General features: G+C 71.4%; 55 protein-coding genes (2 of these 55 running past the window's edge). 22 read left to right on the plus strand and 33 right to left on the minus strand.

The window, feature by feature from the left end:
- Positions 1-88 carry the beginning of an SDR family oxidoreductase gene (locus OOZ19_RS12735; protein ID WP_266090305.1) on the minus strand. The gene continues 815 nt to the left of window position 1, outside the view, so only the first 88 of its 903 coding nucleotides appear in the window; it begins with the start codon at positions 86-88; its stop codon lies off the left edge, out of view.
- A 281-nt stretch (positions 89-369) separates the two neighbouring features.
- Positions 370-1125: a DUF305 domain-containing protein gene (locus OOZ19_RS12740; protein ID WP_266090306.1), complete on the minus strand. Its 756-nt coding sequence runs from the start codon at positions 1123-1125 to the stop codon at positions 370-372.
- A gap of 367 nt (positions 1126-1492) precedes the next feature.
- On the opposite strand from OOZ19_RS12740, the gene ctaD reads away from it, so the two are divergent.
- The 3 genes from ctaD to OOZ19_RS12755 all read left to right on the plus strand — a co-directional run bounded on the left by ctaD (position 1493) and on the right by OOZ19_RS12755 (position 5186).
- Positions 1493-3268, plus strand: coding sequence for an aa3-type cytochrome oxidase subunit I (gene ctaD, locus OOZ19_RS12745; RefSeq protein ID WP_184477215.1), 1776 nt, complete (start codon positions 1493-1495; stop codon positions 3266-3268).
- Positions 3269-3424: 156 nt separating this feature from the next.
- Positions 3425-4660, plus strand: coding sequence for a phosphoserine phosphatase SerB (gene serB, locus OOZ19_RS12750; protein WP_266090307.1), 1236 nt, complete (start codon positions 3425-3427; stop codon positions 4658-4660).
- 73 nt (positions 4661-4733) lie between these two features.
- Positions 4734-5186 carry an SRPBCC family protein gene (locus tag OOZ19_RS12755; RefSeq protein WP_266090308.1) on the plus strand — a complete coding sequence of 151 codons (453 nt, stop codon included), beginning with the start codon at positions 4734-4736 and terminating at the stop codon, positions 5184-5186.
- 299 nt (positions 5187-5485) lie between these two features.
- Here the strand turns inward: OOZ19_RS12755 and OOZ19_RS12760 are convergent, their stop codons facing one another.
- Positions 5486-6712 carry a cytochrome P450 family protein gene (locus tag OOZ19_RS12760; RefSeq protein WP_266090309.1) on the minus strand — a complete coding sequence of 409 codons (1227 nt, stop codon included), beginning with the start codon at positions 6710-6712 and terminating at the stop codon, positions 5486-5488.
- Positions 6713-7314: 602 nt separating this feature from the next.
- Between OOZ19_RS12760 and OOZ19_RS12765 the strand changes: the two genes are divergently transcribed.
- Positions 7315-8055 (plus strand): aminoacyl-tRNA hydrolase, encoded by a 741-nt coding sequence (locus OOZ19_RS12765; RefSeq protein ID WP_266090378.1) that lies wholly within the window; start codon positions 7315-7317, stop codon positions 8053-8055.
- Positions 8056-8089: 34 nt separating this feature from the next.
- On the opposite strand, the gene OOZ19_RS12770 is transcribed toward OOZ19_RS12765, so the two are convergent.
- Positions 8090-8743: a TetR/AcrR family transcriptional regulator gene (locus tag OOZ19_RS12770; protein ID WP_266090310.1), complete on the minus strand. Its 654-nt coding sequence runs from the start codon at positions 8741-8743 to the stop codon at positions 8090-8092.
- Positions 8744-8984: 241 nt separating this feature from the next.
- On the minus strand, positions 8985-9458 hold the full coding sequence (locus OOZ19_RS12775; protein WP_266090311.1) for a nitroreductase family deazaflavin-dependent oxidoreductase: 474 nt from the start codon (positions 9456-9458) through the stop codon (positions 8985-8987).
- Positions 9459-9683: 225 nt separating this feature from the next.
- Between OOZ19_RS12775 and OOZ19_RS12780 the strand changes: the two genes are divergently transcribed.
- Positions 9684-10544: an LLM class F420-dependent oxidoreductase gene (locus OOZ19_RS12780; protein WP_266090312.1), complete on the plus strand. Its 861-nt coding sequence runs from the start codon at positions 9684-9686 to the stop codon at positions 10542-10544.
- 6 nt (positions 10545-10550) lie between these two features.
- Here OOZ19_RS12780 and OOZ19_RS12785 read toward each other — a convergent pair whose 3' ends face one another.
- From OOZ19_RS12785 to OOZ19_RS12820, 8 genes are all read right to left on the minus strand, one after another.
- Positions 10551-11156 carry an energy-coupling factor transporter transmembrane component T family protein gene (locus OOZ19_RS12785; protein WP_266090313.1) on the minus strand — a complete coding sequence of 202 codons (606 nt, stop codon included), beginning with the start codon at positions 11154-11156 and terminating at the stop codon, positions 10551-10553.
- The gene (locus OOZ19_RS12790; RefSeq protein WP_266090314.1) at positions 11153-11827 is read right to left on the minus strand and encodes an energy-coupling factor ABC transporter ATP-binding protein; all 675 of its coding nucleotides are present in this window, start codon (positions 11825-11827) and stop codon (positions 11153-11155) included. The genes OOZ19_RS12785 and OOZ19_RS12790 overlap by 4 nt, the downstream gene beginning before the upstream one ends.
- Positions 11824-12948, minus strand: coding sequence for a thiolase family protein (locus OOZ19_RS12795; protein ID WP_266090315.1), 1125 nt, complete (start codon positions 12946-12948; stop codon positions 11824-11826). The genes OOZ19_RS12790 and OOZ19_RS12795 overlap by 4 nt, the downstream gene beginning before the upstream one ends.
- On the minus strand, positions 12945-14294 hold the full coding sequence (locus OOZ19_RS12800) for a class I adenylate-forming enzyme family protein (RefSeq protein ID WP_266090316.1): 1350 nt from the start codon (positions 14292-14294) through the stop codon (positions 12945-12947). The genes OOZ19_RS12795 and OOZ19_RS12800 overlap by 4 nt, the downstream gene beginning before the upstream one ends.
- Positions 14295-14867 carry a biotin transporter BioY gene (locus OOZ19_RS12805; protein WP_266090317.1) on the minus strand — a complete coding sequence of 191 codons (573 nt, stop codon included), beginning with the start codon at positions 14865-14867 and terminating at the stop codon, positions 14295-14297. It lies immediately after the preceding gene.
- A 429-nt stretch (positions 14868-15296) separates the two neighbouring features.
- Positions 15297-17468: an ATP-dependent DNA helicase gene (locus tag OOZ19_RS12810; protein WP_416309426.1), complete on the minus strand. Its 2172-nt coding sequence runs from the start codon at positions 17466-17468 to the stop codon at positions 15297-15299.
- 99 nt (positions 17469-17567) lie between these two features.
- The gene (locus OOZ19_RS12815) at positions 17568-18137 is read right to left on the minus strand and encodes an isochorismatase family protein (protein ID WP_323055130.1); all 570 of its coding nucleotides are present in this window, start codon (positions 18135-18137) and stop codon (positions 17568-17570) included.
- A gap of 8 nt (positions 18138-18145) precedes the next feature.
- Positions 18146-19456: a nicotinate phosphoribosyltransferase gene (locus OOZ19_RS12820; protein WP_266090319.1), complete on the minus strand. Its 1311-nt coding sequence runs from the start codon at positions 19454-19456 to the stop codon at positions 18146-18148.
- Positions 19457-19561: 105 nt separating this feature from the next.
- Between OOZ19_RS12820 and clpS the strand changes: the two genes are divergently transcribed.
- From clpS to OOZ19_RS12850, 6 genes are all read left to right on the plus strand, one after another.
- Positions 19562-19855, plus strand: a complete 294-nt coding sequence (clpS, locus tag OOZ19_RS12825) for an ATP-dependent Clp protease adapter ClpS (protein WP_184477241.1) — start codon at positions 19562-19564, stop codon at positions 19853-19855.
- A 4-nt stretch (positions 19856-19859) separates the two neighbouring features.
- The gene (locus tag OOZ19_RS12830; protein ID WP_184477243.1) at positions 19860-20423 is read left to right on the plus strand and encodes a DUF2017 domain-containing protein; all 564 of its coding nucleotides are present in this window, start codon (positions 19860-19862) and stop codon (positions 20421-20423) included.
- 326 nt (positions 20424-20749) lie between these two features.
- On the plus strand, positions 20750-21787 hold the full coding sequence (locus OOZ19_RS12835) for a P1 family peptidase (RefSeq protein ID WP_266090320.1): 1038 nt from the start codon (positions 20750-20752) through the stop codon (positions 21785-21787).
- Between the two features lie 93 nt (positions 21788-21880).
- On the plus strand, positions 21881-22336 hold the full coding sequence (locus tag OOZ19_RS12840) for a M67 family metallopeptidase (RefSeq protein ID WP_323055126.1): 456 nt from the start codon (positions 21881-21883) through the stop codon (positions 22334-22336).
- A gap of 85 nt (positions 22337-22421) precedes the next feature.
- Entirely contained in the window at positions 22422-22700 is a 279-nt protein-coding gene (locus OOZ19_RS12845; RefSeq protein WP_266090322.1) for a MoaD/ThiS family protein, read from the plus strand.
- Between the two features lie 29 nt (positions 22701-22729).
- A complete protein-coding gene (locus OOZ19_RS12850) occupies positions 22730-23680 on the plus strand; it encodes a PLP-dependent cysteine synthase family protein (RefSeq protein ID WP_266090323.1) in 951 nt (316 codons plus the stop codon).
- 219 nt (positions 23681-23899) lie between these two features.
- On the opposite strand, the gene OOZ19_RS12855 is transcribed toward OOZ19_RS12850, so the two are convergent.
- Both OOZ19_RS12855 and OOZ19_RS12860 read right to left on the minus strand, forming a co-directional pair.
- Complete coding sequence (locus tag OOZ19_RS12855) at positions 23900-24559, minus strand: response regulator (RefSeq protein ID WP_266090324.1); 660 nt, start codon at positions 24557-24559, stop codon at positions 23900-23902.
- Positions 24560-24584: 25 nt separating this feature from the next.
- Positions 24585-25826 carry a sensor histidine kinase gene (locus OOZ19_RS12860; RefSeq protein ID WP_266090325.1) on the minus strand — a complete coding sequence of 414 codons (1242 nt, stop codon included), beginning with the start codon at positions 25824-25826 and terminating at the stop codon, positions 24585-24587.
- 185 nt (positions 25827-26011) lie between these two features.
- Between OOZ19_RS12860 and OOZ19_RS12865 the strand changes: the two genes are divergently transcribed.
- From OOZ19_RS12865 to OOZ19_RS12875, 3 genes are all read left to right on the plus strand, one after another.
- The gene (locus OOZ19_RS12865) at positions 26012-27496 is read left to right on the plus strand and encodes an ArnT family glycosyltransferase (RefSeq protein ID WP_266090326.1); all 1485 of its coding nucleotides are present in this window, start codon (positions 26012-26014) and stop codon (positions 27494-27496) included.
- A gap of 132 nt (positions 27497-27628) precedes the next feature.
- Positions 27629-28144, plus strand: coding sequence for a PH domain-containing protein (locus tag OOZ19_RS12870; RefSeq protein WP_266090327.1), 516 nt, complete (start codon positions 27629-27631; stop codon positions 28142-28144).
- Entirely contained in the window at positions 28141-29619 is a 1479-nt protein-coding gene (locus tag OOZ19_RS12875) for a PH domain-containing protein (protein WP_266090328.1), read from the plus strand. Before OOZ19_RS12870 ends, OOZ19_RS12875 begins: the two co-directional genes overlap by 4 nt.
- A 220-nt stretch (positions 29620-29839) precedes the next feature.
- Here OOZ19_RS12875 and OOZ19_RS12880 read toward each other — a convergent pair whose 3' ends face one another.
- From OOZ19_RS12880 to OOZ19_RS12890, 3 genes are all read right to left on the minus strand, one after another.
- Complete coding sequence (locus tag OOZ19_RS12880) at positions 29840-30031, minus strand: DUF397 domain-containing protein (protein ID WP_266090329.1); 192 nt, start codon at positions 30029-30031, stop codon at positions 29840-29842.
- Positions 30032-30880, minus strand: a complete 849-nt coding sequence (locus OOZ19_RS12885; protein ID WP_266090330.1) for a helix-turn-helix domain-containing protein — start codon at positions 30878-30880, stop codon at positions 30032-30034.
- 333 nt (positions 30881-31213) lie between these two features.
- The gene (locus OOZ19_RS12890) at positions 31214-32947 is read right to left on the minus strand and encodes a pyruvate dehydrogenase (RefSeq protein ID WP_266090331.1); all 1734 of its coding nucleotides are present in this window, start codon (positions 32945-32947) and stop codon (positions 31214-31216) included.
- 134 nt (positions 32948-33081) lie between these two features.
- On the opposite strand from OOZ19_RS12890, the gene OOZ19_RS12895 reads away from it, so the two are divergent.
- Positions 33082-33384: a hypothetical protein gene (locus tag OOZ19_RS12895; RefSeq protein ID WP_266090332.1), complete on the plus strand. Its 303-nt coding sequence runs from the start codon at positions 33082-33084 to the stop codon at positions 33382-33384.
- A 70-nt stretch (positions 33385-33454) separates the two neighbouring features.
- Positions 33455-33928: a thioredoxin-dependent thiol peroxidase gene (bcp, locus tag OOZ19_RS12900; protein WP_266090333.1), complete on the plus strand. Its 474-nt coding sequence runs from the start codon at positions 33455-33457 to the stop codon at positions 33926-33928.
- A 217-nt stretch (positions 33929-34145) separates the two neighbouring features.
- Here the strand turns inward: bcp and OOZ19_RS12905 are convergent, their stop codons facing one another.
- From OOZ19_RS12905 to OOZ19_RS12940, 8 genes are all read right to left on the minus strand, one after another.
- Entirely contained in the window at positions 34146-34904 is a 759-nt protein-coding gene (locus OOZ19_RS12905; protein WP_266090334.1) for a sulfite exporter TauE/SafE family protein, read from the minus strand.
- Positions 34905-34982: 78 nt separating this feature from the next.
- Positions 34983-35189 (minus strand): hypothetical protein, encoded by a 207-nt coding sequence (locus OOZ19_RS12910; RefSeq protein WP_266090335.1) that lies wholly within the window; start codon positions 35187-35189, stop codon positions 34983-34985.
- Positions 35190-35845: 656 nt separating this feature from the next.
- Entirely contained in the window at positions 35846-36454 is a 609-nt protein-coding gene (rdgB, locus tag OOZ19_RS12915; protein ID WP_266090336.1) for an RdgB/HAM1 family non-canonical purine NTP pyrophosphatase, read from the minus strand.
- Positions 36451-37206 (minus strand): ribonuclease PH, encoded by a 756-nt coding sequence (rph, locus tag OOZ19_RS12920; RefSeq protein ID WP_266090337.1) that lies wholly within the window; start codon positions 37204-37206, stop codon positions 36451-36453. The genes rdgB and rph overlap by 4 nt, the downstream gene beginning before the upstream one ends.
- 124 nt (positions 37207-37330) lie before the next feature.
- Positions 37331-37750: an Imm1 family immunity protein gene (locus OOZ19_RS12925; RefSeq protein WP_266090338.1), complete on the minus strand. Its 420-nt coding sequence runs from the start codon at positions 37748-37750 to the stop codon at positions 37331-37333.
- Between the two features lie 34 nt (positions 37751-37784).
- Positions 37785-38552, minus strand: a complete 768-nt coding sequence (locus tag OOZ19_RS12930; protein WP_266090339.1) for an MBL fold metallo-hydrolase — start codon at positions 38550-38552, stop codon at positions 37785-37787.
- A complete protein-coding gene (gene murI, locus OOZ19_RS12935; RefSeq protein WP_266090340.1) occupies positions 38549-39364 on the minus strand; it encodes a glutamate racemase in 816 nt (271 codons plus the stop codon). Before murI ends, OOZ19_RS12930 begins: the two co-directional genes overlap by 4 nt.
- Positions 39361-39987, minus strand: coding sequence for a rhomboid family intramembrane serine protease (locus tag OOZ19_RS12940; RefSeq protein ID WP_416309427.1), 627 nt, complete (start codon positions 39985-39987; stop codon positions 39361-39363). Before OOZ19_RS12940 ends, murI begins: the two co-directional genes overlap by 4 nt.
- Positions 39988-40102: 115 nt before the next feature.
- On the opposite strand from OOZ19_RS12940, the gene OOZ19_RS12945 reads away from it, so the two are divergent.
- Positions 40103-40951, plus strand: a complete 849-nt coding sequence (locus tag OOZ19_RS12945) for an SMP-30/gluconolactonase/LRE family protein (protein ID WP_266090341.1) — start codon at positions 40103-40105, stop codon at positions 40949-40951.
- Positions 40952-41262: 311 nt separating this feature from the next.
- Here OOZ19_RS12945 and OOZ19_RS12950 read toward each other — a convergent pair whose 3' ends face one another.
- Positions 41263-42123, minus strand: a complete 861-nt coding sequence (locus tag OOZ19_RS12950) for a TauD/TfdA dioxygenase family protein (RefSeq protein ID WP_266090342.1) — start codon at positions 42121-42123, stop codon at positions 41263-41265.
- 239 nt (positions 42124-42362) lie between these two features.
- On the opposite strand from OOZ19_RS12950, the gene OOZ19_RS12955 reads away from it, so the two are divergent.
- Positions 42363-43373 (plus strand): methyltransferase, encoded by a 1011-nt coding sequence (locus OOZ19_RS12955; protein WP_266090343.1) that lies wholly within the window; start codon positions 42363-42365, stop codon positions 43371-43373.
- A gap of 26 nt (positions 43374-43399) precedes the next feature.
- Here the strand turns inward: OOZ19_RS12955 and OOZ19_RS12960 are convergent, their stop codons facing one another.
- The 5 genes from OOZ19_RS12960 to OOZ19_RS12980 are packed head-to-tail and all read right to left on the minus strand — an operon-like array spanning position 43400 to position 49356.
- Positions 43400-44659, minus strand: a complete 1260-nt coding sequence (locus tag OOZ19_RS12960) for an FAD-dependent oxidoreductase (protein ID WP_266090344.1) — start codon at positions 44657-44659, stop codon at positions 43400-43402.
- The gene (locus OOZ19_RS12965) at positions 44659-46329 is read right to left on the minus strand and encodes a prenyltransferase/squalene oxidase repeat-containing protein (RefSeq protein WP_266090345.1); all 1671 of its coding nucleotides are present in this window, start codon (positions 46327-46329) and stop codon (positions 44659-44661) included. The genes OOZ19_RS12960 and OOZ19_RS12965 overlap by 1 nt, the downstream gene beginning before the upstream one ends.
- Complete coding sequence (locus OOZ19_RS12970) at positions 46326-47318, minus strand: UbiA family prenyltransferase (RefSeq protein WP_266090346.1); 993 nt, start codon at positions 47316-47318, stop codon at positions 46326-46328. Before OOZ19_RS12970 ends, OOZ19_RS12965 begins: the two co-directional genes overlap by 4 nt.
- A 2-nt stretch (positions 47319-47320) precedes the next feature.
- On the minus strand, positions 47321-48346 hold the full coding sequence (locus OOZ19_RS12975) for a polyprenyl synthetase family protein (protein ID WP_266090347.1): 1026 nt from the start codon (positions 48344-48346) through the stop codon (positions 47321-47323).
- The gene (locus tag OOZ19_RS12980) at positions 48343-49356 is read right to left on the minus strand and encodes a histidinol-phosphate transaminase (RefSeq protein ID WP_266090348.1); all 1014 of its coding nucleotides are present in this window, start codon (positions 49354-49356) and stop codon (positions 48343-48345) included. Before OOZ19_RS12980 ends, OOZ19_RS12975 begins: the two co-directional genes overlap by 4 nt.
- Positions 49357-50274: 918 nt before the next feature.
- Between OOZ19_RS12980 and OOZ19_RS12985 the strand changes: the two genes are divergently transcribed.
- The gene (locus OOZ19_RS12985; protein WP_266090349.1) at positions 50275-51069 is read left to right on the plus strand and encodes a S1 family peptidase; all 795 of its coding nucleotides are present in this window, start codon (positions 50275-50277) and stop codon (positions 51067-51069) included.
- Between the two features lie 289 nt (positions 51070-51358).
- On the opposite strand, the gene OOZ19_RS12990 is transcribed toward OOZ19_RS12985, so the two are convergent.
- Positions 51359-52519, minus strand: a complete 1161-nt coding sequence (locus OOZ19_RS12990) for a helix-turn-helix domain-containing protein (RefSeq protein ID WP_323055127.1) — start codon at positions 52517-52519, stop codon at positions 51359-51361.
- A 124-nt stretch (positions 52520-52643) separates the two neighbouring features.
- Between OOZ19_RS12990 and OOZ19_RS12995 the strand changes: the two genes are divergently transcribed.
- The 3 genes from OOZ19_RS12995 to OOZ19_RS13005 form a co-directional block, all read left to right on the plus strand.
- A complete protein-coding gene (locus OOZ19_RS12995; protein WP_266090351.1) occupies positions 52644-53714 on the plus strand; it encodes a LysR family transcriptional regulator in 1071 nt (356 codons plus the stop codon).
- 106 nt (positions 53715-53820) lie between these two features.
- Positions 53821-54699: an SGNH/GDSL hydrolase family protein gene (locus OOZ19_RS13000; RefSeq protein WP_266090352.1), complete on the plus strand. Its 879-nt coding sequence runs from the start codon at positions 53821-53823 to the stop codon at positions 54697-54699.
- Between the two features lie 165 nt (positions 54700-54864).
- On the plus strand, positions 54865-57266 hold the 5' portion of the coding sequence (locus OOZ19_RS13005) for a penicillin acylase family protein (protein WP_266090353.1). It continues 508 nt past the right edge of the window; 2402 of the gene's 2910 nt are visible here — the first part of the coding sequence; it begins with the start codon at positions 54865-54867; the stop codon falls past the right edge of the window.

The raw sequence follows: 57266 nt of genomic DNA on the forward strand, positions 1-57266 counted from the left end.
GGCGTGCGAGCTCCCTGGCGGTCTGCGCACCGATGCCGCGCGCGGCACCGGTGATCAGGACGACTTTGCCGGACATCGTTGACGGCATGCGCACTCCCGGAACTTGGTTCAACGTCACCTACTCCCAAGTAGGCTACCGGCAGTAGCTTACTTTCGGTAGGTCCTGGCCCGTGGGTCCGACCAGCCTGTGGATGAAACGCCGCACCTGTGGACAACTACCGCGATGTCGCGAGAAGTCGAATGCGGCCCGAGCGGGCCACCGGTTCGCCGAAGCGCCTGCCGATTGCGCTCGCGTCCTAGCTGAGCGCTCAGCGCAGGGGTGCGGGCGGATGTCGCATTCTCGCGGGGACGGACCAGGTTCGGGCCGGTTCAGAGGGCGGTGAGATCGGCTCGTTCGGCGTCGCGGCCGTCGAGGATCCGCTCCGCCAACGAGCGCATCTGCGGGGCCGAGCCTTCCTCCAGCTCCGCTTGGGCCAACTGCGCGCCGCCGTCGTAGAGACCGGTCATGGCCTCCTTGAACAGCCCCGTGAACTCCGGACCGCGAGCCTGCCGCAGCTGAGCCACCAGCTCCTCGCTCGGCATCCCCGGCACCCGGGGCTCCTCGGCGACGAGGTCCTCGGGGGCGCTCCCGGACGGAACGCCTTCGGTGTCGGTGAGCCAGCGGGCCAGCTCGTCGGCCTGGGCCTGCCGGTCCTGCCGGATTCCCTCCGCGTAGGCGGCGACCTCGGGATCGCCGGAGTCGCCCGCCAGCTCGGTCAGCTCCAGCAGCTGCCGGTGGTGCGCCAGCAGCTGCCGGGCGAACTCCTGATCGGTGCTCGTGTGCGCCGCGTCCTCCTGCTCGCCGGGTTCCGGCGCGTCCGCGCCGGGCGCCTCCGAGGTGTCCGCGGCCGGGGGCGGGGCGGGCTGCTCCACGGGGCCGCAGCCCGTGAGCGCGAGCCCGCAGGCCAGTGCCGCGCCGGCCAGCAGCCGCGGCGCGTGCGCACGGCTCCCGCCGGGACGGCGGAAGTGGGAAACGCCTGGTCCGGCGGTCGTCGGACCGTCGGGCGCGTTCCGGCTCGGTGACCACGCGCGGCCGGGCGGTGCGGTCCGCGTGGGGCGGTGCCAGTGGAACAAGGCTCGCTGCACGTGCCCGCCCTCTCCCAGGGTGGTGATCGTTCCGGCCGGGCCCGCAGGCATCACCGGCCGGGGCTGTCGCGCTCCAGGCTAACGATCGAGAAGCGCTCACCCGTCAGGGTGCGCCGCGGCGGTGGCCGACGCGAGGTGTCGCCTCGCTCTCACCACGGATGACCTTGCGCGAGTCGATGACTAGGGTGGCTACGGCCCGGCCGCAGGCACGTGCGGCGGTCGGACTACTATCCGCAGACGGCAGCGATCGTGCCGGGCGCAGGCCACCTGGTACCTGGGCGCGTCGCAGCCGACGCGCCGACCCAACCGGGTCGGGCGGTCCCGTTCGCGGGCCCGCGCAATCACGAGGAACAGTGCAGGAGGCACCGTGACGGCCGTCGCGCCACAGCCGATAGCCACGCGCCCCTATCCGGCGCGCCAAACGGTCAAGGGGTCGTTCCTGGCGCGGATGTTCCGCACCACCGACCACAAGCAGATCGGCATCCTCTACCTCGTCACCTCGATCGCCTTCTTCATCGTGGGCGGGCTGATGGCGATGCTGATCCGCGGGGAGCTGGCCGTTCCCGGGATGCAGTTCTTGTCCCAGGAGCAGTACAACCAGCTGTTCACGATGCACGGCACGATCATGCTGCTGCTGTACGCGACGCCGATCCTGTTCGGCTTCGCGAACTACATCCTGCCGCTGCAGATCGGTTCGCCGGACGTCGCGTTCCCGCGCCTGAACGCGTTCGGCTACTGGCTCTACCTCTTCGGTGGGCTCGTGGTCGTCAGCGGGTTCCTGCTGCCGGGCGGTGCCGCGGACTTCGGTTGGTTCGCTTACACCCCGCTCTCGGACGCCCTGCACTCGCCGGGCCACGGCGCGGACTTCTGGGTCGCCGGCCTGGCCGTCTCCGGTCTGGGCACGATCCTCGGTGCGGTCAACATGATCACCACGGTGGTCTGCCTGCGCGCACCGGGCATGACCATGTGGCGGATGCCGATCTTCACCTGGAACATCCTGGTGACGAGCGTGCTGATCCTGATGGCGTTCCCGATCCTCACCGCGGCCCTGATGGGCCTGCTGGCGGACCGGCAGCTCGGTGCCCACGTGTTCGACCCCGCCAACGGCGGCGTGATCCTGTGGCAGCACCTGTTCTGGTTCTTCGGACACCCCGAGGTCTACATCGTCGCGCTGCCGTTCTTCGGCATCGTCTCGGAGATCTTCCCGGTGTTCAGCCGCAAGCCGCTGTTCGGCTACACCGGCCTGGTGTACGCGACGCTGGGCATCGCGGCCCTGTCGGTCGTCGTGTGGGCGCACCACATGTACGCGACCGGCGCGGTGCTGCTGCCGTTCTTCTCGTTCACCACGTTCCTCATCGCCATCCCGACGGGCATGAAGTTCTTCAACTGGATCGGCACCATGTGGCGCGGCCAGTTGACGTTCGAGACGCCGATGCTGTTCAGCGTCGGCTTCCTGGCGACGTTCCTGTTCGGCGGTCTGACCGGCGTCCTGCTGGCCGCCCCGCCGATCGACTTCCACGTCTCGGACACGTACTTCGTGGTGGCGCACTTCCACTACGTGCTCTACGGCACGATCGTGTTCGCGACCTTCGCCGGCATCTACTTCTGGTTCCCGAAGATGACGGGCCGGATGATGGACGAGCGGCTCGGGAAGATCCACTTCTGGTTGACGTTCATCGGCTTCCACACCACGTTCCTGGTGCAGCACTGGCTGGGCAACGAGGGCATGGTCCGCCGGTACGCCGACTACCTGGAGTCGGACGGCTTCACCGCGCTGAACACGCTGTCCACCGTGGGCGCGTTCATCCTCGGCGCGTCGATGCTGCCGTTCCTGTGGAACGTGTTCAAGAGCTACCGCTACGGCGAGATCGTGAACGTCGACGACCCGTGGGGCTACGGCAACTCCCTGGAGTGGGCCACGTCCTGCCCGCCGCCGCGGCACAACTTCACCGAGCTGCCCCGGATCCGCTCCGAGCGCCCGGCCTTCGAGCTGCACTACCCGCACGTCGCGGACCGGATGCGCCTCGAAGCCCACGTCGGCCTCACCGGCAAGCCGCTGGCGCACGCCGCTCCCTCGGAGAAGGCCGCGCAGGCGGTGGTCCCGCCGGAACAGGGCGGGGACCGCGACGCCACCGAGAAGTAGTGGTCACCGACCGCACCGCGGAACGCAACGTGATGTGCGCGCTAGTGCCGCACCGCACGGTTGTGCCAAGGTGAGTCGGCTCTGACGACGAGCCCCGGCAGACTCCGGTCTGCCGGGGTTTCTCGTGTTCCCGAACGGAAAGGAGTGCCCGCAGCCGTGAGCACGCCGAATCCCACCACCGTGCTGATCACCGTGACCGGACAGGACAAGCCGGGGGTCACCTCCGTGCTGTTCGCCGCCCTCACCGCGCACGGGGTGGACATCGTCGACGTCGAACAGGTCGTGATCCACGACCGGCTGGTGCTCGGTGTGCTCGTGTCGACCGACCGGGACCCGGAACACCTGCAGGAAGCCGTGGAGCAGGCGATGGCGACCGTCGGCATGGCCGTGGACGTGCTGATCGGCGCTCCCGACGGCGACCCCGCGAAGCTGGCGTCCACGCACGTGGTCGTCGTGCTGGGACATCCGGTCTCGGCCCGCAGCTTCACCGAGGTCGCGCGCAGGCTGGCGGCGATGAACGTCAACATCGACTCCATCCGCCGCGTCGCCGACTACCCGGTGACGGGACTGGAACTGCAGGTCACCGCCCCCGACTCCACCGAGGAGATGGGCGCGGCGCTGACCTCGGAGATGGGCGAGCTCTCCGCCGGGCTCGGCGTGGACGTGGCGGTCGAACGCGCCGGCCTGACCCGGCGGGCCAAGCGGCTGGTCGTCTTCGACGTGGACTCCACGCTCATCCAGGGCGAGGTCATCGAGATGCTCGCCGCGAAGGCCGGGTGCGAGGACGCGGTCCGCGAGGTCACCGAACGCGCCATGCGCGGCGAGCTGGACTTCGCCGAGTCGCTGCGCGAGCGGGTCGCGGTCCTGGAGGGCCTGCCCGCGACGGTGCTCGACGAGGTGGCGGCCGACCTGGAACTCACCCCCGGCGCCCGCACCACGGTGCGCACGCTGCGCAGGCTCGGATTCCACACCGGCGTCGTCTCCGGCGGATTCACCCAGATCATCGATCACCTGGTGGCCGAGCTCGGACTCGACTTCAGCGCGGCCAACGAACTGGAGATCGTCGACGGCAAGCTCACCGGCAGGGTCATCGGCGAGATCGTCGACCGCCCAGGCAAGGCGCACGCGCTGCGGCGCTTCGCCGACGAGTTCGGGGTGCCCTCCGGGCAGTGCGTCGCGGTGGGCGACGGCGCGAACGACATCGACATGCTCTCCGCCGCGGGGCTCGGCATCGCGTTCAACGCGAAACCCGCGCTGCGCGAGGTCGCCGACACCGCGCTCTCGCACCCGTTCCTGGACGCGATCCTGTTCGTGCTGGGCGTGACGCGTGCCGAGGTGGAGCTGGCCGACGCCGAGGACGGCGTGGTGCGGCGGGTTCCGCTCGAAGCGTGAAGCGGCATGGGACCCCATCCGTGATCGTTCTCCGGGTGGGCAGGTCGATCACGACGGTGCGAGGGGAACGAACATGACCGGGACCGAATTGGACGAGGTGTCGCTGCGCATCGAGGCGACGCCGGAACAGGTCTGGGACCTGCTCTCCGACATCACCCGGATGCCGGAGTGGAGCCCGAACCTGGCCCGCTGCACGTGGCGCGGACGCGTCCGCGAACCGGTGGCGGGGGCGCGGTTCATCGGGTTCAACAAGCCCGGCGTCCCCACGTCGAACGTGGTGGAGCGGGCCGAGCGCGGGCGCGAGTTCACCTTCCGCACCACGCTGCACAACACGGTGTGGCGCTACCTGCTCACCGAGGACGGCACCGGAACGCTGGTGACCGAGCAGCGGGACACCTCGCGGACGAAGCACAGGATGCTGGCGCCGCTGTACAAGCTCACAGGTGGCCGCGAGAAGCTCGCCGCGACCTTCCGCACCGGGATGGAGCAGACCCTCCGCCGCCTGAAGGCGGTCGCGGAGGCCTAGCCGCCTGGGCGGTTCTTCGGAGTGAACGGACCGTTCGTCCCATCCGTTGGGCGAACGGTCCGTTCACTCACGTCCGGATCTCTGCCCAACAGCCGCTGCGCGCTCCGCGCCGGTGCAGGGCGCGGTGCGGTTTCGGAGTGAACGGACCGCCTGTCCCATCCCCTTGGGCGAACGGTCCGTTCACTCCGATCCGGCGGCGCACGGTCGCCGCTTCGCGTCGCCGGGGTCGAGCGAGGTGAACGGACCGTTCGTCCAGTCCGGTTGGGCGAACGGTCCGTTCACTTGAGTGCGCGAGGACGTCAGGTCGTCGCCGGGGTCGGGGTCGCGAACAGGTCGACGTGGCCGTTGGAGATGAACGACGGTCGTTGCTCCAGCTCGCTAAACGCCGCGGTCAGACTCGGGAAGCGGTCGAACAGGGCGGACAACGCGATGCGGGCTTCCAGCCGGGCCAGCTGGGAACCGACGCAGAAGTGCACGCCGTGGCCGAAGCTGAGGTGCGCGGTATCGGAGCGGGCCGGGTCGAAGAGATCCCCGCCGGGGTAGTGCGCGGAGTGCCGGTTGGCCGCCAGCAGCCCGGCCACGATCGCTTCGCCCTCCCTGATCGTGCCGCCCCCGGGCAGCGCGATCTCCTCGACGGCGAAGCGCAGCGGCAGGTTCGCGAGCGGCGGCTGCCAGCGCAAGGTCTCCTCGATGATCGCGTCCCAGCTCAGCTCGCCCGCCCGCACCGCGGCCAGGTGCCGGGGTTCGGTGAGCAGCTGCGCGATGGCGTGCCCGAGCAGGTTCACGGTCGTCTCGTGGCCCGCCGAGAACATCAGCATCAAGGTGTCGGTCAGCTCGCCGTCCGACAGGCGAGTCCCGTCCTCGTCCCGCATCGCCAGCAGGTCGCTGGTCAGGTCATCACCCGGGCTCCGGCGGCGGGCGGCGACGTGGTCGCCGAACAACCGGTACAGGGTCTCCATCCCGGCCACCATCTCCTCCGGTGTCGTCGTCGTGCTGAAGAACGACTCCACCAGGCGGCGCATCTCGTCCAGGGCCGCGCGGTCGGTGATGCCGAGCAGCGAGCTGATCACCGCGACCGGCAGCGGATTCGCGAAGCGCTCGCGCAGGTCCACCGCCACACCCGGTGGGGCGGCGGCGACGTCGTCGAGCAGCTCGGTGGTGATCCGCTCGACGTGCGGCTGCAGCTCGCGGATGCGGCGGGCGGTGAACGCGGGCGCGATCAGAGCTCGGAGCCTGCGGTGCTCGGCACCGTGCGAGTTGAACATGTTCCGCATCGAGACCCAGGTGTGCAGCGGCCAGTCCGGTGGCAGCTCGCGGTACGCGGGCCAATGCCGGTGCGGATCTTTGGACACGCGCGGGTCGGCGAACAGGGCTCGGAGCACCACCGGGTCGGTGACCAGCCAAGCCTCCACCTCGCCCGGTAGCAGCACGCGCGTCGCCGGACCTCGCTCGCTGAGCCGGGCCGCCTCGGCGTGCAGCTCGCTCCCGGTGGGATCGAGCGGGCAGGGGGAAGTGGAAGGTTCCATCGATCTGCTCCGTGATGTCGTTCCTGCACGCCGTGGGTGGCGCGTACCCAGCATGGAGCGATCGAGCTCCGCTCGGTGACCGTCGACGGGGTGAAGCTGCGTCGCCGTTCGGACGCATCACCTCCGAGCTCGCGCAGAGCCGTGCTCCAGCGGCAGACCTGCGCCCGTACGAGGACGGTGGCGGTGCCCCGGCGACTTTTCGGAGTGAACGGACCGTTCGTCCAATCCCGTTGGACGAACGGGCCGTTCACCCCCTGGCGAAGCCCCGCTGATGGCGACCGTGCGGCCGGGACGTTGCCGGGTGCCGTGGCGAACTTCCCGGGGTGAACGGACCGTTCGTCCGGTCTCGTTGGACGAACGGGCCGTTCACTCCGGTTCGATGCGGGCGACCCGGCGCCGCGGGCGGAGGGCGTCGGGTTAGGTGAACGGACCGTTTGACCGGTCTCGTTGGACGAACGGGCCGTTCACTCCGATCGGTCGTGGGTGTGAGCGATCCCCTGCGGTCGGGGTGGGGCGGTCGTGGGCGGGGTGGGGATAATCGGGGTGTGTTCGATGCCGCTGTGCTGAATCCCTTGCTGACCCGCTACGCGTCCTGGCTGGCGATGCCGACGGAGTTGACCGCGGACACCTCGGACGAGGATCCCGAGCAGGTCGTGCTGATGCCGATGGTGCTGCGCATCGAGCGCGCCGAGCCGCCGCGCCGCACGGCGCTGCTGGAGGCCGCGGCGTCGGCCGCGCTCGCGGTGTGCCTGGACGAGCGGGCCAAGCCCGGCGGCGTGTGGCACGAGCCGGTGCACCACTGGATCTCCGGCCGCATCCGCAAGGTGTCGCGGCGGGCGCGGGGCGCGCACTGGGCGGCGGTGCAGGAGTTCCCGGGGCGCACGGTGGAGGTGGACGGCGCCGAGGTGCGGGCGTTCCTGCCGTCGCGGGTCGCGGACATGCCGAGGGAGTTGACGCGGCTGCAGATCTCCGGCAGCGAGCTCGACGCGGACGAGCCGGGACCGCCCGTAGCGGGGGCGCCGGTGCTGTGGCTGAACCCGGACGTGGCGATGAGCGCGGGTAAGTCCGCTGCTCAGGTCGGTCACGCCACGATGTTCCTGGCGGCGTTGCTGCACGGCGAGCACCGCGACGACGAGGTGGCGCGGTGGTCGGCGGCGGGGCTGCCGTGCTCGGTCCGCGTCGCCGACGGGGCGACTTGGCGGCGGCTGCTGCCGGGCGACGACGCGGAGACAGCGTGGCGCCGCCACGGTGTCGCGGCCGTCCGCGACGCGGGTTTCACCGAGATCGATCCCGGCACCGTCACCGTCCTCGCCCAGTGGCCGCGGCCGTCCGGAACCGCCTGAGCAACGCGAGTCCGACTGCGCGGGGGTGAGCCGGTCAGACCCTGGGTTGCGGCGTGCTCGCCCGGCGCGCGGTCAGGACTGCGTCGAGGAGGTCGAGGATCTGCCCGCGGATTTCGGGCAGGTCGCCCAGCGCCTCGTCATCGAGGGCGACCAGCACTCGTTCGTTGACGGAGGCGATCAGCGACTGCCATTGCGCCGCGGTGAACTCCGCGTCCGTGAAATTGCGGGCGAGCATCTCGGCCCACTGCCGGTACGCGTCCCGGCGGCGGCGCATCCCCTCCGGCCCGACGCGGACGATCTCGACGAGGAGCACCCGGGCCAGTTCCGGGTCGCCGATGACGGCGCGCAGGTAGACGTCCATCCCGGTGAGCATCCGGTGCTGCCCGTAGGGCTGGTCGCGCACGGCTTCGTTGATCGCGTCGACCAGCCTCGACGTGGCTGCCTCGTAGACGTCCAGGAAGCACTCCTGCTTGTCGGCGAAGTGCTCGTAGAACGTGCGCCGCGAGACCTGCGCCTCCCGGACGATGTCGGCGACCTTCGCGCGGTCGTAGCCGTTCGCGGCGACGGCGCGCATCATCCCGTTCCGCAGCTTCCTGCGGTGGTGGTCCCAGGCCCCTTCGGCCCGCGGGCCGGGCGGTAGCCGCGGACCGCGCTCGGGAACCAGCTTCGCCGGGTCGACCTCGGTCATGCCTTCAAAGTAGCGCCCCGGCCGGGTCTGCTACGTCGGATTCCGGGGCGGTGCGGGCTGGCTCACGCCGACGGAGCGCATGAAACCGCCCAAGAGCGTCTGCGACATTTCGTCGCGAAGGTCTGGCGGCCTGGAAGTCGTCAAGGCCAAGTGCTCTTGGGCGGCTCATCCGGGCGAACCCGGCAACTACGATGCTCCCGCCGCGCGAGGCTGCGGACCAGGGCCGAAAGTCCCGTCGACGTCACTTCGCGGGTTCGCAGACGACGACCGGGATCGTGCGGTCGGTCCAGGACTGGTACGAGTCGAAGTCCGCGTAGAGCTCCAGCAGCTTCGCCCACAGCTCGGCCCGTTCCGGACCCTCGGCGACGCGTGCCCGCAACCGCAGCGCCTCCTTGCCGATCTGCACCGTCACCTCGGGGTTCGCGGTGATGTTGTGGTACCAGGCGGGGTGCCGGGGCAGGCCGCCCTGGGACGCGACGAGCACCACCCGCTGGCCGTCGCGCAGGTACAGCAGCGGCGTGGTGCGGTCCTGCCCGCTCTTGCGCCCGGTCGTGGTCAGCAGGCAGGTCGGCACGCCGCGCCGCCAGGCGCTGCCGATCCGCCACCGGCCGCCGATGCGCCCACCGGTCGCGCGGTACGCGCGCACGTGGGCCCGGGACATCACCCGCATCACCTTGGGCACCAGCGGGGAGTCGAGTTGCCGCGGTCTGCGCATGGCGAGTCCTCCTGCTCCTCGGCCTGGACGGACCGGGCAGGCCCGTCGGTGGCAAGCGGTGATTTCCGTTGTGCGGACGGGAGTACGCCGCGTCCTTGGGTCTCGGCCAAACGCTTGCTAGGGTCATTGAAGCAGCTGCAGCAAGGCGCGTCGATCTCCATCCGGGCTCTTTCCACGCATCGCCGCCGCGGGCTCCGCCGAACCCCGGCGCGGAGAGGAAATTCCTTGCGACACGGCATCGTGCTGTTCACCAGCGATCGCGGGATCACGCCGGGACCGGCCGCGCAGGCGGCCGAGCAGGCCGGTTTCGACACGTTCTACGTCCCCGAGCACACCCACATCCCGATCAAGCGGACGGCCGCGCACCCCGGTACCGGTGGCGCTGACCTGCCGGACGACCGCTACCTGCGGACCTTGGACCCCTGGGTGAGCCTGAGCGCCGCCGCCGCGCTGACCTCGCGGATCCGGCTGGCCACGGCGGTGGCGCTGCCGGTCGAGTCCGATCCGATCACGCTCGCCAAGACGATCGCCTCCTTGGACTGGCTCTCCGGCGGGAGGGTCCTGCTCGGGGCGGGATTCGGCTGGAACACCGATGAGCTCGCCGACCACCACGTGCCCGCGCACCGGCGGCGGACCGCGCTGCGCGAGCACATCGAGGCGATGCGCGCGCTGTGGACCGAGGAAGAGGCATCGTACTCCGGTGAGTTCGTCCACTTCGGACCGTCGTGGGCGTTCCCGAAGCCCGCGCGCATCCCGGTCCTGATCGGGGCCGGCGCGGGGCCGAAGACGTTCGCCTGGATCGCCGCGCACGCCGACGGCTGGATCACCACGCCCGCCGACACCGACGTGGCCGCGAACGCGGAGCGGTTGCGCGCGGCCTGGGCGGAGGCCGGTCGGCCCGGCTCACCGGAGATCCACGTGCTGGCGACCCGGAAACCGGCGCCGGACCTGCTCGCGGAGTGGGAGGGCTGCGGCGTCACCGAAGCGATCTGGGGACTGCCGGACAAGTCCGCCGACGAGGTGCGGGCGTTCCTCGCGCGGCACGCCGAACGGCTCGGCATCGGGCCCCCGGCACCTGCAGGGTGACCGCGGTCAGTCGTCGCCGACGCCGCGGGCCGCGAGCGCTTCGCCCAGTTCGTCGGAGTGGCGCAGGGTGCGGACCAGGAACGGGACCGCGAACGCCGAGAGCGAGCGTTCGGCGTTGCGGGCGCGCTGCGCCTCGCGGGTCTCGGTCGCGATGGTCGACAGGGCCGCGACGGCCTGCAAGGTCAGCCCCACCAGCAAGCCCACCCGTTCCGGCCGGACGCCGATCCGGCGCAGCGGCCCGAGCCCGCGCTCCACCGCGGTGACCAGGTCGTCCACCCTGGTGGTGAGGGTGAACAGGTTGGCGGCGCCGAGCGCGGCGAACAGCCGCAGCGTCACCACCGAAGCCTGGTCCAGCCCGAGCATCCACCACTGCAGCAGGAAGATCACCGCGAGCAGCGGCAGCAGCAACCGGGACGCCTGCCAGCACCGCCGCGGCGGGATCCGGGCGAGCGCGTAGCCCGCCACCACGACCACCGCCACCACGGCCAGCGACGGCGCCGAGCCGAGCAGGAAGATCAGCACCGCGAAGCCGAGCAGCAGCACGAACTTCACCCCGGCGGGCGTCCGGTGCACCGGGCTGGACCCGGGTTCGTACAGACCGAGCGGGCTCACCCGATCAGCTCCCGGTAGTGCGACAGCGCGGCCTCCGGGGTGCCGTCGGCGGCGATCCGCCCCTGGTCGAGCACCACGACCCGGTCGAAACCGTCCAGCAGGTGCAGGTCGTGGGTCACCAGCACCACCTGCTGCGGCAGCTCCCGCAGCAACTCCATGAAGTGCCGCTTGTTGCGCAGATCCAGCAGCGTGGTCGGCTCGTCGCAGACCAGCACGTCCGGTTCCAGCACCAGCATCGAGCACAGCGCCAGCAGCTGCTTCTGACCGCCGGAGAGCTGGTGCGCGGGGTGCTCGGCGTAGCCGGCGAGACCGTGCCGGGCCAGCACCTCGGCGGCCCGGCGCTCCCGCTCGGCCTTCGGGATGCCGTGCCTGCGCAGCGAGAACGCCACGTCCTCACCGGCGGTCGGCATCACGATCTGGCTGTCCGGGTTGGTGAACACGAAACCGACGCGCTTGCGCACCGCACGCCCGTCGCGCGCCGGGTCGAGCCCGTCGACCAGCACCCGGCCGCTCGTCGGCGCCACCAGGCCGTTGATCATGCGTGCCAGCGTGGACTTGCCGGAGCCGTTCGCGCCGACGAACGCGACCCGCTCCTCGCCCAGCCGCAGATCGATGCCGTCCAGCACCGGGTGCTCCCCGTAGGCGTGCGCGATCTTCTCGAACTCGATCAATCCACTCGCTCCCACACCGTCGCCACGCCCAGCCCTCCGCCGGAGGACAGGGCGGCCACCCCGGTGCGCGGCCCGTTCTCGCGCACCATGCGGCTGAACAATCGCACCACCAGGACCGCACCCGACGCTCCCCAGGGGTGGCCGAGCGCGATGGCGCCGCCGTCCGGGCTCACGCCGCGCTCGTCGATCCTGGCCGCGTCCACGCAGGCCAGGACCTGCCCGGCGAAGGCCTCCGTGAACTCGACGAGCTCCGGAACCGGACGATCCCGCAGCACGTGGCGCAGCGCGGGCACCGCACCCAGCCCGAGGCGGCTCGGATCCACACCGGCCGTGCGCTCGGCGACCAAGCGCAACCCCGGCACGCCCAGGCGGCGGCGCTCCCGCTCGGTGGTGATGAGCACGGCCGCGGCCCCGTCGCTGACGCCGCAGGAGTTCGCGGCGGTCGCGGTGCCGTCGGAGGTGAACGCGGGCCGGAACCGCGCCAGCCGCTCCCGGCCGAACCCGCGCCTGGGCCGCTCGTCGCGCCCACCGCCCACGTCGACCAGTTCCGCGTCGAAGCGGCCCGCGTCCTGCGCCGCGACCGCGCGGGCGTGGCTGCGCGCCGCGAACTCGTCCTGCCGCTCGCGGGAGATCCCGGCCTCGGCCGCGACCACGTCCGCCGCCGGACCCATGTCCGGGTCGCCGAGATCGGCGGGCGCGAACGGGGCGCGCGAGTAGAACCGCGGTGGTTCCCCCGCCGACCGCGGCCGGTGCGCCCGCCACGGCGCGGTCGACGCGCTCTCCACCCCGCCGGCCAGGTAGTGCTCACCGGCGCCGCCGCGCAGCATCGCGGCGGCCACAAGGATCGAGCTGAGGCCGCTGGCGCACTGCCGGTCCACCGTCATGCCGGGGACACCGACCCCGAACCCGGCGCGCAACGCCGCGACCCGCGCGGGATTGCCGCCCGGCCCCATCACGTTGCCGAGCAGCACGTCGTCCACCGCTTCCAGCCCCGAATCGTGCAGGGCGGCGGTGAGCACCGGCGCGGCGAGCCGTTCCGCGGTCAGGTTCCGCAACGCGCCGCCCACCTCGCCGATGGGGCTGCGGCGAGCGGCGATCACCACCGGGTCGCGATCGTTCACCGCAGCTCCTCCGCGTCGAGAGTGCCCTCGCGCAGACCCTCGGCGATGCCGGCCCGCGCCGGTTTGCCGGAGCCGGTGCGGGGGAGGGCGGACACCGCGAGCCAGCGCCTCGGCCGCTTCGCTGGTTCCAGGTGGCGCGTCCTGGCGCGCAGCTCGGCGCGCGTCGGCGCGGTGCGCGGGTCGACCTCCAGCACGGCCGTCACCAGCGCTCCGAGCCGGCGGTGCGGGGTGCCCGCCACCACCACGTCCCGCACGTCGGCGGAGCCGCGCAGCGCCGACTCGACCTCTTCGGCGACGACGAGGGCGCCGCCGGTGCTGATCGTGGAACCGGTGCGGCCCAGCACGCTCACGGTGCCGTCATCGTGGCGCACCGCGTGGTCCCCGACGCTGGACCAGCCCGGTTCCGCCGCGTCGAGGGCGCCGCGGCGCAGGTGGCCGTCGAAGGTCAGCTCCGAGCGGACCCACAGCACGCCTCCGAGCTCCGCGGGCAGCGAATCGCCCATCGCGTCCCGGACGTCGACGTCCACCAGCGGGCGCAGCCGCGGCGCACCGCGGCGCGCCGCGATCAGCGAATGCTCCGCGGAGCCGTAGTACTCCAGCAGCTCGCAGCCCGGCAGCAGCAGCCGCAGCCGCTCCTCCAGCACGCCGTCCACCCCAGCGCCGCCGCAGACGACCAGGCGCAGCGCGCACGCCGCGAGCAGCTGGGGACGGCGCTCCCACACCGACAGCAGCGCGGCGAGCATCGCCGGAACCAGGTGCACCACTGTCGCGTCGCGGCACTGCTCGGCGACCGCGGTCGCCGACCACTTGGGCAGCAGCCGCACCTCGCGGTCCTGGTGCAGGGCGTGCAGCGCTCCGAACAGGAACAACGACGAGCTCAGCGGGCCGGGCACCAGCACCACGTCGTCGCGGCGCAGCACCACGTCCAGCGCCGTGAAGCTCGCCAGCCACGATCCGCGGGTGCGGACCAGCACCTTCGGAGCGCCGCTGCTGCCGGAGGTCGTGGGCAGGTAGAAGTGCGTGCGCTCATCACCGCGCGCCGCGACGGGCGCCGCCTCCGGAGGAGCGCCGGAGACGATCGCACCGGGCTTCGCGTCGGCCAGCACCGACTCCGGGCGCGACCACTCCGGGTCCACGATCAACGTCGCCGAGCCTGCCAGGTCCGCGCCCAGCAGCCAGCACAGGCGGTGCACCGGATCCGGCTCGTCCACCGCGACCCGCGCCACCCCGTCCAGCCTCCGCGCGGCGCCGTGGGCGCGGCGCAGCACCTCCGCGCCGGTGAGCGCGGTCCCCGGCGACGACACCCCGGCCGTGAGCGGGCCGGTGCCCAGGATCGGCGGGGCCATTCAGCTCCCGGCCGGGCGGGACGTGGCCACCGGCAGCGCGCGGTGCACCGCCGCCGCCACCAGCGACACCGCCACCAGCTTCACCGCGTCGCCCGGCAGGAACACCAGCGACTGCACCGCGGCGGCACCGAGATCACCCGTGAACGCCGCCCAGTACGGGATGCCCACCAGGTAGTCCACGGCGATTCCCGCGAAGTTCGCCAGCAGCAACAACGGCAGGCGCGGGCGCGGCAGACCGCGCTGCACGATCAACCCCACCACGACCGCCGACAGCAACCAGCCCAGCACGAACCCGCCGCTCGGGCCCGCGAACGGGGCGATGCCGCCGCGCCCGCCCGACAGCAGCGGCAGGCCGATCGCCACCAGCGCCAGGAACAGCAGCACCGACGCGCCGGCGCGCCGCGCACCGAGGATGCTGCCCGCGAGCAGCGGCCCCATGTTCTGCAGGACCACCGGCACCGCGGCGCCCGCGATGAACAGGCCGGGGAACAGGCCGAGCACAGCGATGAACGCCGCGAACACCACTGTCCTGGCCAGGTCAGCGGCCGGTTGGGCGGTGCGTTGTCCAGGCACGACGACTCCTCACGCCGATCACGGGTCGGTGCGAACGTACCCGGCTCACCGGTGGGAGCAGAAAAGCTCCGACCACATCGTGGACGCCCGCACCCCGGCGCGGCCCACCCGGAGACCAAGCCCACACCGGCGCCGCCCGCTTTCGGAGTGAACGGACCGTTGGTCCAATCCCGTTGGACGAACGGTCCGTTCACTCCGAAAAGCTCCCCGCCGATCGGCGGGCGCTGCGGTGATCGAGGAGGCGCGCGGTGAGGTGAACGGATCGTTCGCCCAATGCCGTTGGACGAACGGTCCGTTCACTCACATCGGAGTTCCGCGGAGGTGGGCGTTGCGGGGCTCCCCGAGGGCGGAGGGGTTGTGAGTGAACGGACCGTTCGCCCAGTCCCGTTGGACGAGCGGTCCGTTCACCCGGGTACGGGAGGGGAATCGTCAGGTGGCGGCGTTGAGGCGGGTGAGGGCGCCGCGGACGACCTGCGGGTCGTAGGTCGTCCAGAACGGCGGCAGCGACGCGCGCAGGAATCCGCCGTACCGGGCGGTGGCCAGCCGCGGGTCGAGCACGGCGATCACGCCGCGATCGTTCGAGGACCGCAGCAGCCGCCCGGCGCCTTGGGCGAGCAGCAGCGCGGCGTGCGTGCCCGCGACGGTGAGGAAGCCGTTGCCGCCGTGCGCCGACACGGCCTTCTGCCGCGCCGAGGCCAGCGGATCGTCGGGCCGGGGGAACGGGATCCGATCCATGATCACGAGTTGCAGCGACTCGCCCGGCACGTCCACGCCCTGCCACAGCGAGAGCGTCCCGAACAGCGAGGTCTCCGGATCGGCCGCGAACTTGCCGACGAGCTGAGCGGTGTTGTCCTCGCCTTGGCACAGCACGGGGGTCTTGAGCCGTTCCCGCAGCTCCTCCGCGGCTTGCCGCGCGGCGCGCATCGAGGAGAACAGCCCGAGCGTGCGCCCACCGGCGGATTCGACGAGTTCGGTGAGTTCGTCGAGGTATTCGGGCGGCAGCCCGTCCCGCCCCGGCTGCGGCAGGTGCCGGGCGATGTAGAGGATGCCGCTGCGCTGGTGCTCGAACGGCGAGCCGACGTCGAGCCCGGTCCACTTCGGCCCGCCGGTGTCCGACGGGGGTTCCTTGCCGCTGGCCATGTCGGCGGCGGGAGCGGCCTTGCGCTCCGGCGGCAGCCCCCATTGCCGGGCGAGCGTGTCGAAGGAACCGCCGAGCGCCAGCGTCGCCGAGGTCAGCACCGTGGTGCGCTGCCCGAACAGCCGCTCGCGCAGCAGTCCGCCGACGCCGAGCGGCGCGACCTTCACCGTCGGCGGCCGGTTCGGTTCGCTGCTGATCCACACCACGTCGCGGCGTTGCCCTTCGGGCTCGTCGAACGCGTCGAGCAGCCGGACGGCGTTGTCGTGGAGTTCTTCGGTGAGCGCGAGGGCGAGTTTCCGGGCGCTGCTGCCTTCGGGGTCTTCCTTGCGCTCCGGACCGAGCGCGGTCATGCACGCGGCGGACGCGTCGCGCAGCGCGGTGAGCGAGCCGCCGAGCGCCTGCGGCATCTCTTCGAGCCGTTGCGGGCGGGCGTCCTGGAGGACGAGTTCGATGCCTTCGGCGGCTTCGTCGAGCCGGTCGGCGATGCTCTGGTCGATGGCCCGGCCGCAGCGCCGCGCGGCGAGTTTCGCCTGGTTCGCGGACAGTTCCCCGGTCGCGGCGGAGGTGACCCGGTCGACGAGGTCGTGCGCCTCGTCGATCATGACCACGTCGTGCTCGGGCAGCACGGGCCGGTCGTCGAGGGCGTCGATGGCGAGCAGCGCGTGGTTGGTGACGACGACGTCGGCCCGGCCCGCTTCGCCGCGGGCGCGTTCGGCGAAGCAGTCGGTGCCGATGGGGCAGCGGTGCACGCCGAGGCATTCCTTCGCGGTCACCGACAGCTGCCGCCACGCCTGGTCGGTGACGCCGGGCACGAGCTCGTCGCGATCCCCGGTGTCGGTCTCGGTGGACCACTCGCGGATCCGCTTGATCTGGCGTTCCAGCGCGGAGGCGGCGAACGGGTCGAACAGCGCGCCCTCTTCGGGTTCTTCGGGGGCGCCGCCGTGGATCCGGTTGAGGCACAGGTAGTTGCGGCGCCCTTTGAGGATCGCGAACGTCGGCGGGCGCCCGAGCGCCTCGGCGAGCGCCTTCGACAGCCGGGGCAGGTCGCGGTCGACGAGCTGGCGTTGCAGCGCGATGGTCGCCGTGGAGATCACGACCGTGGTCGCTTCGACGACGGCGTGCCGGATGGCGGGCACCAGGTAGGCGAGCGATTTCCCGGTCCCGGTCCCGGCCTGCACCGCGAGGTGCTCGCCGGAGCCGATGGAGTGCTCGACGGCCGCCGCCATCCGCGACTGCCCTTCGCGCTCGGAGCCGCCGACGGACCCCACGGCGATCCCGAGCAGCGTCGCCAGGTCGGGGATCTGCTCCGGTGGTTTCGCGGTGATCGGCTCGTCGCGGCGGCGCTTCTTGTCGCCGGGAGCTCCCTTCAACGCCAGGTCGGCGGCGATCTCAGGTGGGAGCTCGTCGGTCTCGTCGAGCTCGAACACATCCGGATCGGACCACTGCGGAACAGAACCTGGCACGCCCCGGGACGCTACCGTCCACCTCTGTCAACCCCCCGCCCGCATCCCCCCGGCGGGTCCGTCCGCGACCGACGTCGCCGGGCGCGGTCGAGGGGCCGCTCAGACGACGATCGGCGTGCCCGTGGTCGTCACGCCCGCGGCGCGCAGGTCGGTCAGCGCCGACTCGACCGTGGCGCGGGAGACCCCGGCCGTCAGGTCCAGCAGGACCGACGTGGTGAAACCGGCCTTCGCCGCGTCCAGCGCGGTCGCGCGCACGCAGTGGTCCATGGCGATGCCGACCACGTCGACGTCGGTGACCTCGTGCGCGTTGAGCCACTCGGTGAGGGTGCGCTCGGTGCCGTCGACGCCCTCGAAACCCGAGTAACCGTCGCTGTACTGGCCCTTGAGGAACACCTCGTGCAGCGGGCCGACCTCCAGCTGCGGGTGGAACTCCGCGCCCGCCGTGCCCGCCACGCAATGCTCCGGCCAGGTCCGGACGAAGTCCGGCTTCGAGCTGAAGTGGGCGCCCGGATCGATGTGGTGGTCGCGGGTCGCGACCACGTGCGCGTAACCGGATTCCGCCACGTGGCGGGAGATCGCCCCCGCCACTTCGGCCCCACCGGCCACGGCCAGCGCGCCGCCCTCGCAGAAGTCGACCTGCACGTCCACGATCACCAGCGCCTTGCGCACCTCTGGGCTCATACCGACTCCTCAGCGTGGAAGACCGTCGAAATCGCCGGTTCTCCGCTGGACAACTTCAGGCCCTCCCACGGCAGGCTCACCAGAGCGTGCCGCAGGCGCTGTCGATTGTCCTCCAACGAGGGCAGGTCATCGACCCGCTTCCCGTTGCGGACCAGTGGGATCGGCACCACCTGGTCGTGCGGGCCCGCCTTCGGTTCCACGAAACCGGGGCCGGTGCGGTGCACGACCTCCTCCAGCGCGGTGCCGGTGTCCTTGTGCCTGCGCAGCGCGGACTTGGTGCCGCCGCGGGATCCCTTGTGGGTGCTGCGCTTGGCCACCGGGCGGCCTTCCACCTCGGTGAGCTTGTAGACCATGCCCGCCGTCGGCGCCCCGGAACCCGTCACCAGCGAGGTGCCCACGCCGTAGCCGTCCACGGGTTCCGCGCGCAGCGAGGCGATCGCGTACTCGTCCAGATCACCCGACACGACGATGCGGGTGCCGGTGGCGCCCAGCGAATCCAGCTGCTCCCGCGCCTGCCGCGCCAGCACGCCGACGTCGCCCGAGTCGATGCGCACCGCGCCCAACCCGGTGCCGGCGACCTCCACGGCCGTCGCGATGCCGCGGGAGATGTCGTAGGTGTCCACCAGCAGTGTCGTGTCCGCGCCAAGTGCGGCGATCTGCGACTCGAACGCGGCACGCTCGGAATCGTGCAGCAACGTGAACGAATGCGCCGAGGTGCCCGTGGTGGGGATGCGGTAGCGGCGGCCCGCCTCCAGGTTCGACGTCGCGGTGAAACCGGCCAGGTAGGCGGCGCGGGCCGCGGCGACGGCGGACTCCTCGTGGGTGCGCCGCGACCCCATCTCGATGATCCGGCGGCCGTTGGCGGCCGAGACCATCCGGGCCGCGGCGGCGGCGATCGCGCTGTCGTGGTTCATGATCGACAGCAGCACTGTCTCCAGCAGGACCGCTTCGGCGAACGTGCCGCGCACCGTCAGCAGCGGCGAGCCGGGGAAGTAGAGCTCACCTTCGGGGTAACCGTCCACATCGCCGCGGAACCTGTAGTCGCGCAGCCAGGCCAAGGTGGTCTCATCGACCACATGATCCTCGGCAAGGCGCTCCAGCTCGGATTCGTCGAAGCGGAAGTTCTCGATCGCCTCCAGCACCCGCTCGGTGCCACCGACCACGCCGTAGCGGCGGCCGTCCGGCAACCGCCGGGTGAACGCCTCGAACACGCACCGGCGCTCCGCGGTCCCATCCCGCAAGGCGCTGGCCAGCATGGTCAGCTCGTAATGATCTGTGCGCAACGCGGTACTGGCGGCAGCCGTCATGGATCAGAGGTTACGTGCCCGTGGCCGCCCGCCTCGCCCGCAGGTCGTGCCCGATTTGGCCGTGCGGTCGTCACCGGCCCCGTGCCCACGTGCGAACATGGAGACATGACCTCGCCCGCTGAACTGGAGCGCGCGCAACTGGAACCGGCTGAACTCGGAGACGAGGACAAGCCGTGGGTCACCGTCGTCTGGAACGACCCGGTGAACCTGATGTCCTACGTGACCTACGTTCTGCAGAAGATCTTCGGTTACAGCCGGGACCACGCGACCAAGCTCATGCTCGACGTCCACAACAAGGGCCGGGCCGCCGTGTCCTCGGGCGCCAAGGAGAAGGTCGAGGGCGACGTCGCGAAGCTGCACGCCGCAGGCCTGTGGGCCACGATGCAGAAAGACTCGTGATCACGTGAACGGCTGGACTCGCAAGAACGGGCACGTGGTCGCCGAGCTGTCCCAGCAGGAAGCGGCCGTCATCCGCGGGCTCGTCGGCCAGATCAAGGACATGCTCACGGCACGCGCCGAGGAGACGCCGCAGGACGAGCTGGCCGAACTCACGGGAATCCGCACCGGGCCGTCCACGCCGCCCGAGGACCGGGTGCTCGGGCGGCTGCTGCCGGACTTCTACCGGCGCGACCCCGACACCGGCGAGACCGACGAGGAACAGCCCGAGGCCGCCGGCGCGATGCGCTCCCTGTACGAGCCGGAGCTGCTCGACACCAAGACCGGCGTCGCCTCCGTCGTCCTCGACACCTGCCCCCGCGAAGGCGGACGGGTCGTGCTCAGCGGCGAACAGGCCGACAACTGGATGGCCGCGCTCAACGACGTCCGGCTCGCGCTGGGTACCGCGCTCGACGTGCAGGACGAGATGCCGGAGGAGCCTCCGGAGGACGACCTCCGGCGCGAGCACCTCGGCGTGTACCAGTGGCTCACCTGGGTCCAGGACAGCCTGGTGGACGCGGTTTCTTCTTGAGGGGCTGGGCTCGTTTTTCTTTGGTGTTCGGGTAGCGGAACCTCAGCGGCTTCCTCGCTGCGGGATCATTTTTCCAAGTGGCTCCGCCACGAGGAAAAGTGCTGTCCTCGCGAGGAAGCCGCTGAGAACCCGCCGGTGAGCGGCTTCTCGACGTGGGCTGTGCGCTGGCGCGCATGCGAGCACGGCCTTCGGTCGCAAAGCAGGCGGGCTTCGCCGCCCACTGCACGGCTTCGCCGCTAGCACGGCCTTTGGCTGTGAGGAGTCGGGTTCGCCGCTGACGGGGCGAAGTCGGCGAACCCTCGGTGCGTGCCGGGCAGGATGGGGACATGACTTCCGGGGCGAGGGATTCGATCGTGGACGTCGACGGGGTGCTCGTCGGGCACCACCAGCGGCTGGACGAGCAGTGGGCTAGCGGGACCAGCGTGGTGCTGGTGCCGCGCGGAGCGGTCGCCGCGGTAGACGTGCGCGGCGGCGGTCCCGGTACGCGGGAGACCGACGTGCTGGAACCGACGCACCTGGTCTCGCAGGCGCACGGCGTGGTCCTCACCGGCGGCAGCGCCTACGGGCTCGCCGCCGCCGACGGGGCGATGCGGTGGCTGGAGGAGCGCGGGCACGGGCTCCAGGTGGGCGCCCACGCCCACGAGGTGGTGCCGGTCGTGCCCGCCGCCGTGCTGTTCGACCTGCCGATGAGCGACTGGGGAAACCGGCCCGACGCCGAGTTCGGCCGCCTCGCCTGCGAGGCCGCGACCGCGCACGACGCGCGCGAGGGCAACGTCGGCGCGGGCACCGGAGCCGTGGCCGGCGCGCTCAAGGGCGGCATCGGCACCGCGAGCGCCGTGTTCCGCAGCGCCGCGCTCGGCGTCGACGTCACCGTGGGCGCGCTGTTCGCGGTCAACTCGCTCGGTTCCGTGATCGACCCGGAGACCGGGCTGCCGTGGGATCCCGACCCCGGCCTGCGCTCCCCAGCGGGAGCGGAGATCGCCGCCGCCCGAGCTCGCCACGACCCGGATGCCGGTCGGCCCGGCCGGCACGGCACCGCGTCCCGCCCCCTGAACACCACCATCGGGGTCGTCGCCGTCGACCTCGCCCTGACCAAGGCGCACTGCCGCCGGGTCGCGGTCGCCGCCCACGACGGTCTGGCCAGGGCGATCCGCCCGGCGCACTCGATGCTCGACGGGGACACCGCGTTCGTCCTCGCCACCGGCGACCAGGAGCCCGGTGCGCAGTGGGTTCCGGTGCTCGACGAGGTGTGCGCGGTGGCCGCGCGGGTCGTGCAGCGGGCCATCGTGCGGGCCGTGCTCGCGGCCGAACCCGTCGGCGAGGTGACGTCCTACACGCGCCTCTACCCCTCGGCGCGGGAATGAACCATTGTGGGCGAACGTTGATCCCGCAAACGGCACCGGACAGCGGAGTTCCGCATGTTGGACACCGGTGCCTCACATAGTAGGATGGTGCCTGTGCTGGTGATTCGACGTGACCTCGTGGAGGCGATGGTCGCGCACGCTCGACGGGACCACCCGGACGAGGCGTGCGGCGTCATTGCCGGTCCCGACGGGTCGGACCGCCCCGAACGACTCTTGGAAATGATCAACGCCGAGCGCTCGCCGACGTTCTACCGGTTCGATTCGGCGGAGCAGCTCAAGGTGTGGCGCGGGATGGACGAGGCCGACGAAGAGCCGGTCGTCATCTACCACTCGCACACCGCTACCGAGGCGTACCCGTCGCGGACCGATGTGGCCTACGCCTCGGAGCCCAACGCGCACTACGTTCTCGTGTCCACCAGGGACCCGGAGACCCACGAGCTGCGCTCGTACCGCATCCTCGACGGCGTCGTGACCGAGGAGCCGGTGGAGATCGTGGAGTCGTACATGTTCGCCCACACCGGCACCGACGAGGTGCCCGACCAGGGCTGATCCGCACCTGCCGCCCCGCACGCGGCGGGTTTCGGCGTGCGAAAGTTCCGTTCAGAAGTCCTTGTGGACAGGGAGGTTCCTCAACATGGCAATCAAGGTCTCGATCCCCACCATCCTGCGCAGCCACACCGACGGGCAGAAGTCCGTCGACGCCAGTGGCAGCACCGTCGCCGAGGTCATCAACGACCTCGACAGCAAGCACAACGGCCTCAAGGACCGCCTGGTCAAGGAAGGCTCGCTGCACCGCTTCGTCAACATCTACGTCAACGACGAGGACGTGCGCTTCTCCGGCGGCCTGGAGGCCAGCGTCGCCGATGGCGACAGCGTCACCATCCTGCCCGCCGTCGCGGGCGGCATGCGCTGAGTCCGACCGGCTGAGACTGGAGGCACGTCGTGGCCCGCTACGACTCGCTGCTCGACGCACTCGGTGACACCCCGCTGGTGGGGCTGCCGAACCTCTCGCCCGCCCCCGACGTGCGGTTGTGGGCGAAGCTGGAGGACCGGAACCCGACCGGTTCGATCAAGGACCGCGCCGCGCTGTCCATGATCGAGGCGGCGGAGAAGGAAGGCAGGCTCACCACCGGCTGCACCATCCTGGAACCGACCTCCGGCAACACCGGCATCTCGCTGGCGATGGCCGCGAAGCTCAAGGGCTACGGCCTGGTCTGCGTGATGCCGGAGAACACCTCCGAGGAGCGCAGGCAGCTCCTGCAGGCGTTCGGCGCCCGCATCGTGTCCTCGCCCGCGGCCGGCGGTTCCAACCAGGCGGTCGCGGTCGCCAAGGAGCTGGCCCAGCAGAACCCGGACTGGGTGATGCTCTACCAGTACGGCAACTCGGCGAACGCCGACGCGCACTACCGGGGGACCGGGCCGGAGATCCTGCGGGACATGCCGGGCATCACGCACTTCGTCGCGGGGCTGGGCACCACCGGCACCCTCGTCGGCGTGGGCCGGTACCTGCGGGAGCAGAAGCCGGGCGTGCAGATCGTGGCGGCCGAACCGCGCTACGGCGAGCTGGTGTACGGGCTGCGCAACCTCGACGAGGGCTTCGTCCCGGAGCTCTACGACCCGGACGTGCTGTCCCGGCGGTTCTCCGTCGGTTCGTACGACGCGCTGCGCCGCACCCGGCAGCTGCTGGAGTCGGAGGGCATCTTCGCCGGGATCTCCACGGGCGGCGTGGTGCACGCGGCGTTGACCATCGGCGAGAAGGTCGCCGCCGCCGGGGAGTCGGCGGACATCGTGTTCGTGGTGGCCGACGCGGGCTGGAAGTACCTGTCGACGGGCGCCTACGGCGGCACCCTCGACGAGGCGGCCCAGCGCCTCGACGGCCAGCTCTGGGCCTGAGCCCGGCCAGTGGCTCGTCCTGCGTGGCGGGGCGGGTAGCGGAACCTCAGCGTTCTTCTCGCTGCGGGATCTTTTTCCCAAGTGGCTCTGCCACGAGGGAAAAAGCTGTCCTCGCGAGAAGAACGCTGAGAACCCGCCGGTGGTCGGCTTGCTCTAGCTGGTCGCTGCTCAGCGGCTTCGCCGCTGACAAGATGTAGATCAAGCGCGAACGGCCGCGACCTAGCGGTGGGTGAGGCCCGCTTCGTAGGCGATCAGGCCTGCCTGGACGCGGTTGGTGCAGTCGAGCTTGACCAGGGTCCGGGAGACGTAGCCCTTGATCGTGGCCTCCGACAGGTAGAGGCGTTCCCCGATCTGCGCGTTGGACAGGCCCTCGCCGATGCCGGTGAGCACTTCCCGCTCGCGTTCGGTGAGCTCGCGGATCGAGGCCAGCGCGCGCTGCCTGCCGGTCTGCTGCCCGGAGGACGCGGTGATCAGCCGCTTCGCCGCCTCCGGCGACAGCACCGTGTGCCCGTCCGCGGCGACCCGCACCAGCCCGATCAGATCTTCCGGCGGCGTCGACTTCACCAGGAACCCGGAAGCCCCGGCGCGCAACGCTCGCAGCACGTACTGGTCGGCGTCGAACGTCGTCAACGCGACCACCGCGGGCGGGTTCGGCAGCGCGCTGATCCGCTCCGTCGCGGTCAGCCCGTCCACTCCCGGCATCCGCAGGTCCATCAGCACCACGTGCGGCCGGTGCCGGACCACCGCCTCCACGGCCGCCGCGCCGTCCTGGGCGTCGTCGACGACCTCGATGTCCGGCGCCGAACCGAGGATGGTGCGCAGGTGCGCGCACACCATCGGCTCGTCGTCGACCAGCACGACGCGGATCGGTTCGCTCACCCCAGAGTCCCCGTTCGGCAAGGCACTAGCCGGAAACGGCTTCGGCCGTGGGCACGTACCCCGGAAGTATCGCACCCACCTCGAACCCGCCATCGCCGGTCGGGCCGGAGTGGAAGGTGCCACCGACGAGTTCCACCCGCTGCCGCAGCCCGAGCAGCCCCGCCCCCGCACCGTGCCTGGCGAGCTCCCCGGCCGAGTCCGGTCGCGTGTTGCGCACCGCCAGCCGCACCCGGTCCGGGCCGTACTCCACGTGCACCTCGACGGAGCTGCCGGGCGCGTGCTTGTGCACGTTCGTCAACGCCTCCTGCACCACGCGGTAGGCGGCGCGGCCCACCGACGGCGAGACCTCGGTGGTGCTGCCGAGCTCGGTGAGCCGGATCGGGACGCCCACCGCTTCCGTCTCGGCGACCAGCCCGGAGAGGTCCGGAGCCGAGGTGGTCGCGGTCCGGTCCATCCGCTCGTCCCCGGAGCGCAGCACGCCGAGGAAATCGCGCAGCTCGTCCAACGCCTGGCAGCCGCCGGAGCGCAGTTCCTCGGCGGCGGTCCGGGTGGCGGTGTCCGGCGCGGTCACGCCCAGCGCGCCCGCCTGCAGCACCATCAGGCTCACCCGGTGGGTCACCACGTCGTGCATCTCGGTGGCCATCTTCGCCCGCTCGTCCGCGCGGGCCTGCTCGGCCAGCAGCTGCTGCTCCCGCTCCGCCCGGTCGGCCCGGTCCCGCAGCGCCGCGACGAGCCGCCGCCGCTCGCCGATCCACAACCCGAGCACCGCGGGGAACGCGGTGACCCAGAAGGCGTTGCCGAGGGCTTCGCCGTCCGGATGCGTCCACGGCCGCAGCGCGGTGCACACCCCGACGGCGACCAGGATCCAGCCCGCGACGCGCGGCCGTGGCCGCGTCTCGTAGGCGGCGAACGCGTAGATGACGAACACCAGATCGGGCGGCATCCACGGGTCGGCCCGCTTGTTCATCGGCAGGAACGCCCCGACGCCCGTCGAGTACGTGAGCACGTGCAGGAGCATCGCCGCCACCCCGATGGCCAGCAGCACCGCGGAAAAGCGGCGGCGCACCAGCAACCCCAGCGTGAACAGGTTCATCAGGACGGTCGAGACCCACTGGCCGCCCATCCAGCCGTAGTCCTGCGGCGGCAGGTCCGGCGGGTTCAGCGAGGCGAGGATCGGGCCGAGCGGCAGCAGGACGGCGACCAGCACCACGTCGAACACCGCGGCCCGCGGCGTGTCCCACAGGTGTCGCCATAGCGGGCGTTGCACAACGCACACGGTAGCCGCGCCGCGGGACCGTTCGGTCCGGATGCGCGCCGGTCGGCGGCCATGAACCTACGAAAGTCGCACGGTGGGACGACTTCGGTGCGGCCGGAACCAGACCGAACGCCGTCGCGATGATCCCCGCCGTCGCCGTGGAATGGACACCGTCCACGGAAGTCCTGGGGGAGAACATGCACACAGCGGTGCCCACCACCACGAGCCCACCGTCCAGAACCGAGTCCCCGCCGGCGTTCGCGAACAGGCCGCTCCTGCTCATCGCCGCGGTGTTCACGGCGGTCCACCTGAGCGCGAGCGCGTTCGGCGGGTACTGGATCGACGAGGTCTACATGCTGGCCATCGGCCGGTACCACCCGGACTGGGGGTACGTGGACCAGCCGCCGCTGGCGCCGCTGCTGGCCGGGGCGATGGAGTGGCTCGCGCCGAACTCCATGTTGCTGCTGCGGTTGCCCGCCACGCTGATCTCGGCGAGCGGGATCTTCCTCGCCGGGTTGCTGGCGAAGGAGCTCGGTGGCGACCGGCGCAGCCAGGTGATCACGGGGCTCGCGTTCGCGACCGGGGTGTGGACGTCGCTGATCGCGCACTGGATCACCCCGTACACGCTGGAAGTGCCGCTGTGGATGCTGCTGTGCTGGCTGCTGGTGCGCTGGTGCCGGCAGCACGCGGAAGGTCGCGCCGACGACCGGTCGCTGCTCGCGCTCGGCGTAGTCATCGGCGTGGCGATGCAAACGAAGGTCCACGTCGCCGTGCTGTGCGCGGCGTTGCTGGGCTGCCTGCTGGTGTTCGGTCCGCGTGACCTGCTGCGGCGCCCGATGTTCTGGGGGTGCGCCGGGATCGCGCTGGTCATCGCGGCACCGACGTTGATCTGGCAGGCGGCGCACGGGTGGCCGCAGCTCGCGATGGCCGAGGTGGTCATGGCGGAAACGCCGACGCTCAGCGACGGCAGGGCGGGAGCGGCGCTCTCGTTCTCGTACGCGGGAGTGCTCGGAGCCTGCTTGTGCCTGTACGGCACCGCACGGCTGCTGTTCGCCGCGGAGTTCCGGACGTACCGGTTCATCGGAGCTGCGGCCCTCGTGCAGTACGCGTTCTACATCGCCACCAGCGGGCGGCCGTACTACGTCATCGGCATGTACGGCGTGCTGATGGCGGCGGGCGCGGTGGCCTTCCAGCGCAGGCGCGAAGCGCGGGCCGCGACCGGGCGGCGCGGCCTGAACTGGGCGATCTGGCCCGCCGCCGCGCTGTCGGTGCTCGCGGCGGGCGGCGTGGTCTGGCTGTCGACGTTGCTGACCTCGGCGTTCGGGGTGCCCGCGGACCGGTCGCTCGCGCAGGACGTCTCGGCGGCCTACCGGCAGTTGCCCGCCGGCACCCGCGAGCACACCGCTGTGGTCGGGGAGAGTTACATCCTGGCGGCGATGCTCGACGCGCGGTCCGACGAGTACGGGCTGCCGCTGGCGCACAGCCCGCACCGCGGCTACGGGTACTTCGGCCCGCCGGACCCGTCCGCCGAGAACGTGCTGATCGCCGGCAACGATCCGGCGAGGTGGCGGCCGTACTTCGCGGAGGTGCGGCAGGTCGGCCACGGCGGTATCCCGGTGTGGCTGCTCACCGATCGGCAGGAACCGTGGCCGCAGCTGTGGGAACAGGTCCGCGAGCTGTAGTGGGACCGTTCCTCCCGTGCTCGGGGCGCTCGGCGACGATTCGCCTGCCGACGACCGGGAAGCCGACCGGCCGGTGCGCGGGAGCTGACACCATGGCCATCACCACCTCACCAGCGGATCGGAGACCGCGAAGTGTCCACAGCAGACAGTCCGGCGAGCTCGGCGGTGCGGTTGCGCCCACCTCGCCACCGCATCGAACGCAGAGCCATCGGCTGGTGGTCCGTGCAGGCCGCGACGCTGGTCTTACCGCCGCTGATCGCCCTCGCGGTGCTCGCCGCGCTGATCGAACCCGCCCGCCCCTGGCTGTTGCTGGGACTGGCCGCGGTGGCAGTGCTCGGCGTGCCCTACCTGGTCGTGATGCCGCAATGGCGCTACCGGGTGCACCGCTGGGAGAACACCGACGACGCCGTCTACACGGCCGCGGGCTGGTTGCGGCAGGAGTGGCGGGTGGCGCCGATGTCGCGGATCCAGACCGTGGACACCGTGCGCGGCCCGCTGCAGCGGATGTTCGGGCTCTCCAGCGTCACCGTCACCACCGCTTCCGCGGCCGGGCCGCTGCGCATCGACGGCCTCGACCACCGGGTGGCCGCCGAGCTCGTCGACGTGCTCACCGCCACCACGCAGGCCGCGCGCGGGGACGCGACGTGAGCGCGGCGGCCGACTGGCGGCGGCTCGACGCGAAGGTCGTGCTGGTGCTGCTGATCCTGGTGCTGGCACCGCTGATCCCGACCGCGGGCGTGATGCTCATCGCGGGGGCGAACCCGGTCGTGGTCGCCTCGATGTCCGGGATCTGGGCGGGCGCCGCCGTCGTGCTCACCGGGATCGCCGCGCTGGACTGGTGGTTCACCACCTACCGGATCAGCGACGAGCGGGTGGAGCTGCGCAAGGGGGCGCTCTCGCGCAGCCACCGGTCGCTGCCCCGCGACCGCGTCCGCAGCGTCGACCTCACCGCCGACCCGGTGCACCGGCTGCTCGGGCTGTCCGTCGTGAAGATCGGCACCGGGGCACAGGCGGACGGCGAGCTCAAGCTCGACGGCGTCGCCCGGCCGGACGCGGAGCGGATCCGGGCGGCCCTGCTGCTCCGCGAGTCCACCTCGGACTCGGAAGTGGCGGACGGGGCGCTGGCCCGGCTGCGCCCGGTGTGGCTGCTCTACTCCGGCGTGACGATGTCGTTGATCCTGGCCGTGTGGGGCGCGATCGCCTCGGCGTTCGGCTCGTTCTCCGAGCTGTTCGCGAAGTTCGGCCTGTACCGGGCGATCGGGGAGGAGTTCCGGTCGGTGCCGCTGTGGCTGGGCATCGGCGTTCCCGCGCTGGGGGCGGTGCTGATCGGGGTCCTCGGGTCGTTCCTGCTGTCGCTGGAGCTGTGGTGGAACTTCACCCTCACCCGGGAGTCCTCCGGGACGCTGCGGGTGCGGCGAGGGCTGCTCACCAAGCGGTCGATCTCCTTGGAGGAGAAGCGGCTTCGCGGTGTCGAGGTGTCCGAGCCGCTGCTGCTGCGCTGGACCCGAGGTGCTCGCACCAACGCGGTCGCCACCGGCCTCAGCGACGACAAGGACGGCAGCCAGCCGGACGCGAAGACGCTGCTGCCGCCCGCGCCGCGCGCCGAAGCTCGGCGGGTCGCCGCCGAGGCCCTGGGGGAGGACCGGTTCCCCGCCGACGGGTTCACCGGACACCCGGCCGCCGCGCTGCGCAGGCGGATCACCTGGGCGCTGCTGTCGGCGCTGCCGTTCGCGGCGGCGGCGATCGTGTGCGCGGTGCTCGGCTGGATCCCGACCGGCCTCGCCGTGGGGGTGGTGGTGCTCAGCGCGCTGATCGCGGTCGCGTTCGGCGTCGACGCCTACCGGAACCTGGGGCACCGGCTGCACGAGGGGTACCTGCTCAGCAGGCGCGGTACGGCGGTGCGGCGGACCGTCGCGTTGCAGCGCGCCGGGATCATCGGCTGGCGGTTCGAGCAGTCGGTGTTCCAGCGCCGGTCCGGGCTGGTGGACGTCGTCGCCACCACCGCCGCGGGTTCGGGGCGCTACGCGGTGCCGGACGTGCGCACCGGGGACGGTCTCGCGTTCGCCGACGAAGCGGTGCCGGAGCTGCTCGCGCCATTCCTCGAACCGATCCCTGACGATTAATACCGACGGCAGATAGGGCCATTCGGGTGAGATGCGTTTCGCATTGAAGCGGAACCAGCCAGGAGGCAGGCGGAAAACGGCACGATCTGGAGATCAACTACAGGATTAATCCGACTTGAAGAATCGGAGCCGAGCGGGTGCGGATCGTGCCACCCGCTCGGTTCTTCAGTTGGTTCCCGCGACGCGGCCGGTGCGGCCGGAGGGCGCGGTCAATCCAGGGTCAGCGGTCGAACTCGCCGCGCTTGAGGACTCCGAGAAAGTCCTCCCACCGCGCGGGCTCGACGGCGAAGTAGCCACCCGGTCGGTCCTTCGTATCGCGCACGCCGATGCGCCCGACCCCGAAGCCGACCTCCACGCATTGCCCTTGGTGCGTGCTACGGGTGCTGGTCCGCCAACCCGTGAGGTATTCCATCTACAGCTCTCCTATGCGCTCGTGAATCACTTGAATAGACCCTTCCGGGTCGATCGCGTGTGCGCGTAGATGGTCCATCATCGTCACGTATTTGGACAGCTCGTTATCTCGTTCGAGGTATAACCCGCCCACGTGGGTTTCCAGATAGACGACATCCGGATCCACGTGATTGGAGTAGCGCAGGATGACGAATGGACCTGCCTGCGCGGGATGTGCGCCCGCGTCCAGCGGCATGACCTGCAGCGTCACGTTCGGCAGTTCCGCCAAAGTGAGCAAGTGCTCCAACTGGCGGCGCAATACGGCCGAACCGCCCACTCCGCGTCGCAACGCCGTTTCGCCGATTACGGCCCACAGGTCCAAGGGCTGAGAACCGGTGATCCGGTCCTGGCGCTGCATCCGCAGCTCCACGCGGCGCCCGATCTCCGGTTCGTTGGCCCGGATCAAAGTGGATCTGGTGATGGCGTAGGCGTACTCCGCGGTCTGCAGCAGCCCGGGGACGGCTTCCGACTCCCAGGTGTGCATGGACGAGGCCTCGGCCTCCAGACCGACGTACGTCTCGTACCACTCGGGCAGCACGTCGCTGTAGGAGTGCCACCAGCCGCGCTTGCGCGCGTCTCTGGCCAGGTTGATCAACTGCTCGCGTTCGGCGCCGTTGACGGCGTAGAAGTCCAGCAGAGCGCTGACGTCTCCGATGGAGGGCGAGCGCTTCGCCGTTTCGAATCTGCCTATTTTCGCCTGGGTGCAACCGAGGTGGGTGGCGGCCTGCTGCTGCGTGACCTCCGCCAGCCCTCGAAGCCTGCGCAGCTCCGCGGCGAGGCGGCGACGGCGCACCGTGGGACTCACTGTCATGGAGATCAGTGTCCACCCTGCGAACCGAGCGTCACCATCGTGTCACCCAACCGACATCCGCCCGGCCGGATTCGAGGCGTGCCCCCAGGCCCGAATCGGCCCTCCGAACGCCCGGCGAGCGTTCCAGCGGCCGGCCCCGGCGGCGGTCCCGCGCGGTCTCGGTCCTGGTGCGGGACCTGGGTTTCCCGGCCGAGTCCTGCTCAGATGCCAGACCGAGTCGACATGGGGGGATCGATCCGCAAGATCGCGGAAAGCGCTCACTCAGAGCGACGAACCGGGGCGAGCGTGCGGGGACCGCCCTCCTGAGACGAGTGACGCCCGCCCCGCCGCCGGTCATGGCCGGGGAACGTTGCGCAGGTTGCTGCGCGCCAGCTGCACCATCTTTCCCACCCCGCCGGAGAGCACCGTCCGGCTCACCGCCAGCGCGAAACCCTTCACCTGGGTACCGGTGATCCGCGGCGGAATGGACAGCGCGTTCGGGTCGGTGACCACGTCGACGAGCGCGGGCCCCGGATGCGCCAGCGCCCCCGCCAGCGCATCGCGCACCTGAGCGGGCTTGTCCACCCGCACCGAATGGATCCCCGCCGCGGCGGCCACGGCCGCGAAGTCGATCGAATCGTGGTCGGTGCCGAAATCCGGCATCCCGTCCACCAGCATCTCCAGCTTCACCATGCCCAGCGAGGAGTTGTTGAACACCACCAGCTTCACCGGCAGCCGATGCGTGCGGAGGCTGAACAGGTCTCCCAGCAGCATGGACAACCCGCCGTCACCCGACATCGAGATGACCTGCCTGCCCCGGTCGACGACCTGCGCGCCGATCGCCTGCGGCAGGGCGTTGGCCATCGACCCGTGCACGAACGAGCCCAGCACCCGCCGGTGCGCGTTCGGGCTGACGTACCGGGCCGCCCACACGTTGCACATCCCGGTGTCCACGGTGAACACGGCGTCCTCGGCGGCCAGGTCGTCGAGCACGTCGGCGACGTACTCCGGGTGGATCGGGACCTGGTTCTCCACGTTCGTGGTGTAGGACTCGACGACCTGCTCCAACTGGTCCGCGTGCTCGCGCAGCATCCGGTCCAGGAAGCTCCGGTCGGTCTTCTGCCGCAGCTTCGGCAGCACCGCCCGGATCGTCTCCCGCACGTCGCCCTGCACCGCCAGGTCCAGCACCGTGCGCCTTCCCAGGTGCGTCGGGTCGATGTCGACCTGGACGGTGTTGGCCTGCGGCAGGAAGTTGTCGTACGGGAAGTCGGTGCCCAGCAGCACCACCCGGTCCGCCTTCTGCATCGCCTGCTGGCAGGCGCCGTAGCCGAGCAGACCGCTCATGCCCACGTCGTAGGGGTTGTCGTACTGGATCCACTCCTTGCCGCGCAGCGCGTGCCCGACCGGGGAGTGCAGCGCGCCCGCCAGCTCCATCACCTCGTGGTGCGCGCCGCGGGTTCCCGCGCCGCAGAACAACATCACCCGCTCCGCCGAGTTCAGCGACTCGGCGAGCTTGTCCACCTGCGTGGGCGAGGGCACCACCGTCGGCGGCTCGGAGTGCACCGTGCCGCTGCCGGTGGGGCGAGCGGCCGACTTGTGCGCGACGTCGCCCGGCAGCACCAGCACCGACACCCCGCGGTGCCCGACGGCGGTCTGCATCGCGCTGCGCAGCAGCCGCGGCATCTGCTCCGGCTGGGAGAGCAGTTCGCAGAAGTGGCTGCACTCGTTGAACAGCTCCTCCGGGTGGGTTTCCTGGAAGAAGCCGGTGCCGATCTGCTCCGACGGGATATGGGAGGCCAGTGCGAGCACCGGTGCACTGCTGCGATGCGCGTCGTAGAGCCCGTTGATCAAGTGCAGGTTGCCCGGCCCGCAACTTCCCGCGCAGACCGCCAGACGCCCGGTGAGCTGGGCTTCGGCGCTGGCCGCGAACGCCGCCGCCTCCTCGTGCCGGACGTGAACCCACTCGATGCCCTCGGTGCGGCGGACCGCGTCCACCACCGGGTTGAGGCTGTCCCCGACGATCCCGTAGATCCGTTGTACTCCTGCTTGCACGAGCACTTCGATGAACTGGTCGGCCACGGTCGGCATGCGCTCTCCCGGTACGTCGGGTTGCTGGTTCCTCCCGTCTACGCGGGGCGGTGCGAGCCCGCAACTTCACCGCTGCCGGCGGCTCGGCGTGCGTGGCGGGCCGACCCATGGCGGTTCCGGCGCGGACGACCGCCGTGTCGAAGACGAGTGCGGGCCGTAGCACGACGTTCACCGCCCGTTCGGGGGAAAGGGGTAACGTCTCCCCCTCAGCCGACGATCACCCTGTAGTCGACGTCGACGAGTTCCTCGAAAACCCCAGCAGGGAAGGAAAAACGGTGAGCCTGCGCCTTTACACCGTTTGCGCGCTGTCCGTGACCGCCTCGGCATTGGCCGGGCTGTTGTTCGGTGGGTTCATCGCCTCGGACGATCAGGAAGAGGCCGTTTCCGTGAACACCGTCTCGCAGACGGTGCCGGAGAGCACGCCTCGACTGCCCTGATCCCGCGCGGCCTGGGCGGTCGGTGGCCGCCCAGGCGAACGGGGTCCTCCGCGTGGACTAACGTCGAGCCATGAGCGAACAGCAGCGACTCTCACCGGGCGACGCCGCGCCCGACTTCTCCCTGCCGGACGCCGACGGCAAGACCGTGGCGCTGGCCGACTACCGGGGCCGGTCCCTGGTCGTCTACTTCTACCCCGCGGCGAGCACTCCGGGCTGCACCAAGGAGGCCTGCGACTTCCGGGACAGCCTGGCGGAGCTCGACGACGCCGGATTCGACGTCGTCGGCATCTCACCCGACAAGCCGGAGAAGCTCGCGAAGTTCCGCGACGCCGAAGGCCTCACCTTCCCGCTGCTGTCCGATGTGGACAAATCGGTGATGACCGCGTGGGGTGCGTTCGGGGAGAAGAAGAACTACGGCAAGGTCGTGCAGGGCGTGATCCGCTCGACCTTCGTCGTCGGCCCCGAAGGCGAGATCGACAAGGCGCTGTACAACGTCAAGGCCACCGGCCACGTCGAACGCCTCCGCAAAGACCTCAACGTCTGACCCCCGCGAAAAGGGGACGCCTCCGCCCGGAGACGTCCCCTTTTCTCATGCCCGCTCCAAGTGAACGGACCCTTCGCCCAATCCCGTTGGACGAAGGGTCCGTTCACTCGATCCTGCTGGCCGGTGTGGCCGCATCGCACCGGGAGGGAAGGTTTCCGGGGTGAACGGACCGCTTGTCCGATCTCGTTGGACGAAGGGTCCGTTCACTCCGAGTGGGTCAGTCGAGGGTCATGTAGACGGCTACTCCGGCGGCGATGACCACTACCAGGTAGCGCAGCAGGGTCGCGGGGAGCCGTTGGGCGATCTTGCCGCCGACGAAGCCGCCGAGCACCGTCGTCGGCACCAGCATCAGCACCGCGGTCCAGTCGACCGGCGCGATCAGCGCGTACACCACGAACGTCACGGCGCTGCCGATCAGCCCGAGCCAGCTCTTGAGCGCGTTGAGCCGCCGCATGGAGTCGTTCACCGCGAGCACCAGGATCGCGATGAGGATGACGCTGCGAGCTCCGCCGAAGTAGCCGCCGTAGATCGAAGCGAAGAAGATCCCGACGGTGAGCCACACCGTCCGGTCCGGTTCGCCCTCGTCCGGGTGCCCGAGCCATCGCTTGATCGTGTTCTGGAACGCCATCAGCACCGCGGACAGCCCGACCAGCGCGGGAACGACGGCGTCGAACACTTCGCCCGGCAGCACGAGCAGCAGCACGCAGCCGATCACGGAGCCGGCGCCCGCCGCGAGCGACGTCCACAGCAGCCGTCGCGGGGTGCCCTTCAGGTCGTCGCGTTGGCTGACGGCGGCGCCGACGAACCCCGGCCCCTGCGCCACCGAGTTCGTGACGTTCGCGACCAGTGGCGGCATGCCGGTGGCGAGCAGCGCCGGGAACACCAGCAGCGAGCCGCCGCCGGCGACGGCGTTGATCGCGCCGGACAGGAATCCGACGACGACCAGCACCACCAGCTCTATCCATTCGCTGAACACCAGCGGAACCTAACCGCCACCGGTCGCTCTCCGGCGCTCGGGGCGACCGCCATCACAAGAGGATCTTGCTCGCCGGCGTCAGCTGTGCGCGACGAGCGCCGGGCAGGCGCCCGCCGACTCCGCTAGGTGCGGCACCTCTTCACCGATGTCCACCGGATCACCGGCCGCCGCGCGGCGCGGTGCGGGCGCGCCGAGCGAGTTCGCGGCGTGCAGCACGGTGAGGACGCTGAAGGTGACGGCGGCGGAGGCGATGCCGACGGACGCGTACACGAGCCAGGGCTTCATCAAGGGTCTCCTGCGACGAGAGCAACGGATGGCCGAGCGGACCACGGGGTGCGGTGATCCGCCCGGTGGGGCCCGGCCGCTGGTGTGCTCGCGGCCCGGCGTCGTCCCCACCGGCCGGGACCGCGCGGGGCCGTCGGGAAGTGCGGCCGGTTCGCGGCTCGCGTTCCCGGAGGAGCGGGGTCGAGCATCATCCCGCCCTGCTTGCGAGGTGTTCAGGCCTGGTTCCGATCGCCGGGCCCACTCGGCACTTCGCCCGCTCACGCAGGGTCGTTACGACTTTCCAGGAGCAAGTTCTCCGCAGGTCATCGACGTCACACCCCGCTGCCGCCGCACCTCTCGGCGAAGCTGGTGCGGATCGGCGCCGCACGATTCCCCCGGCTCGCCGCCAGCACTACCCGAAGCCGCCGAACGACTCCGCCATCCGCATGACGCCGACACCGATTCACCCGGCGGGGGGGCGACTGCGCGGCGAACAGGATCAGGGGCCGGCGAACCGGTTCGGAAGGCCTCGCGGAGCGCGCCGGAGCATCCGCTGGAGGCGCAGGACGAGCGGCTCGATGCGACGTCGTCCCACGGCTCGGAGGAAGGCGCGTGAACCGAGGTGCGTGACCGCATCGCTGGGAGACGGTGCGGTCCTGGTGCGAGATCGCCTACCGCTACTGGCCCGCCAGGTCTCGCAGCGTCGGCAGCAGGAGCCGCAGGGCCCGACCCCGGTGCGAGTCAGCGTCCTTCTCCTCCGCCGACAGCTCCGCCGCCGTTCGGGTCTCGCCTTCGGGGACGAAGATCGGGTCGTAGCCGAAGCCGTTGGTGCCGCGTTCGGCGCGGGCCACGGTGCCGGGCCATTCGCCGCGCACCACGGTTTCCGTGCCGTCCGGCAGCACCAGGGCCGCCGCCGACACGAACGCGCCGCCGCGCCGCTCGTCGGGGACGTCGTGGATCTGGCCGAGCAGCAGGTCCAGGTTGGCCTGGTCGTCGCCGTGCTTGCCGGACCAGCGGGCGGAGAGCACTCCGGGCATGCCGTTGAGCGCGTCCACGCTCAGGCCGGAGTCGTCGGCGACCGCGGGGAGCCCGGTGGCGCGGGCCGCGTCGGCGGCCTTCGCGAGGGCGTTGTCCTCGAACGTCGCGCCCGTCTCGGGGGCCTCGGGGAACTCCGGTACCGCGTCGAGGCCGATGACCTCCACGCCGGTGACGCCCTCGGCTTCGAGGATCCGCCGCAGCTCGACGAGCTTCTTCGCGTTGCGGGTCGCGAGCAGGACCCGGCTCACTTGGCGCCGCCGGGCAGTTCGCCGGGGTAGGGCGCGGCCAGCGCCTCGGTCTGCTTGCGGGCCAGCTCGGCGCAACCGTTCAACGCGAAGTCGATCATCGTGTCGAGCGTGGAGCGGGTGAACGTGGCGCCTTCGCCGGTGCCCTGCACTTCGACGAGGGTGCCGTGGTCGGTGGCGACCACGTTCATGTCGACCTCGGCGCGCGAATCCTCCTCGTAGGGCAGGTCCAGCCGCACGCGGCCGTCCACCACGCCGACGCTGACGGCGGCGATGGAGCAGGACAGCGGCTTCGGGTCGGACAGCTTGCCCGCCGAGCTCAGCCAGGTGATGGCGTCGGCGAGGGCCACGTACGCGCCGGTGATCGCCGCGGTGCGGGTGCCGCCGTCGGCCTGGATGACGTCGCAGTCCAGGGCGATGGTGTTCTCGCCCAGCGCCGCCAGGTCGATGCAGGCGCGCAGCGAACGGCCGATGAGCCTGCTGATCTCGTGGGTGCGCCCCCCGATGCGGCCCTTCACGGACTCGCGCACCCCGCGGGTGTTCGTCGCGGAAGGCAGCATCGCGTACTCGGCGGTGACCCAGCCGAGGCCGGACCCGGAGCGCCAGCGCGGCACCCCGTCCTGCACGCTCGCCGCGCACAACACGCGTGTCCGCCCGAACTCCACCAGGACCGACCCGGCGGGCCAATCCTGATAGCCACGGGTGATTCGCACTTCCCGGAGCGCGTCGTCGCTCCGCCCGTCCGCTCTCGCCACGCGGCCCACCCTAACGAGTCCGTTCGCGGCGAGTCGCGCGGCGGGTCCCGGCGGCCTCCGCGCCGCGCCGCTCGGCGGTGCCGCCGCGATTTCCGGCGTGGTCCGCCTGAGCAGGCGGGCAGCGCTACCAGTCGACCGTGCGCCAGTCGACGACCTTCGGGCGCCGCCCCGTCTCCAGGAAGTCCCGCAGCGCCGCCGCGAGCACCGCGGGATCGACTCCGCTGCCCGCCGGGAATTCGGCGTCCTCACCGGACAAGCCGGGGGAGGACGGGTCGCCGTCGAGCACGGCGTAGTCGTGGTCGACGTCGAAGTGGCTCAGGTAGCCGAAGCCTCCGGACACGGCGGCGACCACGTCGTGGTCGAGCATGCCGGTGGCCGAGTCGGCCAGCTCCCTGCCCTCGTGCCAGATCGTCGCCGGGCCCGCGTTCGGCTCCGCCAGCCGCCGGATCAGGTCGTCGACCTCGCCCGGCTCGGTGATGCTGAGCCCGTCGCCCGCGTTCACGTCCGCCGTCGACGCGATCGACCACACCGCAGTGATCGTCATCGTTTCCCCTTCCACCGCGAACGCCGCCGCTCGTTCAGATCGAATGGCTCTGACCGGCCTCGACGATCTCCACCGGCCCGTCGAACTCCTCGGTCGCCTCCCGAAGGATCTCCTGCCGGTCCGTCCACGGTTGCAGGTGGGTCAGCAGCAGTTGCCGCACCCCGGCTCGCTTCGCGACGCGGGCGGCCTGCCTGCCCGACAAGTGCACCCCGTCGGGGCGATCCGGGGAGTCGGTCCAGGACGCCTCCGCAAGCAGCACGTCCGCGCGGCGGGCCAGCTCCTCCAACGCCGCGCACGGCCCGGTGTCACCGGTGTAGGCGAGCACGCGGTCCGCGGTCCGCACCCGGAAACCCCAGGCCGGGCAGAGGTGGTCCACCGGGAGCGCCGTCACCCGGAACGGTCCCACTTCGGCGGGTTCGTCGAAACCCTCGAAGTCGTACACGTCGGCGAGGTCGGTGTCCGCGAGCTCCGCGGCGTTGGGCGCGTACAGCCGGGTCAGCCGATCCTGCGTCTCCGGCGGGCCGAACACCCGCAGCCGGTGCGCCGCCGGGTCGTACGGCGGGTTCGGGCGGTAGCGGCGCAGCACCGTGAGCGCCCCGAAGTCCGAGCAGTGGTCCGGATGAAGGTGGCTCAGGAACAGACCGTTCAGGTCGAACGGGTCCAGGTGGCGCTGCAACGCGCCGACCGTGCCGTTGCCGAGGTCGAGTGCGATCCGCGTCCCCTCGGCTTCGACGAGGTAACCGGAGGCGGGTGAGTCCGGACGGGGCAGGCTGCCCGAGCACCCCAGAATCGTCAGCTTCACACCGATGAGCCTGACATGGCGAAGGGCTTCACGGACTCGGTTATGGAGATCGGACCACCCAAGAAGCGCGACGCCAGTTTCGCGAAACGCTCCGGCTCACCCGTTGCGCTGAATTCGTGCGTCGGATCGGGTTGCCCGCTGAACAAGTCCTGTTCGGTGAGTACCCGGACCACGTCTTTCGCCGTTTCCTCCGCGCTGGACACCAGCGTCACCTGATCGCCCATCGCGATCTGCAGCACCCCGGTGAGCATCGGGTAGTGCGTGCAGCCCAGCACCAGCGTGTCCACGTCCGCCTGCTGCAGCGGATCCAGGTAGCCCTGCGCCAAGCCGAGGACCTGGCGACCGCTGGTGATGCCGCGCTCCACGAAGTCCGCGAACCGGGGGCAGGCGGCCGTGGTCAGCCGCACCTGGGGCGCGGCGGTGAACGCGTCGTCGTAGGCGCGGGAGCGGATGGTCGCCTGGGTGCCGATCACCCCGACCCGGTTGTTGCGGGTGGTGGCGACGGCGCGGCGCACCGCGGGCAGCACCACTTCCACGACCGGGACGTCGTAGCGCTCGCGGGCATCGCGCAAGCACGCCGCCGACGCGGTGTTGCACGCGATGACCAGTGCTTTCACCCCGTCCTCGACGAGCGAGTCGGTGATGGCGAGGGTGCGGGCGCGGATCTCGGCCAGCGGCATCGGACCGTACGGCGCGTTCGCGGTGTCCCCCACGTAGCGGATCGCTTCGCCCGGCAACTGGTCCAGCACGGCCCTGGCGACGGTCAGCCCGCCGACCCCGGAGTCGAAGATCCCGATCGGCGCGTTCGTCACGCCGACAGTGTGCCAGGCGCGGCCTTCTCAGCCCCGCGACGAGTGCTGCGCGCCACCAGCCACGCCGCGAGCAGCCCGCCCAGCGCACCGCACAAGTGTCCCTGCCAGGAGATCTGCGGCTGGGTGGGCAGCACGCCCCACAACATCCCGCCCCAGTAGAAGAACAGCACCACGGCCACCAGGATCTGCGCGAAGCTGCGCACGAAGAAGCCGCGTACCAGCAGGAACACCATCCAGCCGAAGGCCACGCCGGACGCGCCGACGTGCGTCCCGCCATCGGCGATCAGCCAGGTGCCGAGACCGGCGACGATCCACACCGTCGCCGTCACCGCGACGAACTGGCGCGCCCCGTTGGCCAGCAGCAACCAGCCCAGCACCAGCAGCGGGATCGTGTTCGACATCAGGTGCGGGAGACCGGCGTGCAGCAGCGGAGCCCACAGGACTCCGTCCAGCCCGTCGATGCGGTGCGGCTCGATGCCGTACTGGTCCAGCCGTTCCCCGTTCAGCTGGTCCCAGAGCTCAAGAGCCCAGAGCACCGCCACCATGAACGTCATCTGCACCGCCGCGCGCAACGGCTTCCGCGGGAGGACGCGCGGTCGCTGCCGTTCTGGCTGATTCGTCACCTTTTCGAGATTACGCGGATCGGGTCAGCGGTGACTCGGGGATGACCCCGAACCGCCAATCGCGCCAGATAGGCTCCCGCACCGTCGCCGAAGCTGATCCCTGGAGGTATGAGCGGTGCACACCACCGCACGGGCCGAGCAGGCCGTGCAAGCCGAAGCGCTGTTCGGGCACGGGCCCACCTGGGACGCCGGGACCGCGAGCCTGCTGTGGACCGACCTCCGGTCCCGCACCGTGCACCGCTACGCGCCCGACGACACCGACCACTCCATGGAGGTGCCGCAGCAGGTCAGCGCCGCAAAACCGCGGTCGCGCGGCGGGCTGCTGCTGCACTTCGACGAGGGCATCGCGCTCTACGACTCCGACGGGGAACGCCGCACCTGGCTCACCTTCTGGGCCCGCGACGGGTTCCGCGGCGGTGAGACCACCGTCGACGCGTGCGGTCGGGCGTGGGCCAACACCGTGCCGGAGGGCGAGCACGGCGACGGCTGGCTCGTGCGGGTCGACGCCGGAGGCGCGGCGCACGTGGTGCTCAACGGGATCTCCGCGGGCAACGGGCTGGCCTGGAGTCCCGACGACACCGTCCTGTACTTCGTCGACGGCGCGACCCGGCGCGTCGACGCGCTCACCGTCGACCCCGTGACCGGCGCGGCCTCCGAGCGGCGCCCGGCGTTCGAGGTGGACGGCGAACCCGCCGGGCTGTGCACCGACGTCGAGGGCGGCGTGTGGGTCGCCGTGCAGGACCGCGGCGAGGTGCGCCGCTACGCGCCGGACGGGCGCCTGGACCGGACGGTGCCGCTGCCGTCGCAGCGGCCGACGGGGTGCTGCTTCGGCGGCGAGGACCTCACCGACCTGTACATCACCACCGCCCGCGAGGGCGTCACCGATCCCGCCCCGGCGGACGGCTCGGTGCTGGTCCTGCCCGACGCCGGAACCGGCCTCCGCTCCCACACCTTCGCCGGCTGACCCCCATCCCACCGACCCGCCCGGTCGCGTCCGCGGAGCGGAGTGAACGGACCGTTCGTCCAATCCCGTTGGACGAACGGTCCGTTCACCCACTCCCATCGCCCCGGCGAACGCGAAGGGGCCCGCCCGCAGTGCTTGGGATGGAGTGAACGGACCGTTCATCCAATCTCGTTGGACGAACGGTCCGTTCACTTCTTCAGAACCCCTGGTCGACCACGGCGTGGCCGGAAGCGGAGAGCGCCGGACGGGTTGAGTGAACGGACCGTTCGCCCAGTCCGGTTGGACGAACGGTCCGTTCACTCGAATCCGGGTCAGGATCGGGCGCGGAGGGTGGTGGCTGCGGAGTGGGCGCCGTCGTGGTGGGGCCAGCGGGGGGTATCACCGGTGGGGGTGTCGCCGAGGATGGTGACGCGCTGGCCCACGCGTCGCTCCGCGTAGTCGTTGATCGCGTAGTGCTGGGTGGCGCGGTTGTCCCACATGGCGATGGCCCCGGTCGTCCAGCGGAAGCGGCACACGTGGCTCGGGTGCTCGACGAGGGTGTAGAGGTGCCGCAGCAGCAGGTCGCTCTCGGTCGCGTCGAGCTGCGGGATGCGGCGGGTGAACATGCGGTTGACGTACAGCGAGCGCCGGCCCGTCTCGGGGTGCACCCGAACCACGGGGTGTTCGGCTTCGCTGCGGAACGAGCCGTTGGGGTGCTCGAATACGTGGATCGCGGTGAGGCCGTCCAGCATTTCCCGCAGTGGTTCCGAGACCGCTTCGTAGGCGAGGTACTGGTTGCTCCACATCGTGTCGCCGCCGAACGGGGGGCATTGCACGATTTGCAGGATGGAGGCCACGGGCGGGGTGGGGCTGAAGGTGACGTCGGTGTGCCAGACGTCGGCCTTGGCTCCTTGCGCGGAATCGAGCACGACGATTTCGTCGTGCCCGTCCAGCTTCGGCAGGAAGGGGTGCACTTCGAGTTCGCCGAGGCGCTTGCCGAAGTCGATGTGCGCTTGCGGGCTGAGCCCGGCCGCCTCGGGGAAGAACAGCACGAGGTGTTCGAGCAGCAGCTCGTGGACCTGCTGGAAGGCCTGGTCGGAGAGGTCGTTCAGGTCGATGCCGCGGACCTCGGCGCCGAGTGCGCCGCTGATGGGGCGGACCTCCAGGTCGGTGTCCTGAATGGGAGCAACCATGATGACGACCCTTTCTCGGTGGAACTGAGAACAATGCGCGTGCGGAATGGCGGATCAGCGATTCGAGTGCGCGCTGCCCGTGGTGGCGAAAATTCTTGACCCGCAATGGAATGCGGTGCGATGCTCGCGGTGCCGGAATCGGTTTCCGGCGGCGATTTCCCCCTTGCTCTGAGTTCGCGCGGCGACGGCGCCCGCGGCATGAGCGCACGCATTCGCAGCAGGAACAGGAGTGCACCAGTATGGCTTCGGAGACCACGGATCCCGGCGCGCGGTTGGCGGCGCTGACCGATCTCGCCACCCCGTTCGCGGTGCGCGCGGCGGTGACGCTCGGCGTGCCGGACCGGATCGCGGAGGGCACCACGGGGCTCGCCGAACTCGCCGCGGCCACCGGGACGGACGCCGATTCGCTGGCGAGGTTGCTGCGGCACCTGGTGGCGATCGGGTTCATCGCCGAGCAGGGCGGCGGCTTCGCGCTCACCGACGTCTCCCGGCACCTGCTGGGGGAGGAGAGCGCCTGGCAGAAGAAGTGGCTGGCCCTGGACGGTCCGGGCGCGAAGATGGACCTGGCCTACGCGGGCATGGCGCATTCGGTGCGCACCGGCCGGTCCGGTTACGAGCCGGTGCACGGCGTGCCGTTCTGGGACGACTACCAGCGCGACGACGCCCTGCGAGGCTTCTTCGGCGCGATCATGGCCGCGCACGCCTGGCAGACCGGTCCGCTGCTGGCCGCCGAGTACGACTGGGCGCCGGTCAAGAACGTGATCGACATCGGTGGCGGGGTGGGGGCGCTGCTGGTCGAGGTGCTGCGCGGGCAGCAGCACCTGGAGGGTGCGGTGCTGGACCTGCCGCCGGTGGCCGCCGAGGCCGCGGAGGCGCTCGACGGGTCCGGGGTGCGCGACCGCGCCGAGTTCGTGCCGGGCAGCTTCTTCGACGAGCTGCCCGCGGGCTACGACAGGTACATCGTGTCGCGGGTGCTCACCGACTGGCCGGACGCCGACGCGGTGCGCATCCTGCGCCGCTGCGCCGAGGCCGCCGGCAGCGGTGGCCGCGTCCTCGTGGTGGAGGTGCTGGCCGGGGAGGAGCACGCGAAGAACAACTCCTCGTTCGACCTCCAGTCGTTGTCGCTGCTCGGCGGTCGCGAGCGGTCCGTGCGGGACTTCGAGGTGCTGGCCGCCGAAGCGGGCCTCGCGGTGCGCGGCAGCAGCAGCTGGGACGGCGGGCTGGTGCTCGTGGAGTGCGAAGCCGCCTAGCGGACCGCTCCCGGCCTGGGCGGCGCTCATGCCCAGGCCGGGAGCCGCCGGGCCCGCGGGTCGGGCAGCACTCCCACCTGGTGCAGCCGGTCGAGCAACGACAGCTGGTGCTGTCCGAGCCCGGCCATGTTGTGCATGACGGTGTAGCGCAGCCGGTCGTTGCCGCCGGTGAACCGCAGGGCGCGTCGCCCCACGACCCGTCCCGCCCAGGACAGGTCCGTGATCATCCGCGCCGCGTTGTGGCTCGTCTGCCCGATGTGGACCAGCTCGGGGAGTCGTTCGGCCTGGTACGAGCGGATTCCCGCGTCCACCGAGGCGGCGGTGAGCTCGCCGGTGCCGAGGTGCCCGGCGAGGCTCTCGGCGTCGGTGATGGAGGTGTTCATGCCCTGCGCCGCCATCGGGTGCACCGCGTGGCCCGTCTCGCCGACCAGCGCCAGCCCCGGAATTCCCAGGCTGGGCGCGAGGAATCGGGACACCGGCAGCACCTGCCGGTTCGCCGCGCTCGCCCGCAGCGCATCGGCGAGCGGTTGCAGCGCGGGCGTGCCGAGCACCAGCCGCTCGATCCAGCGGGCCATGCCGTCCTCGTCGAGCCCGCGCAGCTCATCGGGCCGGACCTGCACGTAGAGGCGGACGCGCCCGCCGGGAAGCGGGTAGCGCAGCCGCAGCCCGAGTTCGCTCACGTACGCCGAGAAGTCCTGTTCGACCTGCGGCGCGTCGGCGATGTCGAACGCGGCCAGCCGGTGCGGGTACTCGTCGCGCTGCACGGCGATCCCGGCGGCCTTGCGCAGCCGCGACGAGAGGCCGTCGGCGGCGACGACGAGCTTCGCGTGCACGTCGCGCTCCTGCCCGCCTTCGCTGATCCGCACCCCGTCGACGCGGCCGGTGTCGTCGCGCAGCAGATCGCGCACGAGCACGCCGCGGCGGAACTCCACGGAGCCGTCGAGCCGGTCCGCCAGCGCCTCCAAGATCACGGGGTAGTCGTGGGCGAGCAGCCACCGCTCCTCGTCGCGCAGCCGCTCGTAGTCCAGCGCCATCAGCGGTGCCCCGCCCGAATCGCGCGCCACCAACCGCGCCAGCCGCAGCCCGCCGCGCAGTTCGAGCCGCTGCGCCACGTTCCAGTCCCGCAGCACCCGCAGCGCACCGGGTTGCAGCACCTCGCCCTTCGCCACCCGGGTCGGTTCGGCCTGCTTCTCCAGCAGCAGCACCCGGAAACCGCGAGTGCTCAGCGCGCAGGCCGCGGCGAGCCCGCCGACCCCGGCACCGCACACCACCACGTCGGCGTCCATCAGTCCCTCCCAGCGCGGTCGCGGTAGCGGGCGAGCGCGCGCAGCGCCAACCCGTTGGCCAGTGCCCGGTTCGAGTAGCGGGACACGTGGCGCACGTACTCGTTGACGGGGCCGGCCGGCCAGGAACCGTCGGCGCGGCGGGCGTCGACGAGCCAGCGCACGCCGCGCCGGACCTCGGCGTTCTCGGTGCCCGAGCCCGCCACCAGCAGCGCGCCGACGGCCCAGGCCGTCTCCTCGACGGTGCCGGGCTCGTCGCCGCCGGTTCCCCAGGAGCCGTCGGAGAGTTGGGCGCGCACCAGCCAGTCCCGCGCCCCGCGCGCGGCTTCGGAGTCGCCCGCACCGGCGCGCACCAGCGTCTGCAGCACCGCCGAGGTGCCCGCCGTGTGCATCCGGTACCAGACGGATTCGTAGCTGCCGTCCGGTCGCTGCGCGCTCTGCAACCAGGTCACGGCCTTCTGGACGCGCGGATCGCTCGCGGGCACCCCGGAGTCCAGCAGTCCGTCCAGCGACTGCACCGTCATGTGCGGGCAGGGGCCGCTGTTGGCGACCTTCGTGTTCCGCACGCACAACCCCCACGAGCCGCGGGTGTCCTGCTGCGCGAGCAGCCAGGCCGCCCCGGCGTCCACGGCGGGCCGGTGCCGGTCGCCGGGGTAGCGCACCAGCGCGGACATGATCTCGCCGGTCTCCAGCGAGGCGGGCCAGCCGCGAGCACCCGACCAGCCCCAGAAGCCCGGCGGGCAGCCGAACGCGGTGAACGGCCGGTCCTGCTGGTCGCGCAGGAAGATCTCGCGGGTCGCCAGCAGCCGCTCGTCGGTCGCGTACCCGGCCTCCAGCAGGCCGCCCGCCGCGTACATCGACCAGGTCAGCTCCAGCGGCCCGCTGTTCCACGAACCGTCGGCGTTGGCCTGCTCCCGGAACCAGCGCACCGCGCCCGCGACCATGTCCTCGCCGAGCCCGGCGCGCGCCAGGCCACCGCAGATCAGGCCCGTCACCCAGGCGTCCTCGCACCAGCCGCCGGTGCTGCCCTCGTGCTCGTAGACCTGCCGGATGATCGACAGCGCGCGCGGGGTGCCCGCCTTCGCCAGCAGCCGGGTCAGCGGCGTCTGCTTGCGGTGCGCCGCCTGCGCCAGGCCGAGCGCGCACACCATCGGCGCCCGCAGGTCGAATAGCCGCTGGAACGGCCCGCGCAGCAAGGTCAGCTCCAACGGGAAGCGCCGCATCTCGTCGATTTCGAGCCAGCCGACGAACGAGTAGAACTGGCGGCACCACGCGGTCACCTCGGGATGCGGGATCGCCTCCAGCCCGCCGAACTCCCGCATCCAGCGCAGGCCCGCCGCGACCGCGTCCGCCGCGTCGTCCGGAGCGACCAGGTGCAGCGTCGCGGCGGCCACCGCCGTCGGGCCCGGCTCGTCCGGCTCACCGGGGATCATGCTCCAGCCGCCGCCGGGGGACTGCCGCTCGCGCAGCCACGCCACGCCCCGCTCGATCAGGTCCGCCGAACCGTGCGGATCGGCGAAGTGCAGCGCGCTGACCGCGCCCACCGTGCTCAACGTGGACGTCAGGCCGTCGCCGCCGTAGTCGAACACGCCGTCCGGCCGCTGCACGGCGAACACCGCCTCCGCCGCGGCGCCGATCACGCGGGAGATCTCCTCGGCCTGCAGGGTCGTCATGGCAGCGTCGCCTTCCGTTGTTCCATCGGGGGCGGGAACTCGTGGCCGGTGCGCAGCGCGGCCTGGGTGCTGAGGCTGAACACCAGCGCGGGCACCAGCACCGCCAGCGCGATCCACGCGCCGGCGCCTCCCGCGATCAGCGCGGCCGTGAGGACCAGCCGCTCCGCGACGAGGATCTTGTGCGCCTGCAGCGCCTTCCGCGGCGGCAAATCGTCGACGTGCTCGAACAGCAGCGAGAACGCGGCCGTACCGGCGCAGGCCGCCAGCGCCGCCAGCAGGTAGTAGCCGGTCGGGTCCGGCACGAAGTCCGCGGCTCCCAGCACGATCAGCATCGCCGCGGCGTACAGCCCGAACGACATCCGCACGGCGGTCCGGATCCCGCTGCGGACCGGCACCGACCGGTAGCCGCCCGCCCGGTCCCCTTCGACGTCGCGCATCGTGCCGACCAAGTTCGAGGCCGCGTCGTGCAGCAGGAGGACCAGCGCGAACACGGCGATCGTCCACGGCAACCGATCCGCAGCGAGCAGCGCGCCGACGGCCAGCGCCAGCGCGGTCAACGCGCCGCGCACCAGGTTCCCCGACAGGCCGCGCGCCTTGCAGAACCTGCTGTAGGCGACGATGCCGCCGGTCGCGACCACCACCAGGACCAGCGCGTGCCAGTTCACCAGCAGCGTGAGCACCGTCGCCGCCACCGCGCACGCCACTCCGCAGACCACCGCGGTGCGCGCGGACAACCGGCCGGAGGGGATGGGGCGCTGCGACTTGTCGATGGCGTCCAGCTCGCGGTCGAAGTAGTCGCCCAGGTAGTGCCCGGACAGCCACCCCAAGGTCGGCACCACCACGGCCGCGATCACCTGCACGCCCCAGGTGCCACCGGCCAGCGCCGCGCCCGCCGAACCGATCATGGCGGGATAGCAGGTCGTGTACGGCCGCCACGTCTCCACGTGCGCCCGGATTCCGCGGCGCAGCGCGGATGTCGACGCCGCCACGGCTAGCGGTCCCGGTGGATCGCGAGGTCCGCCACCGCCGCGAGCAGCCGGGTGCCCTCCGCTCCGGGCAGCGCGCCGAGCTCGTCGTGCGCCCGGCGGATCTCGTCCTCGGCCTGCTCCGCGGCGTGCTCGACGGCGCCGAGGCGATCCAGGACTTCCCGCAGCAGCGCGAAGGACTCCGCGGGCGACCGGGTGCCGCTGAGCGCGTCGACGAGGACCGCGCGGTCCCGGGGCCCCGCCATCCGGTGGCCCACGATCACCGGGAAGGTGGGGCGCATGTTGCCCGCGTCGCTGTCGGCGGACTTGCCTGTGACGCTGCTGTCGGCCAGGTAGGGCAGCAGGTCGTCGCGCATCTGGAAGGCCGCGCCTACCCGCTCGGCGAACCGGGTGGCGGCCTCGACCTGCTCCGCGGTGCCGCCGCCGAGGAGCGCGCCCGATCGGCACGCCGCCCGGAACAGCGCGCCGGTCTTCAGCGCCGCCATCCGCCGGTACCGCTCCGGCGGGCATGCCGGATCTCGCAAGAGTTCGGCTTCCAGCGCTTGTCCGCGGCAGAGGTCGACGCCCGCGACGGCGACCGCGCGCACCGCGCCCAGCACCGCCTCGGCGGGCAGCCCGCATTCGGCGAGAGTGTCGAACAGGCCCAGGATCAGCGCGTCGCCGGTGACGATGGCGTCGGCGACGCCGAACTTCGCGGGCACCGACGGTCGGCCGCGGCGCAGTTCGTCGCCGTCGATGATGTCGTCGTGCACGAGCGAAGCCACGTGCAGGTACTCGACGGACAGCGCCGCGGGCAGCACCGCCGCGCGGTCGCCGCCGACGGATTCCGCGGTGGCCACCAGCATCAGCGGGCGCAGCATCTTGCCCGGCGCGAGCAGCGCGTAGCGCGCGATGTCCCCGATGTGGTCGGTGCCGGCGGCCCAGCGGCGTTCCAGTTCGGCGCGGAGCTCGGCGGCGATGGGGGAGGCGGCGATGACGGCCTCGGGACCGGCGGCCAGGTCGTCGGCGGCGTCGGTGATCCGCGCGGTCATCGGGTCGGCTCGCTCTGCTCGGCCGCGAATTCGGCGGCGACCTTGAGCACCAGGTCGTTGACCTCCGCGGTGCCGACGGTCAGGCGCACCCCGGCCTCGGCGGTCACCCGCAGGACGATGTCGTGGGCGGCGCACAGGTGGACGAACCGGGAGCTCTCCGCGCCCAGCGGCAGCCACAGGAAGTTCCCGCCGCTGGCCGGAACGGCGAATCCGCAGGCCAGCAGCCCGTCGCGGAGCCGGTCGCGTTCGGTGGCGACTTCCGCGCACTGGCGGCGCATCACCTCGGTCGCGTCGAGCGCGGCCACCGCCGCGGCCTGCGCGGGGGCGCTGACGCGGAAGAACAGGGCGCTCGGTTTCAACGCCGCGAGAATCGATTCGGGGGCGAGCAGGTATCCGACGCGCAACGCCAGCAACCCGTAGGACTTGGAAAAGGTCCGGGCGACCGTCACCCGCTCGTCCGTTCGGGCTAGTTCGAGCCCGTCGGCAATCGAACCGGTCTCGGTGAAGTCGATGTAGGCCTCATCGATCACGATGTGCACGTCCTGCGGAACCCGGTCGAGGAATCGCGTGATCTCGCCGGCGCTGAGCACCGTTCCGGTCGGATTGTTCGGATTGCACAGCAGCACCACCCGAGTCCGTTCGGTGATCGCGGCGGCCATCGCGTCCAGGTCGTGGGCGGCGTCGCGCAGCGGCACGCCGACCGCGGTCGCACCGGCGTTGCCGATCATCAGCGGGTACATCTCGAACGACGGCCACGGGTGCACCACTTCGGCGCCCGGACCGGCGTGGACCTGGAGGAACTGCTGCAGCAGCGCGCCGGAGCCGACACCGGCCAGCACCTGCCCGGCGGGCACGCCGTGGTGCTCGGCGATCCGCCGGACCAGTCCGGTGGAGAACGGGTCCGGGGTGAGGTTGAGTTCTCCGAGGGTCGCTTCGGCGGCTTCTCTGACGCCAGGCAGCGGGGGAGCGAAATTCTCGTTCAGAGAGAGCTGGTGCGCAATTGAGGTCACAGTGCCATTCCCGTTCTGGCCGCTGGATGTTATGCCCCCGCGCGGTGCCCGCCGGTTTCGGGCCGACCCGCTCGTGATGCTCGTCGAATACTGAGTTCCGCGTGCGTGCGGTGTCAAGGACGCGTTCAGCTCGGAACGTAATCATCGTGTTTCGCATTGATTCCGGTCGTTTTTTGAGGGAATTCCCTGAACGTTCTGTGGCAGTGCGCTGCGGGGCGTCGGACGGGGTGGCCTGTGCTACCCCGCGCCGCGCGGTGCGAGGTGCGTTCCGGCGCCCGCGCGCGTGCGGGGCGCGCGGCGGCCGGCTGAGAGGGGGTCGCGCCGCGGGTTGCAACTGATCTGTGATCTCGGCTGATGTCGCTGGTCAGCGCCGCTCTAGCCCGAGTAGTTCAACGCGCTTCGAGGCAGGCTCCCCCGAACGGCTCTGGAATATTCCATCGGTCGTTCGGTACACCGGAACCCAGCGCGCTCGCCGCAGCGGCAGTCGGGGTCGGGTGGGCGCGCTTGCCACGGTCCGGGGACCGGTGGTTGAGCCGCGGCCGGCGGGAGTACTGGTCGCGGTCGGTCCGCGGCCTCGGTGCGTTCGGGGCGTGCCGGGGCCGCGGACCGGTTTCCCCGTTCTTCCCAGTGGGGCTCCTCCCGTATTCGTTCCATTCCGCGCGCCGCCACATCCGCGGAAAACCGCCGACCGGGCGAATCGTGGATTGTCGAACAATCACTGTGAAAACGGCAAATACCGGCACTTTTGGGTCGAATGTCGTTCCGCTTATGGTGCGAACAGTTTCCTCTTGGCAGCGGGGCGGGCACCGGCCCGTTTCGTGGAGGAGCCGGGACCGAATCGGCGCGCTCCGGTTCACCCGACAACCGACGACGTCCGGGCCGCCCCATCGCCCCGGACTCGAGATCGAGGAGATCAAGATGGTCGCTGCCCCCCGTCGCCTGGCCCGGCTCGCCGGAGTGGTCGCGGTCGCCCTCTCGGCCGCCGCCACCGTGTCCGTCTCGGCCGCGCAGGCCGAACCGGCCGACGTCACCCCGTACATCGTCGGCGGCCAGGACGCCGACATCGCCGACAACCCGTTCGTCGTCGCCCTCCTGACGCCGGACGGCCAGCAGTTCTGCGGCGGCTCCCTGGTCTCCGAGACCAAGGTCGTCACCGCCGCGCACTGCACCACCGGCTCGCAGCCCAGCGAGATCAACGTCCTCAGCGGGCAGACGAACATCAGCGGCACCGGAGGCACCGTCTCCGAGGTCAGCAACGTGTGGGTGCACCCCGAGTACACCGACGCCACCCAAGGCTTCGACGTCTCCGTGCTGACCCTGGCCGCCCCGGTGCAGGAAGCGCCGGTCGAGCTCGCCACCGCCGACGACGCCGGCTACGCCCCCGGCACCGACGCCACCATCCTCGGCTGGGGGACCACCAGCGAAGGCGGGTCCACCTCCGACAACCTCAAGCAGGCGACCGTGCCGGTGAGCTCCGACGCGGACTGCTCGGCGGGCTACGCCGAGTACAGCCCCGACTCGATGGTCTGCGCCGGCCTGCCCGAGGGCGGCGTCGACGCTTGCCAGGGCGACTCCGGCGGCCCGATCGTGGCCGACGGCCGCCTCATCGGCGTCACCTCCTGGGGCGAAGGCTGCGCCCGTCCCGGCAAGCCCGGCGTGTACGCCCGGGTCGGCGCCTACAACGACGTCCTCACCGAGCAGATCAACAGCTGAGCGAATTCCGTGCTCGCTCTGAATCGCGGGCGGGTGGCGGAACCTCAGCGGCTTCCTCGCTGCGGGATCTTCTTCCCGAGTGGCTCCGCCACGAGGGAAAAAGCCGTCCTCGCGAGGAAGCCGCTGAGAACCCGCCGGTGGTCGTCTTGCTCTGGTGGGCGCTGCTCAGCGGCTTCGCCGCTGACAAGACACTGATTCAAGACAACTGCCGACGACAAGTGCTTTTTGCGGGGAGTTCGTGGGGTGGGGTGGTCCTTCGGGGCCGCCCCGCTTCGCGTTGTGCCGGGGGTCAAGTGGGTTGGCGGAGGGAGCGGTCTTCGAACTTCGCCGCGTAGCCGACGATGAGGGCTCGGGATTCGGTCGCGCCGAGGGCCACTCGGTCCAGGTCGTCGACCGAGTCGCGGAACGACGCGACCCGCTCGGGGCCGTCCAGCAGCAGGCCGCACTCCTGGCTCTCCAGCAGCACGGTCGCGATGCCGTGGCTGAACTCGATGAACGTGAACGGGCCGCCGAGGCCCGCGTGCACCCCGAGATCCGTGGGCAGCACCCGCACGGTGATGTTCGGCGCCTCCGCGCAGCGCAGCAGGTGCCGCAGCTGCCCACCGGTGACGGCGGGGCCGCCGACCGGGCGGGTCAGCACCGATTCGTCGAGGTAGGCGGTGAGCTCGACCGGGGTGGCCTTGTGCAGGATCCCTTGGCGCACCTGGCGAACGTTGACCCGCTCGTCGATTTCCCCGGTGCTGCCACCGGAAGCCGCGCAGACCGCCGTGGCGTAGCCGCGGGTCTGCAGCAGGACGGGCACGTAGCCGAGGCTGAGCTCGGTGAGCCGGGTCGCGCGCTGCTCCGCGTCGATGCAGGCGCGGGTGTGCGCGGAGAGCCCGGCCATCGCCTCCCACCAGGACGGCCGGCCCAGTTCCTCCGCCATCGTCAGCAGCTGCTCGCGGCGTTTGCCGCGCACTCTCAGCGCCGCCAGCACCGCCGCGAGGTCCGGGCCACCGATGCCGCGCTGCGCGGTTTCGATGCGGCTGATCTTCGCGATGCTCCAGCCGAGTTGTTCGGCGAGCACTCCCTGGGACATCCCTTTGTCTTTGCGCACCTTGCGGACCTCGGCCGCTAACGCTCGGGCACGGGGAGAGTTCGACATGAACGTCAGAATATGGTGCTGGGGCGGAAAAATCGTCGCTCGATCAGGTATTGGTGAACCACCCGAACACCGCTGCACTCCCGACATCGCGTGCACTCGCGAGCGGTCCGGACAACCCGCGCGGAGCAGGCGGCACTGCGCCGATCCGGTGAATGATGTTGCGGGGACCCGGAATCCGGGCCCCCGCTTCCCCCAGGTCATCCGACCCCCCGGATGCCTCGCGGCGTTCCCCCGCGCCGCTGTGATCAGGTTGGCACGACCGGCCGACCCGTTTCCAGCGAAACGGCGAACAATCCCGAGGAACATGTGGCGTGCAGTCGAGATCAGTTCCCGGGGATAGACTCCCCTCGGGGAGGGCCGTCAGTCGCCCAGCGCGCGCACCGGTCGAATCACGCCGTGAGCGGGCGACACCGCACCTGTGGAAGGACGCATGCCGTTACCCGGATCCTCCGAGATCGCAGTGGCCGAAGGCGAGCAGCGGCGGGCGCTGGCTCCGCAACCGCTGCTGGACACCACGCTGGACCAGCTGCGGACGCTGGTGGTGGTGCACGAGGCGGGCACCGCGCTGGCCGCGGCCCGGTTGCTCGGGCGCGAGCAGTCCAGCGTGCAGAAGCAGCTGGACACCCTCAACCGCAACTTCCGGGAGCTGTGCGGGGAAGCGCTCGTGCTCAAGCAGGGCAGGGGCAAGGACGCGCTGTTCACCGCGACCGGTGAGGCGCTGGTCGAACGGGCACGGGACACCCTGGACGACTGGCTGGAGGTCGTCACCGATTCCCGGCGGCGCGTCGGCGGCTCGCTGCGGGTGGGCACCACCCGGTTCACGCTCGGCTTCCTGACGCCCGCGGTGGAGCAGGTCGCGGCGGACTTCCGCGCCGACGGCGTGGACCTGAAGGTGGTGCACCTGCGGACCCGGAACCTGCTGGAAGCGTTGCGCGCCAACGAGGTCGACCTGGTCTGCGGCAGCACGCTCACCCACGTCGGCGCCGACCCGGACGGGCTCGACGTGCTGGAGTGGCGCCGCAGCGGGCTCACCCTGGTCACGAACCTCGACCGGCGGCTGGTGGCCGGGCCGGCGGTGCGGGCGGCGGCGCTGCCGCGGCTGCCGCTGGTCATCGCGGGTAGCGGGCTCGTCGCGGAGTTCCTGCGCGGGTGGTTCGGCGCGGATTACCGCGGCGCGTTGAACGTGGCAGGCGAGGTGGACGACGTGCGCTACGGCTTCGAACTGCTCAGCTCCGGGCTGCTGCACGGCTGCATGCTGGTCACCCGAGGTGTCGCGGAGGCGGCGATGGACGGGCGGCTGCCCGACGGTCGCGGCCTGCGCACGCTGGACGTGCTCGGCGATCTGGAGCCGAAGCTGGAGGTGCTGGTCGGCGCCTTCGCCCGGGGCGGCGAGCGCGAGCAGCACGACGGCGCGCACCCGCTGAACCGCTTGTGGGAAGCACTGGCCCGGCAGCACTCCCAGTGGAACGAGAACCGGGCTACGCGCTCCACTGTGTACTGACGGCCGCGCCGCGCCCGCCGGGGTGGCCGAGGAGTTCGCCGAGTCGTCTCCGGGTGGCCACCGGTTCCTCACCGCGGGTGAGCTCGCGGCGGTGAAGGTGATGCGCGTGAGCGAGCGGAGAACGGGATCCGCGACCGGGCGGCCGGTGCGCGGCCTGGTCGCGCTGGGCGATTCGACGACCCTCGGCATGGGTGATCGCCTGCCGGGCGGCGGGTGGCGCGGCTTCGCCCGGCTGCTCGCGGACGCGCTGGGCGGGCCCGGCCGGATCCGGTACGCGAACCTCGCCACCTCCGGCGCGCGGGTGCGCGACGTGCACGACGTGCAGCTGCCCGCCGCGCTGCGGTTGCGGCCCGACGCCGCCGTGCTGGTGGTCGGCATGAACGACACGCTGCGCTCCGACTTCGACCCGGTGCTGCTGCGGCGGCGGCTGGACGTGGTGATCGGTGAGCTGACCGCGGCGGGAGCGGTCGTGGTGACCGCGCGGTACCACGACCACGGGCGGGTGTTCCGGTTGCCCGCGCCGCTGCGCCGCGCGCTGCGCAAGCGGATCGACCAGGTGAACGCGGTGCTCGACGAGGTGGTCGCCCGCTACGGCGCGCAGTGCGTGGACCTGGACGCGCTGCCCGGGGCGTACGAGCTCGGCACCTGGTCGGTGGACCGGCTGCACCCCTCGGAACTCGGGCATCGGCGGCTGGCGCGGGCGATGGCGCAGCGGCTGCTCGCCGCCGGGTGCCGGGTGCCGGAACCGGTGAGCCTGCGGTGTTCCGGCGGCGCCCGGATCACGCCGTGGCACCACCTGGCTTGGCTGGTGTTCCGGGGTGTGCCGTGGCTGGTGCGGCGCGGATCCGACCTGTTGCCGCACGGGGTGGCGGTGATGGCGCGGGAGGTCGTCGAGTCGCGGCGGGAACGCCGGGCTCGGCGCGGACTGCGGCTGGTCGAGCCGGTGCGGCCCGAGGACGTGGTCGTGCGACCGGATGCCGGATAGCCGGGGCGCTGTCGCGTCCCGCGTTCGTTTGTCACGCACGTGAGCATTCGGGGTTCTCGCTTCACTCGGACGGCCCAACCTGGAGCTCCGAAGAACGTGAATTGATTTCATTTTTGCTGGTCTTCGATTAGCGTCCGGCGTCGACGACGACGAGAGGACTCGCAGATGGCCGGGCAGCGAATCGTGGCGGCGCTCAGCGTCGGCGCCGTCCTCGGCGCCTTGATCGTGACCCCCTCCGCCGCCGCGGCCCCCGAGCCGCCCGCCGCGGGCTCCGAACAGGCCGCGTCCGCGCCGGACGTGCCGCAGGTGCCGGACCACTGCGGCGGGCAGTGCCACCACATCCTGCCGCCGGGCCAGAACGGCAACGCCACGCTGGCCGAGCTCGCCGGACACCTGCTGCTCGGCACGAAGCCGCCGCACTCCGCCGACCAGACCGCGCCCTACGACGAGCTGGCCTCGGGGTACTCGAAGCTCACCACCGGCACCATCGACGAGTTCTTCAACGACAACTCCTTCGGCGTCCGCCCCGACGACGTCGAGCGCACCTACCACCCGCGCGAAGACGTCACCGTGGTCCGGGACAAGACCGCGGGCATCCCGCACGTCTACGGCGACACCCGCGACGGCACCACCTTCGGCGCCGGCTACACGACGGCCGAGGACAAGCTGTTCCTGATGGACGTGCTGCGCCGGGCCGGTCGCGGCGAGGTCAGCTCCTTCGCGGGCGGCGCCCCCGCGAACCGCGAGCTGGAACAGGGCTTCTTCGCCACCTCGCCCTACACGGAGCACGAGCTGGAGCAGCAGATCGAGTCCGCCCGCAGCGCGGGGCCGCGCGGAGAGCAGGCGCTCGCCGACGCGAAGTCCTACGTGGACGGCATCAACACCTACATCCGCGAAGCGCACGACGGCCGCTACTTCCCCGGCGAGTACGTGGCGACCGGGCACGTGGACCCGATCACCAACGCCGGGGAGATCGAGCCGTTCGAGCTCACCGACCTCGTCGTGCTCGCCTCGCTGGTCGGGGCGCAGTTCGGTGGTGGCGGCGGCAACGAAGTGCAGCAGGCCGTGGCGCGGATGTCGCTGCACGAGCGCTTCGGCCCCGAGCGCGGCGAGCAGGTGTGGCGCACCTTCCGCGCCGAGAACGACCCCGAGTCGATCTCCACCGTCCACGACGGATCGTTCCCGTACGCGGTCTCCCCGGAGAACCCGCAGGGCGCGGCGATGCCCGATCCGGGATCGGTGACCGAGCAGCAGCTCGTGTTCGACCCCACCGGCTCCGCCGCCGAACCCGAAGACCGCGATCAGCGCCAGACCCCGGTCGCGCGGCCGGAAGGCGTCCCCGACCAGAACGACCGGGCCGCCCAAGCGGAAGCGCTGCGCGGCATGTTCGACGACGGCGTAGTCCCCGCTGACATGGCCGAGCCGCGCGGCATGTCCAACGCGCTGCTCGTGTCCGGCGAGCACACCGACAGCGGCAACCCGATCGCCGTGTTCGGCCCGCAGACCGGCTACTTCGCCCCGCAGCTGCTGACCCTGCAGGAACTCCAAGGGCCGGGGATCTCGTCGAAGGGCGCCTCGTTCGCCGGCCTGAGCTTCTACACGCTGCTCGGCCGCGGCCAGGACTACTCGTGGAGCGCCACCACGGCCGCGCAGGACATCATCGACACCTACGCCGTCGAGCTGTGCGCGCCCGACGGCGGGCCCGTCACCAAGGACTCCGACCACTACCTGTTCCGCGGCGAATGCCTGCCGATGCAGCAGGTCGAGCGGCAGAACTCCTGGGAACCCAACCTGGGCGACGACACCCCCGCCGGGTCGTACCGGCTGGTCTCGTTCCGCACCCGCTACGGGCCGGTGACGCACCGCGCCACCATCGACGGCAAACCCGTCGCCTACAGCACCGTGCGCTCGACCTTCCAGCACGAGGTCGACTCGATCATCGGCTTCCAGCGCTTCAACGACCCCGCCGAGATCACCTCTCCGGAGGCGTTCCAGCGCGCCGCGGAGGACGTGAACTACACGTTCAACTGGTTCTACGCCGACTCCGAGCACATCGCGCACTTCAACTCGGGCGACAACGTGGTCCGCAACCCCGAGGTGGACCCGGCGATGCCCGTCGTGTCCGACCCCGAATTCGAGTGGCAGGGCTGGAACCCGGACGGGAACACGGCGGACTACGCGCCGTTCGAGGAGCACCCGCGCGCCATCGACCAGGACTACCTCGTCAGCTGGAACAACAAGCAGGCTCCCGGCACCAGCGGCGCCGACTGGAGCAAGGGCGCCGTGCAGCGCGGTGACCTGCTCGACTCCCGAGTCCGCGGGCTCGTGGCCGAAGGCGGCGTGGACCGGGCCGGGCTCACCCAGGCGATGGAGGAGGCCGGGCTGGCCGACCTGCGCGCCGAGCGGGTGCTCCCGGACCTGCTGAAGGTGCTCGACAGCGCCCCGAGCGACGATCCCGAGCTCACCGCGCGGATCGGCTCGCTGCGCGACTGGCTCAACGACGGCGGGCTGCGCACCGAGACCGAACCGGGCAGCCGCGAGTACGCCCACGCTGAGGCGATCGAGCT

Origin of the sequence: Saccharopolyspora sp. NFXS83 (assembly GCF_026241095.1) — a bacterium.
In the GTDB taxonomy this organism is placed as follows: Bacteria; Actinomycetota; Actinomycetes; order Mycobacteriales; family Pseudonocardiaceae; genus Saccharopolyspora_C.

Bases quoted from the DNA above. Each gene is read 5' to 3' on its own strand.
- OOZ19_RS12755 (WP_266090308.1), top strand. From the start codon at position 4,734: ATGACCGGGACCGAATTGGACGAGGTGTCGCTGCGCATCGAGGCGACG.
- OOZ19_RS12760 (WP_266090309.1), bottom strand. From the start codon at position 6,712: ATGGAACCTTCCACTTCCCCCTGCCCGCTCGATCCCACCGGGAGCGAG.
- OOZ19_RS12765 (WP_266090378.1), top strand. From the start codon at position 7,315: ATGCCGACGGAGTTGACCGCGGACACCTCGGACGAGGATCCCGAGCAG.
- OOZ19_RS12770 (WP_266090310.1), bottom strand. From the start codon at position 8,743: ATGACCGAGGTCGACCCGGCGAAGCTGGTTCCCGAGCGCGGTCCGCGG.
- OOZ19_RS12775 (WP_266090311.1), bottom strand. From the start codon at position 9,458: ATGCGCAGACCGCGGCAACTCGACTCCCCGCTGGTGCCCAAGGTGATG.
- OOZ19_RS12800 (WP_266090316.1), bottom strand. From the start codon at position 14,294: ATGGCCCCGCCGATCCTGGGCACCGGCCCGCTCACGGCCGGGGTGTCG.
- OOZ19_RS12820 (WP_266090319.1), bottom strand. From the start codon at position 19,456: ATGACGGCTGCCGCCAGTACCGCGTTGCGCACAGATCATTACGAGCTG.
- clpS (WP_184477241.1), top strand. From the start codon at position 19,562: ATGACCTCGCCCGCTGAACTGGAGCGCGCGCAACTGGAACCGGCTGAA.
- OOZ19_RS12835 (WP_266090320.1), top strand. From the start codon at position 20,750: ATGACTTCCGGGGCGAGGGATTCGATCGTGGACGTCGACGGGGTGCTC.
- OOZ19_RS12845 (WP_266090322.1), top strand. From the start codon at position 22,422: ATGGCAATCAAGGTCTCGATCCCCACCATCCTGCGCAGCCACACCGAC.
- OOZ19_RS12865 (WP_266090326.1), top strand. From the start codon at position 26,012: ATGCACACAGCGGTGCCCACCACCACGAGCCCACCGTCCAGAACCGAG.
- OOZ19_RS12880 (WP_266090329.1), bottom strand. From the start codon at position 30,031: ATGGAATACCTCACGGGTTGGCGGACCAGCACCCGTAGCACGCACCAA.
- OOZ19_RS12885 (WP_266090330.1), bottom strand. From the start codon at position 30,880: ATGACAGTGAGTCCCACGGTGCGCCGTCGCCGCCTCGCCGCGGAGCTG.
- OOZ19_RS12890 (WP_266090331.1), bottom strand. From the start codon at position 32,947: ATGCCGACCGTGGCCGACCAGTTCATCGAAGTGCTCGTGCAAGCAGGA.
- bcp (WP_266090333.1), top strand. From the start codon at position 33,455: ATGAGCGAACAGCAGCGACTCTCACCGGGCGACGCCGCGCCCGACTTC.
- OOZ19_RS12910 (WP_266090335.1), bottom strand. From the start codon at position 35,189: ATGAAGCCCTGGCTCGTGTACGCGTCCGTCGGCATCGCCTCCGCCGCC.
- OOZ19_RS12925 (WP_266090338.1), bottom strand. From the start codon at position 37,750: ATGACGATCACTGCGGTGTGGTCGATCGCGTCGACGGCGGACGTGAAC.
- OOZ19_RS12950 (WP_266090342.1), bottom strand. From the start codon at position 42,123: ATGGTTGCTCCCATTCAGGACACCGACCTGGAGGTCCGCCCCATCAGC.
- OOZ19_RS12955 (WP_266090343.1), top strand. From the start codon at position 42,363: ATGGCTTCGGAGACCACGGATCCCGGCGCGCGGTTGGCGGCGCTGACC.
- OOZ19_RS12960 (WP_266090344.1), bottom strand. From the start codon at position 44,659: ATGGACGCCGACGTGGTGGTGTGCGGTGCCGGGGTCGGCGGGCTCGCC.
- OOZ19_RS12965 (WP_266090345.1), bottom strand. From the start codon at position 46,329: ATGACGACCCTGCAGGCCGAGGAGATCTCCCGCGTGATCGGCGCCGCG.
- OOZ19_RS12975 (WP_266090347.1), bottom strand. From the start codon at position 48,346: ATGACCGCGCGGATCACCGACGCCGCCGACGACCTGGCCGCCGGTCCC.
- OOZ19_RS12985 (WP_266090349.1), top strand. From the start codon at position 50,275: ATGGTCGCTGCCCCCCGTCGCCTGGCCCGGCTCGCCGGAGTGGTCGCG.
- OOZ19_RS12990 (WP_323055127.1), bottom strand. From the start codon at position 52,519: ATGTTCCTCGGGATTGTTCGCCGTTTCGCTGGAAACGGGTCGGCCGGT.
- OOZ19_RS12995 (WP_266090351.1), top strand. From the start codon at position 52,644: ATGCCGTTACCCGGATCCTCCGAGATCGCAGTGGCCGAAGGCGAGCAG.